This is a genomic window from Streptococcus suis (assembly GCF_019856455.1).
Lineage (GTDB): Bacteria > Bacillota > Bacilli > Lactobacillales > Streptococcaceae > Streptococcus > Streptococcus suis_AE.
The window spans coordinates 2,420,769-2,478,439 of sequence record NZ_CP082205.1; the positions used below are offsets into that span (position 1 = coordinate 2,420,769).

Below are 57,671 nucleotides of genomic sequence, written 5' to 3' on the forward strand. Positions count from 1 at the left end.
ATCATTTCCAGCAAGTGTGCTTGTATCACCACGTGAGAGCAATGTTGAATTGGCATTGCGGAAAGCCAATAATTTCTGATAGTGGTCTGTGATGTCGCTAGTCTCTACCTTGCTCCAATCGAAATCGTACCGGTTGTCATAAACTGGCCAGTTGTTTTGTCCAGATTGACCCACTTCTTCACCGTAGTAGATGACTGGCTGGCCTTTAGCAGTAATCAAAAGACTGGCAGCCAATTTCAGTTTGTCCAGATTTCCTTCTTTTTCTGCGCCACCGAGACTGTAGAGGAAACCATCTTCGTCATGACTGCCCAAGAATTGACCCAGAGAAGCTGCACTAGTCAGAACCTTGCTACGTTCTTCCAGCTCTTTTCCAGCTGCTTTTAGTTGACCATTGACCAGATATTTGGCAATATCCTTGAAGCCAAAGTCCAACAAGCTGTCCATAGTACCAATACCCAAGTCACCCTTGGTATCCTTATAATTCGCTCCCCAAGTTTCCCCAATCAAGTGGAAGTCAGGATCTCTATCCACCAATTCATTTTTGAAATGTTGCCATGTGGTATCATCAACGTGTTTGACGGTATCGACACGGAAAGCATAGATAGAGTTGCCCTTGGCAGTTGTTGAGCGTTCCAACCAAGATGCCTGCCAAGCAACCAATTGATTGCGAACCGCAGCCTCTTCTGTCTTGAAGTCTGGTAATCCAGATAATGCGCCTAATTGGTCATCTCCCTGCTTGTCTTCTTCCTTAGTCCGTACCATACCTGCAAAGGTTTCTTCTGTACCATAGCCAGCATGGTTCAGCACCACGTCAACAATAATATTAATGCCTTTTTCGGCTGCGGCATCAATCAATTCGTGGAAGTCGGCTAAACTTCCCAAATGCGGATTGAGTTTCTCAAAATTGGATGCCCAATAACCATGGTAAGCATAGTACTCTCCATCTTTTACGCTACCAACATTCTGTGGAATATTTTCCACAATCGGAGTCAACCAGATAGAGTCCACACCCAATTCTTTCAAGTAGTCCAGCTTGGCTGTCACTCCTTTGAAGTCACCGCCCTGGTAAAGACCGCGTGGGTTGGAGGCTGTTCCTTCCACTAGCTTGTCATTGCTGGTGTCTCCATTATAGAAACGGTCTGTCATCATAAAGTAGATGACTTGCTCGTCCCAGTCTTTTTCACCATCTGCCTTGATACGCTCTGTAATGGTCACATCTAGGCTGGTTTCGTAGTAACCGTTGTCCTTGTCATAGACCTTTACAGGAAGACTATATGTACCTGGCGCTGTGCTAGATGTCGCTTTAATGGTCACACGATTGAGCTCAGTAGAGATTGGCACAAGGCCTCCACCGATGGCACTTGTATCGACTTCCATTTTGACAATCTCAGCATTTTCAGGATTGGTGACAGTTACAGATACCAAGCCGCTTTCATTGTAGTTGAATGGTGTTTTCAAACTTGCCTCAAGGGTCACATTTTTTGTACCCGGAGTAGCTTTACTTGTATCAAGTTCTACTTTCTCTTCGATAAAATATGGATTGGTATAGACTTTGTCGTCGTCATTGCGAAGGAAAATTTGGCTATGCCGTTTACGATCTGCAAAGGCTAAATCAATTGTTTTATTGCCTGCCAAATCTGGATTATTCTGATTGATTAGCAGAAATCCAAGCTTAGAATCTAAACTATTCGAGAGGGGAATGTCAACATAAGCGCCATATTTGCCAAGTTTAAAGTCAACGGCACCTGTTGGCCAGTCGCTACTTGCTTCAGTCGTATCGCCCCAAGTCCAAACGCCCCAACCTTCATAATTGTTGTCTTCACGGGTGTAGTTGATACGGAGGACATTTTCATCTTTGAGCGGCTCATAGCTAGACACGCTATAATCACTAGCAATCCAAGCCTCATTTTGTTCCGGAACAAGAAGCTCCACTTTTTGGTCCGATTCTGTTATTTTTTCCCCATTCTTGAGAACCAGATAGCCAATCGTTCCTGGTGTCTCAGATTTTTTAATATCAACGTAATGGCCGTAGTGATCTACCTGACTGCTTGAAAAATTCGCTGTATCATTCGGCCATTGATTGCCATCGGACGGCTCTGCCACTCCTCCCCAAGTCCAAAGTCCTTGACTTTCTGGTGCTGTTTCATCTACATTTTCAAAGTGCAGACGAATACTGCCTTCTTCGATAGGAGCTTCCTCTGGAGCAGTTGCATCTGCTGTTTCTGTTACCGCTGTCGCTTCAGCTACCATAGAATCTGTAGCTTCTATCGCAGTTGTGGTCGCTTCTACCGCGCCGCCATCCTGTTCCGAAAGAGTCGTTGAACTAGTTGACGCAGGGAGGACAACTTCCTCTGCCTGCACTAGTTGACCAGCTCCACTTAAAAACAGAGCCGCCGCAATCCCAACAGAGGCTACACCTACATTTAGTTTACGAATGCCAAAAATCTGTTTCTTCTCTAGCATCCCTGTTCGTTTCATATTCTGAACGGATTTCTTTTTCATAGACTCCTCCATATAATACTCAATGAAAATCAAAAACAGACTAGGCGACGCAGATGCAGATAGAACTGAAGTTCATCAAATCAAGTCAACAACGTCTGATTTTGATTTTCGAAGAGTATAAATAAGTTTGTATTGTACACTACCAGTATATACAATTCCAAGGAGTTTTTGCAAACGTTTTCTTGAATGTTAGCGGTAACAAGTTTTAATCTACTATCTAACAAAAATAGAATAAATAGCTCCCCCCTCTTTTGCTCCTAGACCGCCCACTGACCAAAAAAAGAGACTACTGAGGTGTAGTCTCCCTTTCAATTAACGTCGCCTGACAGTAATGCCCCTGTCTAGCCAGAGGCTTGCCATCCAATATCGTCATTAAATGTTTGACGCTAAGAGCCCCCATTTGACGAATCGGCTGCTTCATCGTCGTCAAGGCTGGTCTGGACATCCGATCTAAAAAGAAGCCGTCAAAACCAATCACCCCAACGTCATTCGGAATAGACTTTCCTAGAGCTTGTAAACCTCTTGTAACCCCAAGAGCGAGACGATCCGATGCGCAGATAAAACAGGTGTTTTCTGGTAAATAATCAAGATTTTTCACAAATTCTTCCGCAACACGAGAACGATTTTCCAATCGATAGAGATGAGTTTCTCGGCCCTGCATCGCATCTTTGTAGCCTTCTTCTCTCCCTTTTTCAAAGGCTTCTGGCAAGTCAATCCCTACAAAAACAATCCTCTCATAACCTTTTGATAAAGCAAACTGGGTTGCGGACCTAGTCGCCAAACGATTGTCTGAATCTACAAAAGGAAGGCCTTCTTGATTCTCCCCAAATAAAATCAATGGCTTCCGCAGTCCTTTCAACCAAGGGTAGTCATCCTTGCGAGCGCCAGTCACGATGTAACCATCACATTGATCAGTAATCTGACTTGGATTGGTCACCAACTGCAAGGTATAATTTCGATGATTGAGCTCATCAGCGATTCCTGCAAGAAGGTCGATATAGTACGGCTCTACCACATCCATCTTTTCGAGAATGACAGCCTGAACAATCAGTGTCCGTTGCTGGGCCAAGGCCTTGGCCGCCACATTTGGCTTATAGTTTAATTCTTCCATCGCAGCTGTTACGAGCGTCCGCAGCTCTTGTGTAACTTGTTCTGGATGGTTGATGACACGCGAAACAGTCATCTTTGATACATTGGCTAACCTAGCCACATCGGCTAATGTCGTCATAGAACTCCTCCCTAATTCTATTTCTGTTGCTTATCTTTTAGCAAGCAAACAGTCAAAATTGTGCAAACGTTTTCTTTAGGTTATTATATACTATTTATTACTAAAAAGTAAAGACCTTTCGAATACATTTATCGTCATTTAGTTTTCCTTCTATTACTCCTTGCCTAACTTCATCTATGCCTGCGGCTCATCACCTCGTGCTAAAAGTACTATATAAGAATACCCATTCCCTCTAAACAAAAAATACTCCAACCGCTAAACCAATCAATGTCTAACAATTGAAGTATCTTTGTCAAATTCTGTCCATTTTCTGTACGATTATGGAAATGAATAAGATAAATTACTTGCTTAGCTTACTCAACATCTACCTTTTGAATGCGAGCTAAGAATTGCTTAGTACGTTCTTCTTTTGGCTGGTCAAAAATGTCTTCTGGTCGACCTTCTTCGACAATCCGACCACCATCCATAAATATGACTCGATCAGCTACCGCACGCGCGAAGCCCATCTCGTGCGTCACAATTACCATGGTCATACCTTCCTTGGCCAGCTGAATCATGACTGCCAAGACTTCGCCGATTAGTTCGGGGTCCAAGGCCGAGGTTGGTTCGTCAAAATAGATGATCTCGGTCTCAGAACGTAGACAAACTCCTAACAATATAAAAAATTGAAGAAGTTTGCGAAAGATAGCAAGTCATTAAACTCTTAGAAACATTGATATTTTGGTGTTTCTGAGAGTTTTTTTATTTTCAACATACAGAAAAAAGATTGAAGAAAATTGTCCAAAATGGACTTTTTCTTCAATCTGAGACCTACTCGGTCTTTATATCTCATATTATAGTCGAATGAATTAGCTTTCAGACAAGGAACTGAGGTGCAGGTTGCTAGAACAGCATAAAGGCTGTTCTAGGTTGGAAATAAGACCTGCGAAGCAAGTCACTTTCGTAGAGTACGGCAAGACGAAAGTGACGATGTATCAAAGTTAATTCAAATGACTGATATGTAAAGCCCTTTGTCAAGTAAAAACAATCGAACTGATTAAAAAATGAAAAGTATCTAGAAAGAGCCTAGTTCTTAGCTTCGGGCATTGGCCACTCTGATATTCGTGGATTGGTTACCTACAGGTCAATGGTTCTGCCGCGAGTCCTACTCTCTATAAGCGTGGATCACAATTGTGCCACTTAGTCGTTTCGTAGATGACTCAAACCTTGAAGTCCTAAACTCCTTCAAGATACTTTCCATTCAAACATGATTTCAATCCTTATTTCTGTCCAAATTCACCCAGTGATTTTGGATAGAAATAGGGATTCCTCATCGCTCTGCGATGATAAAACTTAATGGTCAAAAGTGTACATGAAAACAAGCGCTAACTTCAAGCTATTCTTCCTGTCATCATCCCCCAAATAAAACCAGACAATTCTCGTGCAATAGCTGTTTTAGCAACATTTTGTTTCTTATTTTTTCCTAGAACAAGTGTGCGATAACGTCTTCTTAAGCGTTCATTAGCCTTATCCGCATAAGCAATCACCTCCACTCGGTTTCCACTTTGTCTCCTTTTCAATTCTTTGGATTTATACCCAATCGTCCCCTTAGCCAATGATTGTGCAGCTTCTATCAGAAGTCGTCTCACATGGCTATTCCCAGCTTTGGTGATAGCACCTCTTCTCTCCTTGTCGCCGCTAGAATTTTCGCTAGGAGTTAGCCCAAGATAAGAAGCAAAATGTTGAGCTGTCGCAAAGCGATTAAAATCACCGATTTCTGTCACAATGGAAAGAGCAGTTAGTGTTTTAATGCCAATAAAGCAAGAAAGCCGTGAGACCTTCTCTTGGTAACTGTCGCTTTGACCCAGTTGCTCAATTCGTGCATCATACCGTTCTATTTGATCTACTAATTTCTCATAGGTCAATAGATATTCTGTCAAAATCTCTGCGTAAAGTCCCTCAGGTTTTAGGGAACGGAGCCAGCGAACATGTTTCTGTGTCCAATTACTGCTTCCCTCGGTATAGCGAAAATCATGTCGGAGACAGAAGGCAAGAATTTGTTGTTTGATTTTCTTCAGAGCCACTTTGTGGTCTGTTCTCATGCGGATATATTCTTTGACTTGTTCATCCTCAACAGTAGGAATATGAACAGGCCGATAGCTACGAAAGGCCAGAGCTTTTGCGAGCTGAGCTGCATCTTTTTTATCAGTCTTAACACGCTTAGATCCTTCCTTCATCACCGTTGTAGGCGCCATCACGATACAGGGGATCCCGTGAGCTTGTAGCTGGTGATATAGGGTAAATCCAAGACATCCGGCTTCGTAGCCACATAACACTTCTGCATCTTGACCATATAAACGACGAAGCTCATTCACATAGTTCACAATATAGCTAACATTTGGACCAACTTTAGTGCTATGTTTGAATTGATTCGCCATCATATCATAATAGCAGAGTGAAAAACTTTCTTTGTGAACATCCATTCCGATGAAAAGTGTGGTAAAATGAAACATATAAGACCTCCAATTGAGTGTGGTAATTCCTGTTAGAAGTTGATTGTTTTTTTATTCTAGTGTACAGGTAAATCCACGAATTCTCAACTGGGGGTCTTTACATATTGTCTATAATTATACTCCAGCTGGTGGGTAAATATAGCTGACTGTTCCTTCGCTAGTCGTTGTTGGATCAAAGAAACCTCGGACATTACTTGGGTAGTATACTCCACCATAGTTTGATTCCTTAACTTGAATGTGACCGTTAGCTGCCACATCTGTTACATAGGCAACATGACCGTAGCCTCCATCTGTCCATACAGCAATAGCGCCAACTTTTGGAGTAGTTCCCACTTCATATCCAAGCGCTGTCGCACTAGCTGCCCAATCTCCACCATTACCCCAATAGTTTCCAACCCAAGGAGCCATTTCTTTGGCGCCCCAAGTACACTGACCAGCTGGATAGGTATTAGCCGTATATTCCACAGCAACCTCTGACACCATATTGGTAGCCAAAGCAGCCTTTGCAGCGGCAGCAGCTTTGGCTGCTTTTTTTGCAGCTTCAACCTTTTTTGTTAACGCTGATACTGTCGGACTATCGCTTATAACTGTGTCATCTGCACTGACATTCACCATTCCCAACCATAAAAGATTTCCTATGAGGGCTGTAAACAGTCCCAATTTGAATTGTTTTTTTATCATTTGATAACTCATAATATTTAATTCCTTCGTGTTTTTTATGCCCTATCTATCCTAAGGGATAATCCTTGCAGAGAGCTTAAAGAAATGTAACAAATATTACAGATAACTTGCAATCTCTTAACAATTACAGTGTTCGGACTTTTTGTCAAAAAAACGACCTCCAATACGGAAGTCGTTTTCTATTTAGTGTAATTATTTTCTCCTACTCCTAAGTACACTGATTAAAATAAAAACCAAACCAGATATAATGTTTAGATATTTATTCCCATAAAGCGGACTAATCGCGATAAGGAAAAATCCTAGCGCCAATAAGAAAGGAGATTTGTTCTTGGAAAACATTATTCCTCACCAGCCTTAACCTTATTGGCTGCAATAACAAATGGTGTCCAAATCAGGAAGGCAACAAAGAGGTTGAATAGTGAAACCAACGCAGCCATAATGTTACCACCTGTTGCTAGATAAGCGTAGAGTCCTGGAGGGGTAATCCATGGAACAGGAGCAAAGACTGGCGGAATTATACCTGCCGCTGTCGCTAAGTATGCGATAGTTGCACAAATCGGTGGAACAATTAGCCATGGAATAGCAAACAGTGGATTCAATACCATTGGTATACCAAAGGTAACTGGTTCGTTAATATTGAATACACCCATTGGAGCAGATAATTTAGCTACCATTTTGTATTCTTCTCGTTTTGAGAAAATGAAAATAGCAATAATCAAAGCTAGAGTGACGCCTGAACCACCCATTTGAGCATAAGCATCAAAGGAACCACGAGTCCAAAGCCACGGTAAATTCGCAGTACTATGAGTTGCAGTATAAGCAGCCGCATTTTCATTTAGTGCAACCATATAGACTCCGTCCATAATTGGCGCCAAGACATTGTGACCATGCAGGCCGAAGAACCAAAAAAGTTGTACAAGGAAAGTTAAAAGAATGACTGACCCAAGACCTTGTGACAGACCAAGTAATGGCAGTTGAATATAAGTTGATACTAAATCTCCCAAAGATTGTCCTGTTAGAGTAAATGCAAGATATGCCACAATGGATGACGCATAAATTGCAGCAGTACCTGGGATAATAGCAGCAAAGGCCTTATTAACTGCCGGTGGAACAGAATCTGGCAATTTAATAATGACATTCCGTTTTACAAGACTTGCATAGACCCATGTGGCGAGAAATCCAATAAACAATGCTGTAAACAAACCTGTTGCACCGCCATATTTCAATGCGATAGCTCCCCACTGGCTTGTTTCCAAGGCTGAAACTCCATCTGTCGTCACAATGGATAATCCCAAACCTTCCAAAGCAGAAACAACTGACTTATCAACTCCGTCTAAAGCAGTGGAAATCGTTACACTTTGAGGAATAGTAGAGATGAATGATGCAAAGGAAATCAAACCGCCTGCAAGAGGATTGACCTTGTACATCAAAGACAAGTTGTAACCAAAAGCAAAGGCAAAAACAAGTGCCATAATCCCAATGGTCCCAAAATAAACATAGCCATTGATGTTAATAACAGGCTGCATAGCCTCTGCAAAACCTGTCCAACCCATATTGTTTGGAATATCCCTCAAAAAGACATTGAGCAGGACGGCTACCGTACCAGCCATTGTAATCGGCATCATGGAAATAAAGGAATCACGTATAGCTATCAAATGACGTTGCGAGCCGATTTTTCCTGATATTTCCATGAACTTTTCAGAAATATTTGACATAATCTGTCTCCTTTTCTATTTTTTTATTGTTGTATAAACAAAATCACGATGTCGAAGCACCTTCTTTAGAATACCGAATCAGTGCTTCTAATTGAGCATCTGTCTGCCGTTTCAAACTCTTAGAGAAGACTTTCTCCATTAAAAAGTAGTTCCCTCTCATAAATAAGTCTGCCGCTTCCATTTCATAAGAGTATTCAATCTCTGTTTGATTGTCCCCCAAAGCGTGCAAATCATAGCGGATATGCTCTTTTCCTCGATTGGAATGAAAACAAACAGCATAACGATAGGGAGCAAGAAATTCCTCTACATGCACCTTGACACTATGCTCTCCTTTGTTTCCAAATGTTTTTACATAGGTCAACCCCTTCTGGATATCTTGATCAAGAAGAGGACGTCCAGTATTTTGCTGATAATCCTCTTTCAAGGATCGACCAATCGCAGCAAACAATTGTTCAATTGGAACCTGTCCTATTTTTTTGATTTTCATACCTGTCCTCCTATCTTCGTTATCCAACAAGGTGGCCTAGCCACAATTCTTCTGTTCAGCTAAACGCTTATAGAGCTCCACTACTTCCTTGGCCATATCAATAAATGTCAAGGCATTCATCAAGTGGTCTTGTCCATGCACCATTAGCAAGGTCACTCCCACTCCTTGCCCACCAGCCTCTTGGGCTAGTAGACCTGTTTGTGACTTGTGGGCAATATTTAGGGAGGTGTTTGCTTCTTGAAGCAAGTGCTCTGCCGTCTTGAAATCCTCCTGCTTGGCCGCTTGAATCGCCTGAACAGCATAGCCCTTTGCCTCTCCCCCATACATAATAAGCCCCATAATCGCTTCTAAGTATTCCGAAGAGTTCATACTAGTCCTCCATTAGTGCCAAAGCAGCATCGAGCACCTTAGCACCATTCATCACTCCATAATCCATCATATTGATTGCATCCACCTTGATTGCAGGCTCGAACTTAGCCTTATAGACAATATGTAAAGACCCCCAGTTGAGAATTCGTGGATTTACCTGTACACTAGAATAAAAAAACAATCAACTTCTAACAGGAATTACCACACTCAATTGGAGGTCTTATATGTTTCATTTTACCACACTTTTCATCGGAATGGATGTTCACAAAGAAAGTTTTTCACTCTGCTATTATGATATGATGGCGAATCAATTCAAACATAGCACTAAAGTTGGTCCAAATGTTAGCTATATTGTGAACTATGTGAATGAGCTTCGTCGTTTATATGGTCAAGATGCAGAAGTGTTATGTGGCTACGAAGCCGGATGTCTTGGATTTACCCTATATCACCAGCTACAAGCTCACGGGATTCCCTGTATCGTGATGGCGCCTACAACGGTGATGAAGGAAGGATCTAAGCGTGTTAAGACTGATAAAAAAGATGCAGCTCAGCTCGCAAAAGCTCTGGCCTTTCGTAGCTATCGGCCTGTTCATATTCCTACTGTTGAGGATGAACAAGTCAAAGAATATATCCGCATGAGAACAGACCACAAAGTGGCTCTGAAGAAAATCAAACAACAAATTCTTGCCTTCTGTCTCCGACATGATTTTCGCTATACCGAGGGAAGCAGTAATTGGACACAGAAACATGTTCGCTGGCTCCGTTCCCTAAAACCTGAGGGACTTTACGCAGAGATTTTGACAGAATATCTATTGACCTATGAGAAATTAGTAGATCAAATAGAACGGTATGATGCACGAATTGAGCAACTGGGTCAAAGCGACAGTTATCAAGAGAAGGTCTCACGGCTTTCTTGCTTTATTGGCATTAAAACACTAACTGCTCTTTCCATTGTGACAGAAATCGGTGATTTTAATCGCTTTGCGACAGCTCAACATTTTGCTTCTTATCTTGGGCTAACTCCTAGCGAAAATTCTAGCGGCGACAAGGAGAGAAGAGGTGCTATCACCAAAGCTGGGAATAGCCATGTGAGACGACTTCTGATAGAAGCTGCACAATCATTGGCTAAGGGGACGATTGGGTATAAATCCAAAGAATTGAAAAGGAGACAAAGTGGAAACCGAGTGGAGGTGATTGCTTATGCGGATAAGGCTAATGAACGCTTAAGAAGACGTTATCGCACACTTGTTCTAGGAAAAAATAAGAAACAAAATGTTGCTAAAACAGCTATTGCACGAGAATTGTCTGGTTTTATTTGGGGGATGATGACAGGAAGAATAGCTTGAAGTTAGCGCTTGTTTTCATGTACACTTTTGACCATTAAGTTTTATCATCGCAGAGCGATGAGGAATCCCTATTTCTATCCAAAATCACTGGGTGAATTTGGACAGAAATAAGGATTGAAATCATGTTTGAATGGAAAGTATCTTGAAGGAGTTTAGGACTTCAAGGTTTGAGTCATCTACGAAACGACTAAGTGGCACAATTGTGATCCACGCTTATAGAGAGTAGGACTCGCGGCAGAACCATTGACCTGTAGGTAACCAATCCACGAATATCAGAGTGGCCAATGCCCGAAGCTAAGAACTAGGCTCTTTCTAGATACTTTTCATTTTTTTATCAGTTCGATTGTTTTTACTTGACAAAGGGCTTTACATATCAGACAAGTTGTAACCAAAAGCAAAGGCAAAAACAAGTGCCATAATCCCAATGGTCCCAAAATAAACATAGCCATTGATGTTAATAACAGGCTGCATAGCCTCTGCAAAACCTGTCCAACCCATATTGTTTGGAATATCCCTCAAAAAGACATTGAGCAGGACGGCTACCGTACCAGCCATTGTAATCGGCATCATGGAAATAAAGGAATCACGTATAGCTATCAAATGACGTTGCGAGCCGATTTTTCCTGATATTTCCATGAACTTTTCAGAAATATTTGACATAATCTGTCTCCTTTTCTATTTTTTTATTGTTGTATAAACAAAATCACGATGTCGAAGCACCTTCTTTAGAATACCGAATCAGTGCTTCTAATTGAGCATCTGTCTGCCGTTTCAAACTCTTAGAGAAGACTTTCTCCATTAAAAAGTAGTTCCCTCTCATAAATAAGTCTGCCGCTTCCATTTCATAAGAGTATTCAATCTCTGTTTGATTGTCCCCCAAAGCGTGCAAATCATAGCGGATATGCTCTTTTCCTCGATTGGAATGAAAACAAACAGCATAACGATAGGGAGCAAGAAATTCCTCTACATGCACCTTGACACTATGCTCTCCTTTGTTTCCAAATGTTTTTACATAGGTCAACCCCTTCTGGATATCTTGATCAAGAAGAGGACGTCCAGTATTTTGCTGATAATCCTCTTTCAAGGATCGACCAATCGCAGCAAACAATTGTTCAATTGGAACCTGTCCTATTTTTTTGATTTTCATACCTGTCCTCCTATCTTCGTTATCCAACAAGGTGGCCTAGCCACAATTCTTCTGTTCAGCTAAACGCTTATAGAGCTCCACTACTTCCTTGGCCATATCAATAAATGTCAAGGCATTCATCAAGTGGTCTTGTCCATGCACCATTAGCAAGGTCACTCCCACTCCTTGCCCACCAGCCTCTTGGGCTAGTAGACCTGTTTGTGACTTGTGGGCAATATTTAGGGAGGTGTTTGCTTCTTGAAGCAAGTGCTCTGCCGTCTTGAAATCCTCCTGCTTGGCCGCTTGAATCGCCTGAACAGCATAGCCCTTTGCCTCTCCCCCATACATAATAAGCCCCATAATCGCTTCTAAGTATTCCGAAGAGTTCATACTAGTCCTCCATTAGTGCCAAAGCAGCATCGAGCACCTTAGCACCATTCATCACTCCATAATCCATCATATTGATTGCATCCACCTTGATTGCAGGCTCGAACTTAGCCTTATAGACAATATGTAAAGACCCCCAGTTGAGAATTCGTGGATTTACCTGTACACTAGAATAAAAAAACAATCAACTTCTAACAGGAATTACCACACTCAATTGGAGGTCTTATATGTTTCATTTTACCACACTTTTCATCGGAATGGATGTTCACAAAGAAAGTTTTTCACTCTGCTATTATGATATGATGGCGAATCAATTCAAACATAGCACTAAAGTTGGTCCAAATGTTAGCTATATTGTGAACTATGTGAATGAGCTTCGTCGTTTATATGGTCAAGATGCAGAAGTGTTATGTGGCTACGAAGCCGGATGTCTTGGATTTACCCTATATCACCAGCTACAAGCTCACGGGATTCCCTGTATCGTGATGGCGCCTACAACGGTGATGAAGGAAGGATCTAAGCGTGTTAAGACTGATAAAAAAGATGCAGCTCAGCTCGCAAAAGCTCTGGCCTTTCGTAGCTATCGGCCTGTTCATATTCCTACTGTTGAGGATGAACAAGTCAAAGAATATATCCGCATGAGAACAGACCACAAAGTGGCTCTGAAGAAAATCAAACAACAAATTCTTGCCTTCTGTCTCCGACATGATTTTCGCTATACCGAGGGAAGCAGTAATTGGACACAGAAACATGTTCGCTGGCTCCGTTCCCTAAAACCTGAGGGACTTTACGCAGAGATTTTGACAGAATATCTATTGACCTATGAGAAATTAGTAGATCAAATAGAACGGTATGATGCACGAATTGAGCAACTGGGTCAAAGCGACAGTTATCAAGAGAAGGTCTCACGGCTTTCTTGCTTTATTGGCATTAAAACACTAACTGCTCTTTCCATTGTGACAGAAATCGGTGATTTTAATCGCTTTGCGACAGCTCAACATTTTGCTTCTTATCTTGGGCTAACTCCTAGCGAAAATTCTAGCGGCGACAAGGAGAGAAGAGGTGCTATCACCAAAGCTGGGAATAGCCATGTGAGACGACTTCTGATAGAAGCTGCACAATCATTGGCTAAGGGGACGATTGGGTATAAATCCAAAGAATTGAAAAGGAGACAAAGTGGAAACCGAGTGGAGGTGATTGCTTATGCGGATAAGGCTAATGAACGCTTAAGAAGACGTTATCGCACACTTGTTCTAGGAAAAAATAAGAAACAAAATGTTGCTAAAACAGCTATTGCACGAGAATTGTCTGGTTTTATTTGGGGGATGATGACAGGAAGAATAGCTTGAAGTTAGCGCTTGTTTTCATGTACACTTTTGACCATTAAGTTTTATCATCGCAGAGCGATGAGGAATCCCTATTTCTATCCAAAATCACTGGGTGAATTTGGACAGAAATAAGGATTGAAATCATGTTTGAATGGAAAGTATCTTGAAGGAGTTTAGGACTTCAAGGTTTGAGTCATCTACGAAACGACTAAGTGGCACAATTGTGATCCACGCTTATAGAGAGTAGGACTCGCGGCAGAACCATTGACCTGTAGGTAACCAATCCACGAATATCAGAGTGGCCAATGCCCGAAGCTAAGAACTAGGCTCTTTCTAGATACTTTTCATTTTTTAATCAGTTCGATTGTTTTTACTTGACAAAGGGCTTTACATATCAGTCATTTAGCAAAAATTTAACCTGTGGACCTAGCAAAAGGACATCAATCTCCTTTTGACTAACTTCACTATCAGCTTCTGACACAGGGACTGCCCAAATCGTTGCCTCTATCCCCTTTTCTTCTGCGGCTTTCTGCATCTTGGTCACCAACATACTAGTAGACATACCAGCATTGCACACTAACATAATTTGTTTCATAAAAAACTCCTCCTACCCCTGTTTCTGAATCAAGGGAATAAATATATCGACTAATTCCTGATAGCTAGGATTTTGCACTAGCCTTTCTTGCAAAGACCTGTCTTGGACAAATGCAACCAGACAAGGTGAAATATACTTCAGATGCGGATTCCGCCCTTTAGACGGGGATAGAAGAAAGATAAACTGCACCTTCTTCCCCTCTTCCCATTCAACCGCTTCCTTACAAACTCCAACCACAATCTGCTCAGAGAAGGTCAGGGGAATAGCTGGATGCGGAAAGGCCAACAGTTCTCCAAAAACGACCGAGCTATAGGACTCTCTCACATTTACCTGTTCCCTAAATTGTTCCACAAAGCCTGATTCCTTGGCTTCATCCAAGCACGCTATTAGTTGCAACAAGGTCCTATCTCGACTCATCTTTTTGTCCAAAGAGACTATTCGCAAGGGTGAAAATACAGCCTCTGCAATCTGTCTCGCCTGCTCTTCTTCCATAGGCAAAGCCTCGTTCTGCTCAACTCGGACAGGTGTTACTTGTTGGAGATAGGAACGAATTGCCTCGATATCCTGCTCTGACAGGAAAACACTGACGGTGATGACGGGTGTCAGGAAAATTAAATTGGACAAGCTAATCGAAGAAATAATCAGGTCTACATCTCTTAAACGTTCTTCTGTTACCTCGTAGTAACTCACAACATCTGCAATTTCCAAGCTTGTTGCAAATTCCTTTTCCAAACGATTTCGCAACATTAAAGCGCTTCCAATTCCGGTCGCACAGACGACCAATACCCGCAACTTTTTCCGCCCCTCGTATCGCTCAATTGCAGCCAATACATGCAGGGTCAGGTAGGCCCATTCGTCATCCGAAATGCTATAGGCCAACAAGGTGGGCATAGAAGCAAAAGCTTGCTTGGTCAGCTCAAATACTTCTATATAATCCCTCTGGATATCAGCCACCAAGGGATTTACCAACTGAATCTGGTGCTCCAACCGCGTCCGTAAGGGAAGCAAATGAGCGACAATCCCCTTGAAAAGCTGTCGATCTTTTAACAAATCCAGACCAGTCAACTGAGAGAGAGTCTGTAAACAAGTTTCAACTTCTTCCTCTAGACCGTCCTCTAACTCCGAAAGCTGACTAGGATTCCCCGTCAACTTGACCTTCAGGTGTAGAGCGATATAGTTGGCTTCTTCTACAGGAATCTCCACTTGAAACTCTGTTTCAATTCGTTCGATAATTCGTCCAGCAACCTGATACTCCTTGGAAGATTGAATCTGATCAGATATTGGAAATCGCTCTAAACTAGCTCCTCCCTTCATTCGTTGCAAGAGCAGAGCGATATGAAGAACGAGGTTTTGCATCACAAAATCAGACAGGCGAAGTTTGGCATCGCGGCACTCATCCAAGACAATCAACATCAGGTCTGTAAACCGAATGTCTGGCAGGAGCTGATTTTCCACCAAACCATAAAGAGACTGACCATTCCCTTGTCCAAAAAAGTAATCCATGATGAAGTGCCTAATAACAGGCTCCTCCCCGCTTAATTCTACACCTCTCCGTGTGAACAACAGTTCCAGTTGGTAAGGAACAAATAAATTGCGAATATCCGCGATGATAGAATGCAGGGTTGTTTTTCCGATAAACAGCTCTCGTTGCAAACGATCCATGGACTGAATTGGATTTTCAAATAATAACTTACTTAAAACATACCGTTGTCGGTCCGTCGCTTCCTCCAGTTGCCGTAAGTCCGTCACCTGCTTTTTCAACCGTAGCTGTTCTTGCCAAAACATTTCAAACTCAACTGGTCTCTCTACCAGCAAACAGTAGCCCTTACTTTGTTTGGACAAAATAGAAGCACCGCTAGCCTCTAGCGAAAGAGAGAGTTGCTGAACATACTTTCTTGCTGTTCGATCACTGACACCCAAAGCCTTTGCCAGTTCTATACTAGATACAAAGTCCCCTTGTTTTGCCAGTAAATAATCTACCAGACGAACTTCTTTTTTAGATAGCATACTCCCTCCTCTCCGCAAGATTTATACGAAATATAACAAGACTAGTAAGCTAGAGCCTGTTGATAAAAACATATTTTTATATTTCTATTATAGCATATCCTCAGGCTACAAGGGTTCTCTTTTTTTCCGTATTGTTAATGAAAGGAATCGGACGCAACGATTCGCAATCGAAAGGATTTCCAAGGCTTGATAAAAGCGAGCAAGGGTAGATAGTCAGGGCAAATTCGTCCAACCCGATTCACTTTTGAACTAACGGTGAACTCCCTCAAAGCTATTTGTAACTCTCCCTTGTAACGACCATATAGATCATTGTCAATCAAGACATCCCCTCGCTGCACAAGCGTTTCCCTATCTGTATGTGCAGGAATGGTCGCATCCTTGTAGACAACACGGGGCATGGTCGACCGAAGTAGGTAAGCTGAAATGTCCCCACGATAAACATGATCAAACTCAATGATTTCCCGCTCCACAGCTGTCACTTGCCCAGTAAGTTCTACAGGTAAACAAATGTCCTCTTCTTCCAAGATAGATTGAATAGACTGGAGCTCCTCCTCCGAGATGAACTGATTGGAGATGAGAATACAGTCAATCAAACCTGTCGCCTTGAGCCAGGCAATCTGAAGAGGTAAGGTCTGGTTGCGATGCTCCTCCAAGGTAGGTAGACCTTCTGACAAGGGCCAAGGCCCTTCCGTTGCAGACTGGGCAGTCACAAAAGCTGCCGTCTGTATGCCTTCTTGGTGATAGAAAGAAGACATTTCTAAAAAATGTTCTTCTGATAGTCCTGTATAGGCGTGAGGATAGAAATTATGACAGGCAACAATGTTATCCCTATTTGCGTCACTAGCTAGCAGTTGCGTCAGTAAGACCTTATCGGTACTCAGATTTAGTTCAATCTTGAGCCCGTAAGGATTCTGTGTCAAGCTGACAATCTCCTCCAAAGGCAAGGCCTCGTCCAGACGAATCCCTGTCAGCCCTAAACCATGGGCTTCTTCAATGAGTGATTTCTGCCAGCCCTGTGCCTCTATAAAACTCGGGCTAAGATCCGCAATCACGACTATCCCCAACTGACGAGCATAGGCAATCAAGTCCCGATAGAGTTGCAAGGCTTCTTGGGCATTCCCCCCAAGCTGCAAGAGGCTCATAAACATTCGCCGTGCTCCATAACGCCCCAGCAAGTCTATATAAGACTTAGACTCTTCCAGAGAATAGTTTTCTGGATAGATTGAAAAACCAAACTGCACCATTGCTCCTCCTAACGACTAAATCCATTGGCATCACTCAGCACCTTAAACCAACGACCCGATTTTTTAATCCTACGCTCCTGAGTCTCCAAATCCAACTCGACCAGCCCATAACGATTTTTGTAGGCATTGAGCCAAGACCAACAATCAATAAAGGTCCACAACATATAACCTTTACAGTTAGCCCCTTCCTCAATAGCCCGATGTAATTCTATCAAGTGATCTTCGATAAATTCAATCCGATAATCATCCTGAATGACCTCATCTTGCCGGAAAGCCACTTCACCCTCTACTCCCATACCATTTTCAGTGACTAACCACTCAATATTGTTGTATTGGTCCCGAATATTGATTGCGATATCGTAGATTCCTTTTTCATAGATTTCCCAGCCTCGATGCGGATTGATTTTTTTCCCTGGCATATCGTAAGGTGCGAAGAAGTGCTCTGGAGTCAAAACCTCTCCCTCTTTCCAGATCTTTGTCGGTGCCTGTACACGAAGGGGTTGGTAATAGTTAACACCTAAAAAATCTATCCGATTTTCCCTAATAATCGCCAGCTCTTCCTCGCTGGTTTCAGGACTCAATCCGTATTCCTCAATCAAGTCAACCAAGTCCCTCGGGTATTCTCCCAATACAGAAGGATCTAAGAAGCTCTTGGTTTGGAAGAGCTCAGCTATTTTAGCTGCCTTGACATCATCAGGATGCTCACTTCGAGGATAGGCCGGTGTCAGATTCAGGACAATTGCAATTTTCTTCTCCGGATTCACTTCATGACAAGCTTTTACTGCCAAGGAACTGGCCAACTGAGTATGGTAGGCAACAGCAACCGCCACCTTGGCATCTACCTTACAAGGATAATGATAATCCCCTAGATAGCCACACTCAACTGGAACAATCGGCTCATTAAAGGTAATCCAACGATCTACTAGGTCGTCAAACAATTCAAAACAAGTACGAGCATAGGCTTCATATGCCCAAACAATGTCCTTGTTCTCCCAGCCTCCTCGCTCCTGTAAAGCATAGGGAAGATCAAAATGATAGAGATTAACAAACAGCTGAATCCCTTTTTCTTTTATCAAAGAAAATACAGAACGATAAAAAGTCACAGCCTCCTGATTAACCTCTCCAACACCCTTTGGAAATAACCGCGACCACTGAATCGATGTCCTAAATACTGTGTGTCCAGTTTCAACCAATAACTCGATATCCTTTTTGAAATTCTTATAGAAAGTGGAAGTCCTCTCTGGGCCTACTTTCCCATGGAAACGTTCTGGCTCAATGCTGTACCAGTAGTCCCAATTATTCTGTCCTTTTCCATCGCCCAGCTCAGTTCCTTCACTCTGCGGACCCGATGTAGAAGTCCCCCACAAAAAACCTTCTGGAAAATGATAAACTACCTTATCCTCTGTCATAACCAATTCCTTTCTTCTTTATCTGATCGATGACACTCCTAAATTGTGGCAAGTACGCCTCATGTGCCACTAGTAATTCTTGTAAGACACGCTCTGCCAATTCTCCATTCGGAATCAGAGGATTGAGAGCAAAAGCCTGTAAAGCCAAAGCGTAGTCTCCTGTCATTGCAGCCCCAACAGTCGCCAACTCCATTTGCTTCATTTGCTGCAGGTATCCCCTGACCACCATCGGTGTTTTGGGACATACCAAAGGAAGCGCACCCTGGGCAGTAATAACAGACGAGACTTCGACTACGCAGTCCTCTGGCAGATAAGAAATCACTCCCCTATTAACCGTCGAAACCGTCATAATTTCCTTGCTGTCGTTGTATATAGCACAAATGAGTTGACAGGCAACATCACTGTAATAAGCACCACCACGTTGCTCCAATTGCTTAGGCTTATAGTCCAAATTTGAATCCCTGTAGAGCTCAAACAACTCTTCTTCGACCTCTTGAACAACCTGAGCCCGCACCTTCCCTTGACGATACTGGTCTAAGGCATCTGCCAACATCTCCTTTTCTAAAAAGTAGTAACGGTGGTAATCACAGGGCAACAGACCAATCGACTGCAAGAAGGGGAATGAAAAATCTAAATTAGTAATATTTTTAACAACCTCCTGATTCCCTCTTGAGTTACCGTATAAAGCTTCCATGACCTCACCAGTTCGATTCTGGCCAGTCTGATCCCAAACTTCATGAAAATGGAAATGGTTTAATCCAACATGATTGGTTTGAATCGATTCCTCTGCAGTTCATTAACAATCGCTTCCGTTACTATGCCTGCAGGATTGGTAAAATTAATCAACCAAGCATCTGGACACAGCTCTTTCATGTCTGCAATGATACCCTTATAGGCCTCTATGGTCCGAAATGCCTTAAAGATGCCACCTGCCCCATTGGTTTCCTGTCCAAGTAGACCATGACTCAAAGGAATTGTCTCATCGATATAGCGTGCCTGTAACTGACCAACTCGGAACTGAGATGTCACAAAGTCTGCTCCCTTCAAAGCAGCCCTTCGATCCAGTGTCTCCTCTATTTTCCAGTCTAATCCAGCCATTCTGACCATTCGACGTGCCAAATCAACAACTATCTTCTGCTTTTCCACCCCAGCTTCAACATCTACAAACCACCATTCTCGAATGGGTAGTTGCTGATGCCGCAAAATCATCCCTTCAACTAGCTCAGGAGTATAGCTCGAGCCGCCACCGAGTGTGACTAATTTGATTGATTTCACGACCTGTTCTCCCTTTTTTATTCATATATTCTTATTATATTCCTGTTTCTACCTTTTGTAAACGCGTACACTTCCTGTCTTTTTCCGTAATATAAAGGAAACTCCCCTCAAGACAGCCAAAAACGACCTCCAATACGGAAGTCGTTTTCTTATTATTTACATTTATTTCACAACAATATTAACCAATTTAGTTGGCTCCAACAGTCCAGTGAACTGTTGGAGGTTGGAAATAGACAAACAAACGAGGCAAGCGTTATTTGGTAACGATATTGACAAGTTTGTTTGGCTTCAACAGTCTGAGAATAGACTGTTGGAGGTAGGAAATGAGCAAATAAATTGGTTACTTCACAACAATATTAACCAACTTATTCGGAACACTAATCACCTTCACCACTGTTTGCCCAGCGATTTCAGCTTGGACTTTTTCGTCCGCAAGGGCAACTTTTTCAAGCTCTGCTGGTGATAGGTCTTTGGCTACGGTCAAGCGGGCTTTTACTTTACCCTTAATTTGGACAACGATTTCCACTTCGCTTTCTACCAGCTTGCTTTCATCATATGTTGGCCATGCGACATAGCTGATTGACTGGCCTGTTGCTGTCAGACCCTGCCAGAGTTCTTCTGCCAAGTGTGGTGCAAATGGGGCAGTCAATTGAACAAAACCTTTGGCGTATTCGACGTAAAGCTTGTCTTCTTTGTTGGCTGCGTTGACAAAAATCATGAGCTGGGCGATAGCCGTGTTGAATTTCAGGTCTTCGATATGCTCTGTCACCGTCTTCACAGTTTCATTGTAAACTTTATCAAGCGCTCCGCTATTGTCCGAAGAAATTTCCTTCGTTGCAATCAGGCGGTAAACACGGTCAAGGAACTTACGGCTGCCCTCGAGACCTTCTTCTGACCAGGCGATAGAGGCGTCAAGTGGACCCATGAACATTTCATAAACGCGGAGGGTGTCCGCACCGAATTGCTCGACCACATCATCTGGGTTAACCACGTTTTTAAGGGATTTAGACATCTTGGCAGGTGCCTGCTCCAACTCCTCACCTGTCTCAATGTGGAAGAAGGAACCGTCGCGTTTTTCCACCTTGTCAGTCGCCACAAGGGCACCACGGCTGTCGCGGTAGCTAGTTCCCAAAATCATGCCCTGGTTAAAGAGTTTTTGGAATGGCTCTTTGGTCGGCACAACGCCAAGGTCATAGAGGAACTTATGCCAGAAGCGAGCATAAAGCAAGTGAAGGACTGCGTGCTCAGCACCACCGATGTAGATGTCCACTGGCAACCAAGCCTTGAGAATCTCTTCGTCTGCCAATTTCTCATCGTTGTGCGGGTCGATGTAGCGGAGGTAGTACCAGCTAGAGCCCGCCCATTGTGGCATAGTGTTGGTCTCACGGCGACCTTTTACGCCGTCTTCCCGTGTCACTTCTAACCAGTCTGTCAAGTTAGCAAGCGGCGATTCCCCTGTACCCGAAGGCTTGATGTCTGAGGTTTTTGGCAATACCAGAGGTAACTCATTTTCTGGTACTGCTGTGGAAGTGCCGTCTTCCCAGTGGATGATTGGAATTGGCTCACCCCAATAACGCTGACGGCTGAAGAGCCAGTCGCGGAGGCGGTAGGAAATTTTCTCCTGACCAAGACCATTTTCTTCCAGCCAAGCCACCATTTTGGCAATAGCTTCTTCCTTGTTAAGACCATCTAGGAAGTCGGAGTTGATATGAATGCCGTCTTCTGTATAAGGCGCTTCTTCTACATTGCCACCTTCCAGAACTGGAATGACGTCCAAGTTAAACTGCTTGGCAAATTCCCAGTCACGCTCATCATGAGCGGGAACGGCCATGATAGCACCTGTTCCGTAACTTGCCAGCACATAGTCCGCAATCCAGATTGGAATTTCTTTACCGTTCACAGGGTTGATGGCGTAGGCACCAGTCCAAACACCTGTCTTGTCTTTAGCCAAGTCAGTACGAGCCAGGTCTGATTTGAGAGAGGCTTGGCGTTTGTACTCTGCCACAGCTTCTGCTTGTTCAGCTGATGTGATACTATCTACCAAGTCATGCTCAGGAGCAAGAACTGCGTAGGTCGCACCAAAAAGAGTATCAGGACGAGTGGTAAAGACTGTGAAGTCCTTGTCTGTGTCCTTAATCTTGAAAGTCACATTGGCACCGGTTGACTTGCCGATCCAGTTGCGTTGCATGTCCTTGATTGACTCTGGCCAATCAACTTCTTCTAGGTCATTGAGCAAACGCTCTGCATAGGCAGTGATTTTCAACATCCATTGACGCATTGGCTTGCGGACAACAGGGTAGCCACCACGTTCAGATGTTCCGTCAGGAAGAACCTCTTCGTTGGCGATAGCTGTTCCCAATTCTTCTACCCAGTTGACAGGCACTTCTGCCTCATAGGCTAGGCCTTTTTCATACAACTTGGTGAAAATCCACTGAGTCCACTTGTAGTAGTTAGGGTCTGTCGTATTGACCTCGCGGTCCCAGTCGTAAGAAAAGCCAAGGGCGTTAATCTGACGTTTGAAGTTGGCAATATTTTCCGCCGTAAAGTCAGCTGGGTCATTACCTGTGTCCATAGCGTATTGCTCTGCTGGCAAACCAAAGGCATCCCAACCCATTGGGTGAAGAACGTTGTAGCCCTGGGCACGCTTGTAACGACTGAGAATGTCCGTCGCAGTATAGCCCTCAGGGTGACCAACGTGCAAGCCCGCACCAGACGGATAAGGGAACATATCTAGGGCGTAAAAGTTTGGCTTGTCCGCATCTGTTCCCGTCTTAAAAGTGTGATTTTTCGCCCAAAATTCCTGCCATTTGGGCTCGATTTCCTTGTGATTGTAGAATCTCATGTCATTTCTCCATGTCAATAAATTATCTTTACTATTATATCACGTTTTTAGGGAATTGGGAAAGACAAAAACAGCCAGTTTTCACTAGCTGTTTTCCCGTTTTTACCAAATAATCACGCGGTCTTCTTTTGCTCGCCACATGCCGTCGCCTTCTTGAACGCCAAAGGTTTCATGGAATTCATCGAAGTTTGGCAACTGGATGTTGGTGCGTAGGTGACCTGGTGCATGGACATCGACACTTGCCAACATCTGCATGAACTCAGGACGGGCCTTCATTCGCCAGATACGAGCAAAGTTAGTGAAGAATTCCTCTGCGGAGAAGTCTTCTTCTGACTTGGCTGCTTCCAAGGCCGCTGCAATCCCACCAAGGTCGGCAATGTTTTCTGACACAGTCAACTTACCATTGATTTTGGCACCGTAAGAATCCTGACCTTCAAATTGGTCGATGACCTGCTGGGTACGGGCCTCAAAAGCAGCATAGTCTTCCTCTGTCCACCAGTTATTCAAGCTACCATGCTCATCGAAGGAAGCACCGTTTGAGTCAAAGGCATGGGAAATCTCATGGGCAATGACGGCACCGATACCACCGTAGTTAGCTGATGAAGACTGCTCCAGAGAGTAGAATGGCGCCTGCAAAATGGCTGCTGGAAAGACAATCAAGTTCTTCTGTGGATTGTAGTAGGCATTGACCATGTGAGCTGGCATGCCCCATTCCTTAATGTCCACAGGCTTGTTCCACTTGCTCCAACCATGAGCGATGTCAATCTTGTTTAGCTCAATGGCATTTTCCACCAAGGACTTGCTTGGGTCAATAATCTTCTTATAATAACGCTCTGGCAAGGCTTCTGGGTAGCCGATGTAAGGCTTGATGACATTAAGTTTGACAATGGCTTTGTCACGCGTCTCTTGAGCCAACCAATCTGCCGTTTCCAAGCGAGATTTATACACCTCAATCATCTTGGCAACTTTGGCTTCCACATCAGCCTTGGCTTCTGGTGAGAATTTCTCCCCAGCATACCAAAGACCGAGGGCTTGGTTAAAGTAGCCTTGTGCCAAGTTGTAGGCTGCTTTTTCTTGATTTTGAGCCTGCGGTGTACCAGAAAGGGCACGGCTATAGGCTCCTGCTAGAATACGAATTTCATCCGACAGGAAGGCTGTATAAGCTCCTGCCGCTTTCAAAATCAAGGTTGCCTTCAAAAGTTCCCAGTTATCCGCACTGTAAATGTCCTTGGCAGCCTGCCAGAAACGTTCCTCAGGCACGATAATCTTGTCTGGCGTTTGACCTAAAATCGCTGTGAAGAAATCATCCAAAGGCAACTCTGGTACCAAGGCAGTAAAATCTGCCCACTCGTACGGGTGGTAAAGTTTGGCGTACTCAGAACCTTCTTCGTTTGACAGAACATACTTGGCAATCGTAGCATCTAGTTCCAAACGCTTGTCCAAGAGGTCCTTGATTTCCTCATCACTGAAACCGAACTTAGGCAGGAGGGATTCCTGACTCTCACGCCAAGTCTTGAGCAATTCTGCACCCTTTTCATGCCCTTCCTCATAGTAGGTCGTATCTGGCAGGATAATGCCTAGAGAATCTGCCCAGAGGACATTGGTGGTCGCGTCCATAAAGTCAGGTGCCACACCGAAAGGCATGAGGTTTGGCTTACCTGCCAACTCATATTCTGCCAGCTTGCTGGTAAATTCTTCGAAAGAGTTGAGAGCCTTGTACTCTGCAATCAAGGCTTGTGCAGGTTCTGCCCCCAAACGGTCACGGGTTTCATAGTCAGCCACTTGCTTGTGGAAAGCTACAAAGTTTTGCAAAACGCTATCTTCTGGGACATCTTCTCCCACCAACCATGCGTTTGTCGTGTCAATCATGAGCTTTTCAATCTCATCCGCCAAGTCCGTGAAACCACCTGTTCTTGGCTTATCGTCTGGAATCACGGCTGTTTTTGCCCATTCACCATTGACGTATTCGTAAAAATCATCTTGTAAACGTGTCATTGATTTTCTCCTTTTGTCTTTCTTAATGACTGATATGTAAAGCCCTTTGTCAAGTAAAAACAATCGAACTGATTAAAAAATGAAAAGTATCTAGAAAGAGCCTAGTTCTTAGCTTCGGGCATTGGCCACTCTGATATTCGTGGATTGGTTACCTACAGGTCAATGGTTCTGCCGCGAGTCCTACTCTCTATAAGCGTGGATCACAATTGTGCCACTTAGTCGTTTCGTAGATGACTCAAACCTTGAAGTCCTAAACTCCTTCAAGATACTTTCCATTCAAACATGATTTCAATCCTTATTTCTGTCCAAATTCACCCAGTGATTTTGGATAGAAATAGGGATTCCTCATCGCTCTGCGATGATAAAACTTAATGGTCAAAAGTGTACATGAAAACAAGCGCTAACTTCAAGCTATTCTTCCTGTCATCATCCCCCAAATAAAACCAGACAATTCTCGTGCAATAGCTGTTTTAGCAACATTTTGTTTCTTATTTTTTCCTAGAACAAGTGTGCGATAACGTCTTCTTAAGCGTTCATTAGCCTTATCCGCATAAGCAATCACCTCCACTCGGTTTCCACTTTGTCTCCTTTTCAATTCTTTGGATTTATACCCAATCGTCCCCTTAGCCAATGATTGTGCAGCTTCTATCAGAAGTCGTCTCACATGGCTATTCCCAGCTTTGGTGATAGCACCTCTTCTCTCCTTGTCGCCGCTAGAATTTTCGCTAGGAGTTAGCCCAAGATAAGAAGCAAAATGTTGAGCTGTCGCAAAGCGATTAAAATCACCGATTTCTGTCACAATGGAAAGAGCAGTTAGTGTTTTAATGCCAATAAAGCAAGAAAGCCGTGAGACCTTCTCTTGATAACTGTCGCTTTGACCCAGTTGCTCAATTCGTGCATCATACCGTTCTATTTGATCTACTAATTTCTCATAGGTCAATAGATATTCTGTCAAAATCTCTGCGTAAAGTCCCTCAGGTTTTAGGGAACGGAGCCAGCGAACATGTTTCTGTGTCCAATTACTGCTTCCCTCGGTATAGCGAAAATCATGTCGGAGACAGAAGGCAAGAATTTGTTGTTTGATTTTCTTCAGAGCCACTTTGTGGTCTGTTCTCATGCGGATATATTCTTTGACTTGTTCATCCTCAACAGTAGGAATATGAACAGGCCGATAGCTACGAAAGGCCAGAGCTTTTGCGAGCTGAGCTGCATCTTTTTTATCAGTCTTAACACGCTTAGATCCTTCCTTCATCACCGTTGTAGGCGCCATCACGATACAGGGAATCCCGTGAGCTTGTAGCTGGTGATATAGGGTAAATCCAAGACATCCGGCTTCGTAGCCACATAACACTTCTGCATCTTGACCATATAAACGACGAAGCTCATTCACATAGTTCACAATATAGCTAACATTTGGACCAACTTTAGTGCTATGTTTGAATTGATTCGCCATCATATCATAATAGCAGAGTGAAAAACTTTCTTTGTGAACATCCATTCCGATGAAAAGTGTGGTAAAATGAAACATATAAGACCTCCAATTGAGTGTGGTAATTCCTGTTAGAAGTTGATTGTTTTTTTATTCTAGTGTACAGGTAAATCCACGAATTCTCAACTGGGGGTCTTTACATATTGTCTATAATAACAAAAAATTCTGACAATTTCACTTATCAGGTGACCATGACCAAGTATTTTTTAGAATAATACTCGAACAAACCACAAGAAGGCTGACAACGGCACAGGTCCCTGACATGGTTAAATCCAGTTGATTGGCCACTAAAAAACCTAGCACAACCGTTAAAATAGCGATACCTTGCCCTAAAAGAAGCAATTGCCAAAAGGATTTGACCCAACGTAGGGCAGCCATACTTGGTGCCACCAAGAAAACAATAACAGTCATCGAGCCAATCGCTTCAAAGGCCAGAACAGTAGTTAAGGAAACTAGAATCAAAATAACCATTTCTAAAATCCTTGTTCGTAAGCCAGACAAACGAGCATGGTTGCTGTCAAATAGATACACTTGTAAACGATGGTAAGCCCAAACAAAAAATAGAACAATAACCAACCAAGCCAAACTCGACTTGACCAGACTAACAGGGAGTGACCAGGCTAGAACATCCATACGATGGAGCGGAGCAAAAAGTACTTCCCCCTGCAAAACCAGATCCACATCCAAGTGAACATTGCGAGCAAAAAGAGAAATAAGCAAAACCGCCATCGCAAAAAAGAAAGAAAAAACTAGACCTGTTGCGGCATCATGCGCTATCTTTCGACTATGCAGACGGTCAATGGCAAGAACCGATAATAACCCAAACAGACTGGCACCAACTATTAGCAACGGTGAATCCAAACTATGACTAATAAAAAATCCCAGAACAATCCCAAGCAAGACAGAATGCGATAGCGCATCTGCCAACATCGATTGATTTTTTACAACCAGTATCGAGCCGAGCAAGCCACAAGAACTAGCAATAACCATCAAAATGAGTAATACTTCAAACACGACCATTCTCCTTTCTGACATAGGTAACATACACAAATGCAGACAGAGTCAGACCTGTCAGACAGACGATAATAGTCGGTCCGGTCGACAAGCCAGATACACTGGAGCTAATCCAGGTCCCTACGAAAGCCGACCCAATTGCAACGATTCCTGCCAGTAATAGACTCTTGTGATACGATTTTCCCAGCATCAAGCCAAAGACAGCTGGTGCAATCAAAAAACTACTCATCAAAATAGCTCCGACTAACTTTAATCCTACTGCAATTAGGCAAATCATCAAAAACATCGTCAACTGCTGTAAGTACTTTACACGAACACCAATAACCCTTGCAAAAGTTTGATCAAACAGATATAGCTTATAGTCTTGATAAAAGAAAGCAAACAATGCCAAAGCCAATAGTGAAATAATTCCGATGAGTATCACATCATCCAGCTGAATAAAGGCTGCCTGTCCAAATAGATAGGTTTGCAATCCAGCTTGGGAAGCCCCTGCAAAGGCTTCATTTCCCTGAATAGCATTTTTCAAGACCATTCCCAAACCAAAGAAAGACGCAGACACCAATGAAAGGGCATTGACTAGGCTGTGACCACCTTTTCGACGCAGCCAATGGACAAGTGCATAAGAAAAGTAGCCTGACAACACTGCTCCTAACAGCAAGTAGAGAGGATGTCGCGACTGAAAAATCATGAAAGAGACAATCACTCCAGGATAAGAAGCATGCCCCAGAGCATCCCCAAGCAAACTCTGTTTAGTAAGAACAGATATACTTCCGATAGTGCTGGCTGCTACAGCTAGGCTGACGGTCCCTAAAGCAACTGTCCAGAAAGAATACTCTTTGAAAACCTCAAACATGGCTGCCTCCTTTGGCATTTCCTAAAAACAGCCCATTTCCTATGCCGTAGGTCGCCTGATAATTCTCGCTTGTCAAAGTCTCATCCATCGGACCAGAGTCAATCACATGCTTATGAAGCCAGACAAGGTGATCAAAGTAGGCATCCAGCGTCGTTAAGTCATGATGAATGACAATGGAAGTTTTCCCTTCACATTGGAACTCCTTGAGCATATCCATAATCATGATTTCTGTTGCCTGATCAATCCCTGCTAGAGGCTCATCCATAAGATACAATTCTGCTTCCTGTGCCAGGGCTCTGGCTAGAAAGACCCGCTGACGCTGCCCACCTGAAAGCTGATCAATCTGACGATGGCGTAAATCCGCAATTTTTAACCGTTCTAGAGCCTGCTCAACAATCTGTCTATCAGCTTTAGTCGGTCTTCTAAACATCCCCTTACTATGAGCGAAGCGTCCCATCAGAACAATTTCAAAGACTGTTGCAGGAAATTGCCAGTTTACTTGACTGGACTGGGGAATATAGGCTACTTTTTGAGCAATCAACCTCTCTAGACCTGCCTCCTGACCAAGCAGGCGAACCTGCCCTGTGTCAGGTTTTTCCAACCCCAAAATGACCTTGAATAGACTGGACTTCCCAGCACCATTTGGTCCAACAATAGCCGTCCGACTCCCTCTGGGAATCACCAAATTAACATCTTCTAAAGCCATGGTCTGGCTGGCTGAATATGCTAAATTGACATCTTTTAATTCAATGATTGCTGACATATTTCCTCCTATTTTTTAAAATGATATACCTCATTCATACTCAATGAAAATCAAAATCAGACCAACCTACCAAGCTGAGAAAGTCGATAAGATTAAGATACCGTACCAACAAATTGCTAGCAAACCCTATACATCGCTTATTTCAACACATAAGTGCATGAATTTGATTTTCGTAGAGCACCAATGCTTCCTTCAATCGTATGTTTATAAATCTGTTAAAAATGGTCCAAAAACGGAAAGAGCTCGACCTAGACCGAGTCCTTTTTACTACTCATTTGAAAGCCCTATTCACGCACAGACTAGTGATATATACTGTCCCGCTGTGAACCAAGATCATCGAGGTCTACAAACAGTATTTCTAGTCAAGGACCTCAATAACTGGTATGATTTGCTACTAACGCCTATCCTCCCCCAAGCGTTACCACCTCCTATAGAACGAGTCCTATACTGCTTGTGCTCGAAACAATTGATTATCCCTCATATTGGTACCTATCAACTCTATCTTCGGTAATATCTCTAGTCTTCATTGAATAGCAAGTCCGTTCGACCTGTACTATTTCAGATATTTAACCATCAGTTTAACATTATGTTTGTACATGTCGATAAAGGTATCCCCTTCCTCGCCTTCTGGTGCCAAGGAATCTGAGAACAACTCCTTACTTTCGCCAGTAACAACTTCAACCTGACCACCTTTGGCTTTTACTGCCTCTTGCAATTTCTCCATGCGTTCTGGATTGGTTGTAGACTCTGTAAAGATAGCCTTGATATTATGGTCGATGATTAGGTTAACTGTCTCAATCATGTCACTGTTAGCCACTTCTGAGTCGGTGCTCACGCCTTGAGGAGCATAAAGAGTGAAGTCATAACTAGCAGCAAAGTAATTAAAGGCATCATGTGGTGTTACCAAATAGCGACTTTCTTTTGGAATCACACTTAATTCTTTTTCTACCCAAGCATGCAAATCATCTAGCTGCGCTTGGTACTTTTCTGCATTTTTCTGAATCATCTCAGCTTTAGCAGGTAAGAGTTTTTGTAGTTCCTCTGAAGCTACAGCTACAGCTGACTTGTACAAGGGAATTGAAAACCAGAAGTGCGGATCGACAATCTCTTCTCCATCCTCATCCATCGTATTCAAGTCTTTTGCATTAAAGTTTTTAGAAACAGCTACTCCGGTCTTCTCCAAAGCTTCAACCATTTTACCTTCAAAGTGCAAACCGTGGTAGAGAACAAGGTCAGCCTTTTGTAATTTTGATAGATCACTAGATTTGGCTACGTACAAATGAGGATCTTCTCCTGCTGGAATCAGCAAATCACGTTCCACCTCATCACCCGCCAGCTGATAGACCATGTCATTGAGGAAGGAAGTAGTCACAGCCACTCTTGGCTTACTAGATCCTTCTGTGGTTTGCGATGGACGACAAGCTCCTAGCCCTATTAGGGACAATAGCAGAGCAAAACTGAACAATATTTTCTTCATATAGGTTCTCCTTTTATTTTTATTAAGTATACCTAACTATATAATTAGATTAAGCTAAAAAATTCATTTTGTCAACTGATTTTTAAATTTTTTGATATAATAGTTTCAGTAGAAAGCGAGTTCTCATGACACCAAACAAAGAAGATTACCTAAAATGTATTTATGAACTGGGTCAATTAGACCAAAAAATTACCAATAAACTCATCGCAGAGAAGATGGCCTTCTCCGCACCAGCCGTTTCCGAAATGCTCAAAAAAATGGTAGCCGAAGAGCTCATTTCTAAGGATACCAAGGCAGGTTATCTCCTCAGCCAAACTGCCCTTGAAATGGTAGCCAGCCTCTATCGCAAACACCGCTTGATTGAGGTATTCTTAGTTGAGCAACTTGGCTACTCTCCAGAAGAAGTACATGAAGAGGCTGAGATTTTAGAACACACCGTTTCAGATCACTTTATCAATCGCCTAGACCTGCTACTGGAACAGCCTCAAACTTGTCCTCACGGGGGAAGCATTCCTCAAGCAGGACAACCGCTCATCGAACGCTACCAGACAAGGCTGTCACAGCTAACTGAGACAGGGAACTACCAGCTTGTCCGTATCCATGACTTCTATCAACTCCTTCAGTACTTGGAACAACATGAATTAGCTGTCGGCGATTTACTAACCGTCACAGACTTCGACCACTTTGCCCAAACCATCACCATCCAGTACAAGGACAAAGAGCTCGCCGTCCCAACAGCCATCGCCCAACAATTATTCATCGAAAAAAGCAATCGCCCAGCCTAAACAAGCTGAGCGATTATTTTTTTCTCACATTGCGGAAAATGGATCTGGTTGCAAAAAATAGTTGCCCTAGGATATATACCAAACCCAAAAAAGAACCTATATAAAAACAGCCCAATAGAAAGTGAGGGTTATAGGTTATAGGCTGCACGACAAACATGAACACGAGTACCAAGCCCCACCGCATACCCCAGGTCATCTTTCTCTGAATCAACCATTCCAGCCAATCTTCTCCAACTGAACTTCTGGTTTCCAGATATTCTTGATTAAGGCCTTGAAAAAATTTTCTCATATTTCTGACCACCTCTGCACTTGATAGTGGGAGTGGGAAAGAACTCGACCATTCATAGAAGAGTTCGTCTTCCCACCCCCGCACAGTTGATTAGGTCAGATTTGGAGTGTAAAACACGAACAAATCTGCCAATCAACCACTGCGCTGAGATGTTGACACTAACGTTGAGAAGCGGTGCTGGGCTTTTTGCCCAGCCTCGTTTCCTCTCAGTATACAGGCATTTCCCCAAAATGTCTACTGTCAATTTTTATCCACCAATCTGCACCAAGCCAAATAAAATTTGGAGGAATAAAATGGAGGCATTATAGAAGCTATGTGCAAGGATAGTATCCGTCATTCGTCTATTGCACATATACAGATAACCCAGATAAGCCCCTGTTATAAAGTGGTCTAAAAATGCCACTGAAAAGCTCCAAGTATGACAATAGGCAAATAGAAGGGCAGAAAATACGATGACTATTTGAGGATGCTTAGGAAAATACTGGGCTGTCTTTTCTAACAAAATTCCTCTGTAAAGAAATTCTTCTAAAACTGGAGCAAACAAGACAACTGAGAGAGCTATCACCCCAAAATTGTCTGAATTTAACTGATTGACTGTATCCAAGGCGTTAGAATCACTAGGACTAAGACCCAAATACTGCCAAAGGAGGTTCAGGCAAGTTTGACCCGTAAATACCAGTGCTGTCATTCCGACTATTTTTAAAATATTCAGCTTCTCTCTTGAAAAGACTTGATTCTTCACCATTCCTCGTCTGATAACAGAAAGTAGTGCCAATATTGCAAGACCAAGACCTATCATGACTGCAAGTTTTAAAAGCATATTCTCTTGAAAGGCTGTTATCCCCACATAAACTGGAAATTGAATGAGCAAAGTGAACAACAAGGTACCCACAGCTAAACCGATTGATTTTATTATTTTCATATCCTACTCATTTTTTATCTATTACAACTAATTCCGAGTGTTCTTTTTATATGTATGATAACTTAGAATTAATATTCCTACTAACCCCAGTATATTTAAAATATATCGCAAGTAGTCTGTCACTCGAAACAAGTTTAGTATTCCCATCATTAATAGTATAAACAAGGGAATAATAGTTGTCAATTTTAGCATTTTCATATTCTTATCCCATACTTTCTTCAGATATTTTAATCCTATTTTTTCTTGTTTCTAATGTATTGTCAAACGACACTCCATTTATTTAGCATTTTTATTGATTTGACTCAAAATAATCAACCAAGTGCCAATAATAATCCAGTCTTTTACAGAAAGCACCTTACTTTCGAGGTAATAATAGACAACTATGGAAATATTCATCAAAAATAAAAGTAAAAATAATAGCTTTCTATTCATACAATTCACTGCAAAATGGAAGCTGAAAAAATCAACCATTTATCCCTCCGGTCACTGTTATTAAACTGTTTTTACTAGATGTTATTGCAAGTATTACTTATTCTTTTTCCAATCTTTCATAGCACGAATTCCCCAACATAGCAAGATTAAAAAGGTAATTGCTATGATGAATCCGATAAAACCGATTATTTTCTGGTAGAAATATTCTGCAGTCAAACCTCTATACAAACTTACTAGTCCTATGATTGAAAATAAGACTATGAAACCTAACTGTTGCAAGTACAAAGTAGGCTCCCACACTGTATGTTCTCCCTGCTTTCTTACTTCTTTCATGAAATAATGATTGACGACGAAAGCAGTAGACATACACATTCCAATTGTCACACACCATAAGATTTGAAGAGATATGACCTCTCTCATCATATAGAGAACAAATAAAACAATTAGGGGAAGTTGACCAGCCCAAAATCGAAAGAATATCAATTGTTTTTTCCTTGAATTATTTTCCTTCATAATATAATACCTCCAGTGTATATTACTGCTACACAATTGTTTTTCCTATTTTAGTATAACCTAACTCACCCCAATTTTCTCATCCCTGTCACGAACGGTCGTTATTTTGTAATGAATGACCATTTTTTCGAAGTCACCGGATATTATCCAAGATATTCAGTACCAGATTATCGCTTGACAGATGTAAAACAAATAGCTACACTATTATTATACATATTAGAATTTGGAGTCGAAGACAATGGCAGGATTGGTTAGGGATAGACAATATAATTTTAGAGTAAATGCACAATTATTGGAACAAGCAAAAATAATCTTATCAGAAAAAGATATGACCCTTTCTGATGCTCTTAATTTATTTGTAGAAAGAATGGTTGAAGAGCAAGATTTGCCAATAAAAACGGTAGAAGAGGCACGTGCAGATGCTTTTCTAGATGAGTTAATTGCAGAGCTTGATGAAGGCTACCAAGAAGTTTTATCAGGACACACGACACCTGCTCGTGAGGTATTCGCCAAATATGGTCTATGAAGTACATTTATCTGCTAAAGCCGAACAAGATTTAGAGGAAATCTACCAGTATTATGTCCGTGAATTTTCAGAATCAAGTGCTCGAAAGGTGCTTGCATCTCTGAGCACAGCTATCTTGACCTTAGAAATATTTCCAGAGGGATATATTGACCTCGATGCTCGTCTGGGACGAGCATTATTCCCAGAAGGAAAAACACGGATGATTCCTGGAAAACAGCATCTCATCTTCTATTTGATTCGTGGCTCTCGTGTAGATATCCTTCGCATTAGAGGAGCAAGGACAGACTACCTAAACAACCTAGACAATCTATTCAAGCAAGCCCTCAAATAACGAGCAACTCCCCCACCTTCAACAAGTCTAACGAAACAAGCGTAAACAAAAAGCTGATTGCTCAGCTTTTTTCATTTTATTTTCTACCACTCCCTCATCCAAAAACAGAATATAGAAATTCCCCGAATTCTTGCCCTGCTGAATAAATCGCCGGTACAAGAACTGAGCCAAGTATCATCAAGGTCAGAGCTACTCCTACCCAGACCAAGAATTTCATTGCAAACGTAGAAGACTCATAAGCTGTTTCAAATTCTTGGTATTTTTTATCTAATTTTTCCATCATTGTCATAACTGAACTCCTTTAACATCCCTAATCAAACAGTATCAATAAGTAGCCAATAATTGAGAAGATAACCATCAAGCTATTGTTCAAGATATGAACAAGAATCGCATCCACAATATTGCCACGGCGAGCATAAGCCAAATAGAAGACTGCCCCCAGCAAGAAGTAAAGTGACAACTCAATTGGATGAATTGCATGAAGAAGAGCAAAGACAGCTGAACTGATTATCAATTTTAGCCATTTTTGATGTTCTTTGAAGAAATAACTGCTAAACAAACCTCTGAAAACGAGCTCTTCCATAAAAGGAGCAAAGACACCTATTGCAATATGAAAGGCAACAAAGTATAGCGGAAACATCTTCGCCAATTGCTCATTTGTAGCCAAAAGTGCTGCATCGTTGGCTGTGGTGGCATTGCCAGTTACCAACTGGGTCAATAACGTTCCGCCAATACCGACAACTCGTCCGGCCAAGAAAAATAGCAGAGCAAACCCAAAATCTTTCCAAGTAAATGTGAACCGTTTTTGCTGATCAGGTAGACCTTTCTTATACCGTTTCCAAGTCCACACCACAATAGCTGTCGCAATGACCAGATAGCCAATGCCAGAAACCCACTGCATAACACCTGACATCGAATCCTGTATGGCAATCAATCGCATCGGAGTTATGTTAATCGCAACGATGACAAGAATCAAACCAATAAATTTTAATATATTTTTAACACGTTTCATAAGCTAGTCCTCCTTTTTAGTCTTATTCACTTTCATTAGAAAATACAATGTAATAAAGAGCGTTGGATAGAAATTAGATGAGAAAACATCTACTGTTTTTCCAAGAACAAGCCAAGCTACTAGGTGAATAAGAACAGCAGTGACTAAAATTCCTACAACAAGCCCTTGCAAGAACTGCATAATTTTATTCTTTCTTTGATAGTCATCATTTGAAGTTTGTTTTCCATTTTCAGTTCTCCTTGGTCTTGTTTTCTTTAGAAAACATTTTCTAATAGAACACCGACTTCAAATCCAAAATCTTTAAAAACGGTATAGATAGGTGGAACGAGCCAAGCAAATACTACTAGACATAGTATGAGAATAGCTACCGTTTTAAAATCAAATTTTCTTTCTTCCTTAGGATATTTATGTTCTTTCATCTTCAATTCTCCTTGTTCTTGTTTTTTATAAAACAATTTCTAATAAAACACCGATTTCAAATTCAAAATCTTTAAAAACTGTATAAACAGGTGGAACGAGTCAAGCAAATACTACTAGAGATAGTATGAGAATAGCTACCGTTTTAAAATCAAATTTTTTTTCTTCCTTAGGATATTTATGTTCTTTCATCTTCAGTTCTCCTCACTATCATTTTCCTTATCGCTCAATTCTGATTTCAAATAACGTTTTGCCACTTTTGTCCATTTTTTCAAGAATTAGGGTAAGTAGATAGAATCCGTATGGCATCAACATCGGCAACTCAAGATTCTGTCTAATGAATGCAAATCCAATAAAGAAGGTATAGACAAGCATTGTTGCATGTAATACGTGTTTCCCTGTAATAACAATTTCCTTTTTTTCTCTCATCTTTGTTTCTCCTGTTCTTGTTTTCTTTACACTCTTAGTATAAGCTAACTCAGACCAAATTTTTCATCCATGTCATGAACTGTCGTTATTTTGTAATGAATGACCATTTTTTATCGATTCATTAAGTTGTGATATAGTTTTTTGCAAAATTTCTCTAATTTTTCTTCAACGAGAACAAATAAATACAGTCCATAGGGAGTTATGAAGCGTGGTACAAAATTCTTGGTGACAAGTAAGTACAGCACATACAAGGTATAGACTATCATAGCGACATGTAGAAATTGTTCTTCTGTCATAGCAATTTTCTTTTTCACTGTCATCTCGTTTCTCCTTGTTCTTATTTTTTACACTCTTAGTATAGACCAACACACCACCATTTTTTCATCCATGTCATGAACGGTCGTTATTTTGTAATGAATGACCATTTTTTCATTGAGTCGTTTTCATACTTCTCTTTTTTTCAATCATCGATAGAACGATGACTGAAAACAGCGGTGGAACCAAATAACTAATTTCGCTAAAATGAATAACAAATCCTATAACAGACAACCATTTAAGAAAAAACATATTAAAGATAAATAAGGCAAGGAAAAGTGTCCCGAGTTTCAACATCCTTTTCAGCTCTTTACTCATACTTCATCCCCACCTTTCCCATATTTATCCACTAAATGGGACACAATGACGGAAATGACCGCAACCGTGAATCCATTTAAGTAATGGTTGTGAAAAGGCTGTAAAATACTTGTTACAGGAATGGAAATTACAACAACCAATAGAAGTTTAATAAGCCAAATCATAAAATTATTCCTCCTACGATACGCTGAGTAGATCGTAACCAAAATTGCATTTGCTATTTACTGTCAAAATATGTGAAACTATCAGTCATCAATAAAATATAACAATAATCCCCAGCTTAAAATGTATTCAAAATTTATTTTACCTTCCATAATCAAATCCAAAACAAGTACTGAAAACATAGATAGGTAGATTGTATTTTTTATTACATTCATCACATATTTAGTGTTTCTATTCTTGCTTTGCATGTTAACGACCTCCTTTTAAAATAGTTTCCTTGTTCCTATTTTTACACATTTAGTATAAGCTAACTCAGCCCTATTTTTTCATCCATGTCATGAACTGTCGTTATTTTGTAATGAATGACCATTTTTCGAGAAGATGCAAAAAAATCCAGCCTTTCGACTGGACTTACATCTATAAATCTTATTCCAAAAACACCAACTCCTGAACAAATCGATGATTGCTACTGTTCGTTGATATAGAAAATTTAGGATAGTTATCTAAAATAGTTTTTACATTAGCCAAGCCAATTCCTCGATTATCTCCTTTTGTAGAGTGACCATACTCATATATATGACTTGTTACTACCTTATCTTCAACAGTAGTATTTTCTACAACCACAATTTTTCGGTCATCTTCCTGGAAATAGGCAAATACAATATTTCCATTTGCACACTGCTCTGCAGCATCGATAGCATTATCTAATAAAATAGACAGAATCGTTATGAATTCTATCAACTCTAAAGCAGGTGGTTCCATTTCAGCATCTACTTCCACAGAAATTGCAATACCCTTTTTTTGTGCCTCCAACATCTTAGATGATAGTAAACTCTTCACTGCAGGATTTTGTATATTGGATAGTCTAGCTATATCATACTTTCCATCATAGAATTTTCTATCCGAATCTGCTATCACTTCGTGATAAACAGATCGAATTGCAACAATATCCTCATCTTTAATCGCCTCATTTAAGCTAACGAGAATATTTGTATAGTCATGTCGGAAACTTCGAATTTCTTTATAAAGCGACTCAACATGACGACTATAACGGCCTAAATCAGTAATTTGCTTATCTTTTAATTCCTGAATTTCTCTAGCTTGTTTCTCTTTCTTCTGATAATTCAAATATAACATACTAACGATAAATATTGCAAAGTAAAGCAACAAAATATTAGTACGAATATAGTAAGGATTCCAATCTATAACAATCATACCTCTCTGACTCCATATTTCAGCTTGAGTAGTAATCCTTACAAGCAAAAAATAAGTTATAAATGAGGCGTTTAACCACCTGAATGTCTTTCTCAGTTCCTTATCTATTGTATCTACTTTTAAATCCTTAGATTCGATTCCCAATCCCTTGAAAAATAATAAATAAAACGGTAGAAGTAGTAATGTTATAACTACATTAAATACTATATTTAAACTCATGGCAGAGTATTCAAGTTGGAATAGGAATCTCAAATAAAGAGCAATTATCCTTTGAAACATATCCCCTATCACAAATGGTAATAATCCATAAAATATTTTTTGCGTCTTGTTCCAATTTGTTTTAAAAAAGGAATAACAACTAAAAATGAAAAAGGTTCCAACAAAGAATAAATATCATATAAAACTATCTGACAACAAGTAAGAAGAAAAGCAATCCAACATTTTTTCTTCTTGCTTAAAAATAAACCACTAATTTGTTGAAGAATCATCAAACGAATCAGCATGTCAATAAAGAATAAAGTGTCATAAAATGGAGATATAAAAATATTCATCAATTAATCTCCAACAAATCTGCAAGTTTCTTCTGCTTCAAACGAGAAACAAAACAAGAATCTCCATTCTCAAAATAGGCAATATGGTTTGTTCTGTCCAATCTCGTTATATTTAATGGATTCACTACACAAGAACGATGTGCCTGGTAAAGTCGTTCATCTGCTTTCGCTATATCGGATACTTTCCCGTAAAACTCAGTCTGACCTGTTTTGGTTTTTAAAATGACTTTATGTATTGTTGATGATGTTTCAAAATAAAGGATATCACTAAAAGGGACTTGAATATGAGCAGTTTCAGTTTTATATATAAAAGAATTTTCAGCTATAGTATGATCAATATTTTCAAAAGCATGCACCAACACATCTGATACTGCCTTTTGAAAGTCACTATCCTCTAGGCCTTTATCTATAAAATCTAAAGCAGAGACTCGATAACGATACGTTACCGGCATAAATTCTGAGTGAGTTGTTACAAAGACAATAACAGCATAGGGATCGCGAGCACGGATTTCTTTAGCGATTTCCATTCCTTTCTTTTCTTCGCCTTTAATTTCAATATCTAAAAAGAAAAATTGGTGATTCCCCGCTTCCTCGATTGATTCCAATAATTGATTTGGTTTACCAAAAACTTCTAGGAATTTATATCTTACTGACGTTTCTTCAACACACTGCCTAATAGCATTTTCTAGCCTGCTCTGCTGAAAAAAATCATCTTCTAATACAAAAATATTAAGCATCGAAATCTCCTACATTTTTTGTAAGTAATAATCATTATTATAGCATATTTCAGCAAAAGATAAATGTCCAACTTGACTTGGTAGACCTACCGATGTATAATAAACATAGAAAAAGGTAGTTGCTGGAAACAACTACCCCTTGCAGAACCGTTTAAGACGGTGGCTGTTTACAAATTATTTAAAAAATAACCGTGAACTCGCCAAAGTTATAGACGGTTATTTTTTTGTCGATTTTACCAATTCAAGCACTAACATCACGAGAGCAATAAAAGATAATAGTCACCCAGTTTACTTTTAGTACTAGGCAACGAGCTGCAGACAGCTTGTACAGTCGAGTGACTGTACAAGGTTGTAGATAGCACTTGCGAAAGCAAGTTACCCCTGCAGAGTACGGCAAAGCGAGTTCAAAGACTCCAGTGGTGTCTTTGAAGTTGGAAATAAGGAAACGACATTTCCTCGCTCGTCGAAGTAATAAAAGAAAAACTGGATGACTGTACCAGCTACAAAAATGAGTGTTAGCCACTCAAAGGTTGACAAAGATAGCTTCTCCCTTCTGTTAGATTTTGATGATTTGCATAGTAGAACAAAAAGTTCCATTCCACTTCTCTTAATTCGCGTCAACATCTCAGCGCAGTGGTTGATTGGCTTAAACAGTCCGGGGGACTGTTTAAGGTTGGAGATAGGATTTGCAAAGCAAATCACGGCAGTTCGTGCTTCGCACTCCAAATCTGACCATTACGACTGTTGCGAACAAAGTTCGCTCTATTTCCAACCTCAAAAGGTTCACTGAACCTTTTGAGCTGTGCGGGGGCGGTAAGACGAACTCATTTTCTACAAGTTGAGTTCTGTACCGCTCCCACCTACCTTTCAGAAATTAGAGCCACCGTCTTTACTTTTCTGCAAAAACTATTATAGCATATTTAATAAAGAATTGTAGTCCAATTTACACATCAAAAAACCAGCCTACTTGGGCTGGTCTTCTTGTAGTCGCTCTTTAAGGCGACGACGGTATAAAATCTGCGAGGGAATGAAATAGAGAAAACTTGCTAAGATAATCCAACGTTTATCCAAATCACTGAAATAAATCGCTAAGATTAGTACAAAAGCAAGGATTAAATAAAAGAAATGATTGGTTAATAACTTTTTCATCCGACACCTCCACATTTTCTTGATATTAGTATATCAATTTTCCTTAAAAATGTATAGTAGTCTAGCGATTTTTGGTATCCAACACAATGGTCACCGGACCATCATTGACCAAGCTGACCGCCATATCCGCCCCAAAAACGCCCACTTCAACGGGCACAAAGTCTGACAAAGCCTGGTTAAAGGCATCGTAGAGTTGGCTGGCTAGGGCAGGAGCTGCCGCTCCTGTAAAGGCAGGGCGATTGCCTTTTTTTGTATCCGCAAAAAGAGTAAATTGGGAAATGGATAAAATCTTGCCCGCCACATCTTGAACAGACTTGTTCATCTTGCCTGCCTCATCTGAAAAAATCCGCATATTGACAATTTTCCGAACAGCATAGTCCAGGTCTTCCTGTGTGTCATCTGGCCCTACACCGACTAGGAGCAAGAGCCCCTGATCAATTTGCCCATGGATACTTCCTTCGATGGTCACACTGGCCTGTGATACACGTTGTAGTACAATTTTCATCTTATCCGTTGGTCCTTTTCACTGAGTAAACTTCTGGCACAGACTTGATCTTATCCACCAGACTGGTCAAGGTTGCCAGGTTGGAAATACCAAAGGAGACGTGGATGGTCGCAAACTTCATATCCTTGGTTGGCTGGGCATTGACCGAGGAAATGTTCTTGCTGGCATTGGTCAAGACCTTAAGGACATCGTTGAGCAGTCCTGAGCGGTTAAGACCGTAAATATCAATATTTGCCATGTATTCCTTGGTCGAATTTTCATCCTCCCAACCAACATCAATCAAGCGGACATCATAGTTTTCCTGGCTCTTGAGGTTCATACAGTCTACACGGTGAACGGCAACCCCACGTCCCTTGGTGATGTAGCCGACAATCTCATCGCCAGGTACTGGATTACAACATTTGGCAATCCGAATCAGCAGACCTGACGCTCCCTCTATGACCACGCCACCCTCGTGACGAATCTTGAGACTGTCTTTGTTGTCGTGTTTGACTTCGCCACCGTTGACCAATTCGTCCGCGGCAGCCTTTGCCTTAGCCCGCTCAGCTTCGCGACGCTCTTTTTCTGTCAGACGGTTAAAGACGGACACGGCAGAGATTTCTCCAAAACCAACTGCCGCAAAAAGGGATTCGTCGGTCTTGTAGCTGGTCTTTTGCAGGACTTCGTCCATGTGGCGACGGTCCAGATATTGGTTGGGAACGTAGCCATTTTCTTGGAGTAGGTTCTGGAGCATTTCACGCCCCTTGGAGACGGAAAGTTCCTTGTCCTGGTTTTTGAAGAACTGCTTGATTTTATTACGGGCCTTGTGAGTTTTAACCAAGTTGACCCAGTCACGACTTGGGCCGAAAGAGTTGGCAGAAGTGATGATTTCCACCTGGTCGCCTGTCTTAAGCTTGGTCGTCAGAGGCACCATGCGGCCGTTGACCTTGGCACCTGTTGCTCGCTCACCGACCTTGGTATGAATCTCATAGGCGAAGTCAATGGGCACGGAGTCCTTAGGCAATTCACGCACCGCACCATCTGGCGTAAAGACGTAAATACGCTCGGTAAAGATGTCCTCTTTGACCGAATCAACGAAAGATTGGGCATCTCCAGCCCCCTCTTGAAGTTCAATCAGGTTGTTAATCCAGCGCAACTCTTTTTCGCTGGCAGTTGCCTTGCCACCACGCTTGTAAGCCCAGTGAGCCGCCACCCCGTATTCCGCAACCTGGTGCATTTCCACCGTCCGAATTTGGAACTCGATTGGACCTTTTGGTCCATAGACTGTCGTATGGATGGACTGGTAGCCATTGGCTTTTGGACTGGCAATGTAGTCCTTGAAACGACCCGGCATAGGTTTCCAGAGTTCATGGATGTAGCCAAGCATGGCATAGACATCACTTGGTGTATCCATCAAGCAGCGAATAGCTGTCAGATCATATAGTTCGTCAAAACGCTTTTTCTTGTCATGCATCTTTCGATAGATGGAGTAGATATGCTTGGGACGACCGTAGATTTGACCGTGAAGATGGCGCTCCTCTGTGTATTCTCTTAACTTGTCGACGACTTCATTGACCAACTCTTCCCGTTCGCGTCGTTTCTCCCTCATCATGTGGGTAATCTTGTAGAACTCAACTTCATTGAGGTAACGGAAAGACATGTCTTCCAATTCCCACTTGATAGAAGAAATACCTAGACGGTGGGCAAGCGGTGCATAGATTTCCATCGTTTCACGTGAAATACGTTCCTGCTTGTCCTTGCGCAAGTGCTTAAGAGTCCGCATGTTGTGAAGGCGGTCTGCCAGTTTAACCAGAATGACCCGCATGTCTTGGGACATAGCAATCAACATATTGCGGTGGTTTTCAGCTAGTTGCTCCTCATGTGACTTATACTCAACCTTGCCTAACTTGGTCACCCCACCAACAATATGGCGGACCTCTGGACCAAATTCTGCTTCCATATCATCCAGAGTTACCTCAGTGTCTTCTACTACGTCATGCAAGAATCCGCAAGCTACGGTTACCGCATCTAGCTTGAGCCCTGCCAAAATCCCTGCCACTTGGATAGGGTGGACAATGTAGGGTTCGCCTGACTTCCGAAATTGAAGTTTATGAGCTTCAGTAGCATAGTTCAAAGCTTTCTCAACAAAGGCCACATCATCAGCTGGAAGATAGCTTGCTGTCAGTGCAACAACTTCCTCGCCAGTGTAATTGATTTCTTTCATTTACTTCTCTCCCTAACTATTTCCTATTATTTTACCATTTTCACTGGAAAAGAAAAAGGAATCTAACAACATAAGACTACTAATTACAAACAATCCAAACCAAGTTCAGATTCGGCGAACGTTCCTTTTTTTATTGTTTTTCTTACTATTTTCACTTGTTTTTCAACCAAACGTTCAGAATTAGTCTTGATTTTTACATTCCTTAGCTGTATAATGATTGTAGAAGATTATTACAAAAAGAAAATGGAGGATTCTTATGAATTTTCGTTTCAGTAAGTGTGCCGTAGCGCTCACACTAGCTCTCCTAGCTGCAAGCAATCCAAAATTAGCTCAAGCCGAAGAGATTCTCAACACAACTCCAGCTTCTTCAACAGAAGCAAGTCAGGCTGTACCAGTTGAATCTGACACCACAGAGAAAGCTGATAATACAGACTCTCCTGCTCCAGCCACTACCGAAGCTGAAAATCCAAGCTCTTCCGAGACAGCTGAAACTAGTGATCCTACAAGCGAGACAACTGACTCAACTGCTTCAGAAGCACGTACGGTCACTCCTGCTGCAACTGAAACTAGTCAGCCTGTTGAAGGACAAACTGTTGATGTTCGCATTCTCGCAACAACTGACCTCCATACGAACTTGGTCAACTATGACTATTACCAAGATAAACCTGTAGAGACACTGGGTCTAGCAAAAACAGCTGTTCTTATCGAAGAAGCAAAAAAAGAAAATCCAAATGTCGTATTGGTAGATAATGGAGACACCATTCAAGGTACTCCTCTTGGAAATTACAAGTCTATCGTTGATCCTATTGAAGAAGGTGAACAACATCCTATGTACGCCGCCTTAGAGACTCTGGGATTTGATGTCGGCACACTTGGCAACCACGAATTTAACTACGGCCTTGCCTACCTCGAAAAAGTAATTCGTACAGCCAACATGCCTCTAGTCAATGCCAATGTCCTCGATCCGACTACGAAAGACTTTCTCTACACCCCTTATACCATTGTGAAAAAGACATTCACAGACACCGAGGGTAAAAAGGTTACACTAAATGTCGGTGTTACAGGGATTGTTCCCCCTCAAATTCTTAACTGGGACAAAGCTTATCTAGAAGGAAAAGTGATTGTTCGTGATGCAGTTGAAGCCGTTCGCGATATTATCCCAACCATGCGAGAAAATGGCGCAGACATCGTTCTGGTCCTTTCCCACTCAGGTATCGGCGATGACCAATATGAAGTCGGCGAGGAAAATGTCGGTTACCAAATCGCCAGCCTGTCAGGAGTTGATGCGGTTATCACAGGTCACTCCCACGCAGAATTCCCAGGAACTGCCGAAAAACCAAGCTTCTATGCTAAATACTCTGGCGTGGATGATACAAATGGTAAAATCAACGGCACTCCTGTCACCATGGCGGGTAAATACGGTGACCACCTCGGCGTCATCGACCTCAATCTGGTCTTTAAAGATGGCAAATGGACAACTACTTCTAGCAAAGCGGCTATTCGTAAAATCGATACAAAATCATCTGTAGCAGATAGTCGCATCATCGACCTTGCTAAAGAAGCCCATAACGAAACCATCAACTATGTGCGCCAACAAGTCGGTGAAACAACTGCTCCAATCAACAGCTTCTTTGCCCTTGTCCAAGATGATCCTTCTGTACAGATTGTTAACAATGCACAGATTTGGTATGCCAAACAACAGTTGGCGGGTACTTCAGAAGCTAATCTACCAATCCTATCTGCGGCTGCACCATTTAAGGCTGGTACTCGAGGCGATGCCTCAGCCTATACAGACATTCCTGCTGGCCCAATCGCCATCAAGAACGTAGCAGACCTTTACCTCTACGACAACGTTGTAGCCATCTTAAAAGTCAACGGTGCTCAACTCAAAGAATGGTTGGAAATGTCCGCAGGGCAATTCAACCAAGTTGACCCAAGCTCAACAGAGCCACAAAACCTAGTCAACACAGATTTCCGCACTTACAATTTTGACGTTATTGACGGAGTAACTTATCAGTACGATATTACGCAACCAAATAAATACGATCGTAACGGTAAGGTAGTCAACGAAACTGCCAGCAGAGTTCGGAATCTGCAATACAATGGGCAAGATGTGACAGCTGATCAAGAATTCATAGTGGTGACCAACAACTACCGTGCAAACGGTACTTTCCCTGGGGTCCGCGAAGCTTCTGTTAATTACTTGCTCAACCTAGAAAACCGCCAAGCCATCATCAATTATATTATCGCTGAGAAAGTTATCAACCCTACAGCAGACAATAACTGGACCTTTACAGATAGCATCAAGGGACTCGACCTCCGCTTCTTGACAGCAGATCGTGCGAAAACTCTAGTTGCTGACCAAGAAGGTCTGGTTTACCTCCAAGCCTCAGCTGAAAACGAAGGATTTGGCGAGTTCAAGTTTGTCTACACTGAGCCAAAAGTCGTGACTCCTCCAACTGGACAAACAGCTACTGATAATCAAACTTCATCTGGTCAATCTGGTGTTCAAATTACACTTCCGTCTGGTCAGGTCATTACCCTTCCAGCCGAAAAAACAACAGCACCTGCACCAAAATACAAACTTGCTACTACAGCTAAGACAAGTACTTCCTCCTCAACAGCAGGACAAAAAACACTCCCTGCAACTGGTGAGGCAAGTTCTGTTCTTAGCCTGATTGGCATCAGTTTGATGGGCCTTGTCGGTGCTTTCCGCAAGAAAAATGAAAACTAATGTTAAATAGTAAAGAGCTCCGATAAGCAACCGAGCCCTTTTCTTTCTATGTAAAAAATGACCAAATAACCGCGATAAGAATAGCAGGTAGCATATTGGCCACGCGAATCTTTTTGTCCCAGATGATATTGACACCGACACAGAAAATAAGTACCGAGCCGATAAAGGAGAGATTGGCAAGGGCCTGATCTGTCATCAACGGCTCAATCAAACGTGCCAAGAGGGTAATTGCCCCTTGAAAGAGAAAGACTGGCACTGCTGAAAAACCTGCTCCCTTGCCCAAACTCGAGGTCATAATCAAAATGATAACAAAGTCCAAAATACTCTTAACGGCCAACAAGCGATAATCACCCGTCAATCCATCTTGGATGGCTCCTAGTATGGCCATGGCGCCGATACAAACGGTCAAAGAAGCTGTCAGGAAAGCATCTAAAAACTGAGAGTCCTGACCATTTCCTGACTTTTCTCGGAGCCAGATACCCAAGCGCTCAAACCAACCTTCGATATGCAGTACTTCCCCAATCAAGGTCCCCAAGGCTAGACTAAGAACCAAAAGCATGCTATTTTGACTTTTGAGTTGACCGTCAACTACTGTCAACAGTCCTTCTAAACTACCTGAAATTCCTAAAAATAAGACAGCTAGCCCACTCGCCACCGTTAGTCCTGATTGATGGCGTTCTTTCAGCAAATGTCCAAACCAAGTCCCTAGCACACCTGCTAGGGCAATGGCGATGGTATTGATAATTGTTCCTAAGGCAAACATGGACTACCTGAACAATTCCGTCGCATAGCTAATGGCAGAAAGAGCATAGAGGGGAGCCGTCTCCGCTCGGAGAATACGAGGACCTAGGCCTGTTTTGACCGCTCCTGCTTTTTCAAAAGCGACTACTTCCTCAGGCGACACGCCGCCTTCTGGACCGACGATAACCAGAACTGATTGTCCAACTTCTAAGCCAGACAAGATTTTCACCAGGTTGGCTTGTTCGCCCTCTTTAGCGGATTCTTCGTAGGCTAAGATAATCTGGTCAAAACCTGCCAGCTGGGCTAGGAAATCCGTTTTTTTCTCGAACAAGCGAACTACTGGAATCCGATTGCGTTTGCTTTGCTCGGCTGCTCCTTGGGCGATTTTTTCTAACTTTTCTGCTTTTTTGGCTAACTTTTTACCGTCCCATTTGACCACAGACCGGTCAGCTGGAAAGGCCCAGAGGGCTGCCATGCCTAATTCCGTTGCCTTTTGGGCGACAAATTCGAGCTTATCTCCCTTGGGAAAGCCCATGGCAATGATAACGGAAACGGGTAATTCAACATTGTCTGCCAATTCTTCGATGATTTCAACAGATTGGCTCTGGTTGTCTACTACGCGCGCCAAGCGTTTGATACTATCGTCAAAGACGAGGACAATCTGGTCATCTGCCTGCAAGCGCATGACAGAAAACATGTGCTTGGCAGTGTCCTTATCGCTAATCTGGAACACGCCCTGCGGTGCTCTGCCATTGACAAAATACTGCTGCATCCTAGCCTCCAATCACACCTGAGCGGTCAGCCGTCTTCTTAAAGACGCAGCAATTCCACTCGCCCTGAATCATGTGGGTCTCAAGGAAGAAGCCAGCCGCTTCCGCAGATGCTCGCACCATGTCCCACTTGTCTGCGATGATGCCGCTCATAATCAGGTAGCCCTCGTCCTTGACCAGACGGTAGGCATCCTCAGTCAGATGGATGAGAATGTCCGCCAAGATGTTGGCAACGATGACTTCTGCTTTAATATCAACGCCACGAAGCAAGTCACCTGCCGCGACATGAATATTGCTAGTATTGGCATTGAGGTCGATATTTTCCTGAGCTACACGCACCGCCACCTCATCCAAGTCATAGGCATAAATCTCCTTGGCACCTAGGAGGGAGCTAGCAATGGAAAGGACACCTGAACCTGTGCCGACGTCGATGACCGTTTCACCACCACGCAGGACCTGAGAAAGAGCAAAGAGGCTCATCTTGGTCGTCGGGTGAGTTCCCGTCCCGAAAGCCATGCCTGGATCCAGGCGGATAATCTTCTCTCCAGCAGTCGCCTCATAGTCCGTCCAAGACGGTACAATAGTCAAATCGTGGGTAATGCGAGCTGGCTCATAGTATTTCTTCCAGTTGTCCGCCCAGTCTTCCTCTGCCAATTCCTGACTTTCTAAGCTAATCTGACCTGTTTCCAAGCCAAATCCTGTCAAATCCGCCAGGCGAGTTGCCAAATCAGCCTTGATTTCCTCAATATCCAAATTGTCAGGATAGTAAGCCGTAATGGCAATCATATCTGACTGCTCCACCTCGGGATAAAGTTCGCCAAAACGATCTTCCTGCCCCACATAGTCAGCCGAGTCGCTAATCGCCACCCCCTGACTGCCCGTTTCAATCATCAGATTTGAAACTGCTTCTTCTGCATCACGATGCACGTGAATCGTTAATTCTTGCCATGAGTTCATGTTTGTTTTCCTTTTCTTCTCTATGTGTCAATCACTGTATTATTGTACCGATTTCTAGCCCATTTTACAAGTTAATGTTACGCGATGGAGCCCTAATAATACTTTTTCGAAAATTTTCTAATCGTACTGCGAATAAATATGTGTAGGAAAGTTTGAGACGGTGGTTCCAAGTTTCTGAACGGAGGTGATGCCCATGAAAGTGGACAGCAAATCTGCTAGAAAGGCTAGCCCATGCCAGATGGTAAGTAAACTTACTCATCTGGCAACGACAAATCCTATAAGATTTGTCTAGGGCACGCACTAGCTCGAGTTTTGAAAAATATCGTTTCAAAACTCTCACGTCGGAGAACTCTGGATTTATATTTATCAGGTCTACTTGTTGAAATGCTGAGCTTGATAATCGTCATCATTTTAGCTATTCGAGATAAAAAATAACCGTCAGCAAACTTTGACACAGTTCTGACGGTTATTTAATCTAACGAACTGAACCACCGTTTAGCGGTCCTACTGGGCGTTGAGCTGGAACTCAACGCCTTTTCTATTTTTATAATAGCAAAAGTTTCACCTGCAGTCAAGCAAGAGAGAAAACGGAATGTCAAATAGAATCTATTACCCTCAATTCTATACCAACTGCACCGTACTGTTCTAATTGTTCTCGCGAATAGTAAACTTCCATATCTTCTGGTTTCGCCCCTCTGATACTGCTTTGCGTATATCCACAAGACAATAAATCCAGTTCTTTGTATAACTGAGCAAAATTATCAAATATGTGAAGATCTAATACTTGCACCTCGATCGTTTGCGTCTGATTTTCTGTACAATAAAAACGGATGCGATCTCCAATTTGTATATGCTTGCGCTTCTCGTCATAAAGTCGTAGCTCAATAGTCTTCTGGCCAGACTTCATCATTTCAAAAGGTTTTGGAGCCAGTAACATTTCATGAACCATCTCAATACCTCGGATATGGGTAAAATTCCCCTTCCACCAAGTCTGCTCTGCCTTTTTCAAAAGCCTCGCTATCCCATGCAATGGCAAATTCTTGGGCTGCTGGGTCCGCCAAAAAGTCCATGAGGTCATCTAGGCCTTGGTCTGCGGTGTCCTTGAGAAAGCTTGCAAAATAGGTCAGAAACTCTGCTGAAAAGCCCTTCTTGGCGTCAAATGGCAGAGCGACCAGCTAGTCTTCCGCGTCAAAGCGAGACTTGTCCTGATTGTAGAAAAGGACATACTCCTCCAAGAAAATATCCTCTGCAGAGGCATTGCCTTCGTCGTCCACCGTTTCAATCCCAGCCACATTTTGTGCCTCCAAGATAAAAGCCAACTCAACAGCGTGGTTTTTCTTGTCCCAGTTAAGCTCGTAATCGTAGGTAAAATATTTGTCCAGTGCTGCTTCCAACACATCTAAAAAGCCATGTTTCGCCATGTTTATTTCCTCTTTTCTATAAATTCCAATAAATTTATTTCTCGACCGTATTTGACGGAAGCCCGCTTGTCTTTCTCCAAAATGGACTTGGTTAAATCTAGTTGATTTACCGCTGCTAAGGCTACAGCATAGTGAATAACGTCAGCTAATTCTTCTGCCAAACGAGCAGAGCTGTCGTCTTCGCTATCCATCATCTTACGGCCTGCACGCTTGTTCAGCAGCTCTGCCACTTCACCGATTTCTTCCACTAATTTCATAAAGAGACTTTGCTCTGGAACTGTCGTCCCATAGTGGTCACGCAAGTATTCTTCCAAAACACTCACCATCAACTCCGCCATCTTCGTTTCTCTCCAAATCCTAAAATTGTAGTATAATGATTATACCATAAATGTACTGAAAGGAGGCCTATGCCAGCCAATCTCGCCCTTCGTATGCGGCCAAAATCCATTGATGAAGTCATCGGTCAGGAACACCTGGTCGGTCCTGGAAAGATTATCCGTCGCATGATTGATGCCAATATGCTGTCGTCTATGATTCTCTACGGTCCGCCAGGGATTGGCAAGACCTCGATTGCGTCCGCAATTGCTGGCACGACCAAATATGCCTTTCGGACCTTTAATGCCACGACCGACAACCAAAAACGCCTGCAGGAAATCGCTGAAGAGGCTAAGTTTTCTGGCGGTCTGGTTCTCCTGCTCGATGAAATCCACCGCCTTAACAAGACCAAGCAGGACTTCCTGCTCCCTCTTTTGGAAAATGGCAATATCATCATGATTGGAGCAACGACGGAAAATCCATTTTTCTCAATCCTGCCTGCCATTCGCAGTCGGGTGCAGATTTTTGAGTTGCAACCTTTGCAAACCAGCCATATCCGACAGGCCTTGGAGTTGGCTTTGACAGACAGCGAACGTGGTTTTGACTTCCCTATTACCATTGAGCCTGAGGCTCTGGATTTCCTAGCCAATGCTACCAACGGTGACCTTCGTGCCGCCTACAATTCTCTAGAACTGGCTGTGCTTTCGACCAAGGAAAGTGACGACGGTAGCCGCCACATTGATCTGGACGCCGTAGAAAATAGCCTGCAAAAGTCCTACATCAGCATGGACAAGAACGGCGATGCCCACTACGACATCCTCTCCGCTCTGCAAAAATCCATTCGGGGTAGCGATGTCAATGCCAGCCTCCACTACGCCGCTCGTTTGATTGAGGCGGAAGACCTGCCTAGTCTGGCTCGTCGCTTAACCGTTATTGCCTACGAAGACATCGGCTTAGCCAATCCAGAGGCTCAGATTCATACGGTGACGGCCCTTGAAGCGGCTCAGAAAATTGGTTTTCCAGAAGCACGGATTTTGATTGCCAATGTGGTAGTCGATTTGGCTCTTTCTCCCAAGTCCAACTCTGCCTATCTGGCTATGGATGCAGCTCTGGCTGATTTACGGAAAAACGGCCATCTGCCCATTCCAAATCATCTTCGGGATGGCCACTATGCTGGCAGCAAGGAGCTGGGAAATGCTATTGGCTACCAGTATCCACATGCCTATCCTGAAAAATGGGTGGACCAGCAATACCTGCCCGATAAGTTACTGAATGCGGACTACTTCACCGCCAACGACACCGGCAAATACGAGCGTGCCTTGGGTATGACCCAAGAAAAGATAAAAAATTTGAAAAAAAATAGACGCCAAAATCCTTGATAGAACTGGTTTTTGGGCACATACACTTTGACACCGCTTACATTTTTGCCATTTTTCTCTTGATTTTTCAAAAAAAAGTGGTATTATTAAATCATAAATAAGAACTGCTGTGGTATACGAATTCATACCTATGTGTTGACCGACTATTTTTGTATTACTAGGGAGACAAAGATCCTCTGACAGTATGCAAGCTGGCACACCCAGAAGCAACTAAGTTAGAAACGCGTCACCCACCTGCTTTTAGCGTGCGGGATCAATACAATCCATGGATAACCGGTACCAATACAGCATTTTTATTTTTTACCTTCCTTAGCTCAGCTGGCAGAGCAGCGGACTCTTAATCCGTGGGTCGTAGGTTCGATCCCTACAGGGAGGATTGGTTGATATGAGGAAAGTCTTGATTTATCAAGGCTTTTTCTCGTTTTTTGAGTGAATTTGGTCAAAATTTGGTCAAAAAGAACCCTTTCACATTGTGAAGGGCTATTTTTTTAACTTATCCCACAGGACAACTCGTTTTTCCTGTAATGATTTCTGTACATCGATGATGCGTTGATTCGATGAGCCTCGAAATTGCAGCATAAGATTGCGCTTGGTACGGTCATAACGGCCGTCAACTAGAATATCTAAATAGGATAGTAACTCTAACTTATCCGGAGTTTCTAACATCATTTCTTCCCATGTGTAGCCTGTCCAAGACCAAATGTCCTTTTCTGGCAATTCTTTCCGAATTCGCTTTACGAGTGGGAGGACCGTGCCTGTGTTCAGAAAAGGCTCGCCACCCAAGAGGGTTAGGCCCTGTACATAGGGCTGGGCCAAGTCTGCTAAAATGCGGTCTTCAAGCTCCTTGGTATAGGGAATCCCAGCTTTAAAAGACCAGGTTGCAACATTGTAGCAGCCCTCGCAGTGAAACAGACAGCCACTAACATATAGAGAGCAACGGACTCCTTCTCCATCCACAAAGTTAAAGGCTTTGTAGTCTATTATTCGCCCTTGGCTAAATTCCTCGCTCTTCCATTCTTGTGGTTTAGGATTATTCATTTCAAATACCTGAGCATAAGCAAATGAAATCTAATCGTTTGGATGAATTCCGTTTTACCAGTACACAGACTGTTTTTATCCATAAATGGTACTTCCAATGCTTTAGCTCGGATTGATTCCAGCAAGCTTAGTGCGGAACCAATCTCAATTCCTTTCCTGTTTTGATTCAGTAGTTTGTCACTCCCATTAATCCTCAATCCAGTATCTTTCTACCCCGTCTCGAACATCTTCCAAAACGCCACCACAAGCCACAATCGTGCGACGGCTGGCTTGATTTTCTGTCGAGCAAGTCACAAGGACCTTGGAAATATTTTTGGTTGCGGCTTCCTGCAAACCAAGTCGCAGCTGGTCCTTGGCATAGCCCTTTCCTCGCTCGGTTGGGCGAATGGAATATCCGATATGACCGCCTTTATTGAGCAGGAAATCGTTGAGCCGTAGGCGTAGACTGAGAAAACCAAGGGCTCGACCAGTCTGGTCAAATGACACATATTGAATGGAAGGAACAAAACCGTCTGGCAGATTGAGACCTGCCTCATAGTCTTTGTTTCTAAAAATCCATTCTTCAAAGTCCACATCTTTGGAGATAAAGCCTCCGTCCATAGCTGAGCCTGCTTTTTCAAATTCTGCCAGCATCTCCAAAATCGTTTCCTTATCCGCTATAGTCGGTCTTCTTAATTCCATTTTAGTCTCCATATTGTCTCTTGAAAAATTCACTGATGATGTCCGTATCCAGTCCTAAATCCTGCACAATTTCTGCCTTGTGGAAATCATCATAGTTGTCCTTACCGCTCCAAACAAAAGAATTGGTCACAATCTGATAGTCCTTATCTGACTCGACTGCTCTGCCATTGACCACAAAACCCTCACCGCTTTGGACAATGCCCCACATCTGAGGGTGGAGGCCTGTCTTGAGGCTAGCCACCAAATCGCTGCCCTTGATACGAACTAAGAGTACTCGCTTGGAAAAGGGCAAGACCTTGACCAAGTCCGAATAAAAGATTGGTCCCGCCGACAAGGAAGCCCGAATGCCGAAGCCGTTGATGACCGCTCCATCTGCCTGCAAAACTAGTTGACTCGCCTGTTCAAATAAAGCCTGACAAATAACAGGGGCCAGAGTTGATAACCCTTGACGAATGCTGTCTCGCTCTCCGTCTAGTGCCTGAGGTAAAATCGCTATCGGTTGGGAAAAAACTGCGTCACGTTCCAATTTCATCTGGTCGATAATAGCCTTGACCGCCCTGTCTTCTTGGGTCAATTTCTCCACCTCAATTAAGTCATAAGCCAGGACCTCGTGCCGTCCATCTGCAAAACACCGCAGGGATAGATGACCGACAAAACGACCATACTGACCAGCCTGGCAGATACTAACTCCACCAATCTGACTAGGTTGCTTTAGAATGGTATGGGTATGTCCGCCCAAAATCACGTTAAGCTCAGGGAAATCCTTGGCCAAATGCACATCCTCATCGTATCCTAGATGACTGAGCAAGACCAGATGAGCCGATGAATTCTGACTCACAATCTGATCCACCAATCGCCGCAGAGATTGTCTATGGTCTTCAAAAATCACATTCTCCGACGGTGACGCAACCTCCTGGGTTTCCAAGGTAGTCAAACCGAGGACATAGAGGGGGTTCCCATTCATATCAAATTCTAGAAGATCCTCAAGCGGCACCAATTCATCTGCCGCCTCCACATCCTGATAGCGGAGATTGGAGGACACAATTGGAAACTGGGCATAGTCATCCAAGCGACTAAGCAACTCATCTCCGTGGTCAAACTCATGATTGCCCAAGGTCATAGCCTGACAACCAACTTGATTCATTAGCTCGATTTCCTTGACCCCTCGGTACATATTGAAAAAGATATTGCCCGAAAACAGATCCCCGCTGTCAAAGACAAAGGTCGGAATCCCCTTTTTCTTATGTGTGAGATAAAGATAGACACTCTTGATAGATTTATAAGCAATCTAAACCTTAGCCACAGCTTTACATTCCATATCTTCAGAACTAAGAACTGAACTACTCTAAGTTTATTTCTAACAGACTCAGCAATTACAGGATTATTTGCAGCTAGTTAATTTCAAAAACCAAATGGACTATGCAGGTCAGGTGCTAAAGTGCTTAATATAGACAATATGTAAAGACCCCCAGTTGAGAATTCGTGGATTTACCTGTACACTAGAATAAAAAAACAATCAACTTCTAACAGGAATTACCACACTCAATTGGAGGTCTTATATGTTTCATTTTACCACACTTTTCATCGGAATGGATGTTCACAAAGAAAGTTTTTCACTCTGCTATTATGATATGATGGCGAATCAATTCAAACATAGCACTAAAGTTGGTCCAAATGTTAGCTATATTGTGAACTATGTGAATGAGCTTCGTCGTTTATATGGTCAAGATGCAGAAGTGTTATGTGGCTACGAAGCCGGATGTCTTGGATTTACCCTATATCACCAGCTACAAGCTCACGGGATCCCCTGTATCGTGATGGCGCCTACAACGGTGATGAAGGAAGGATCTAAGCGTGTTAAGACTGATAAAAAAGATGCAGCTCAGCTCGCAAAAGCTCTGGCCTTTCGTAGCTATCGGCCTGTTCATATTCCTACTGTTGAGGATGAACAAGTCAAAGAATATATCCGCATGAGAACAGACCACAAAGTGGCTCTGAAGAAAATCAAACAACAAATTCTTGCCTTCTGTCTCCGACATGATTTTCGCTATACCGAGGGAAGCAGTAATTGGACACAGAAACATGTCCGCTGGCTCCGTTCCCTAAATCCTGATGGACTTTACGCAGAGATTTTGACAGAATATCTATTGACCTATGAGAAATTAGTAGATCAAATAGAACGGTATGATGCACGAATTGAGCAACTGGGTCAAAGCGACAGTTACCAAGAGAAGGTCTCACGGCTTTCTTGCTTTATTGGCATTAAAACACTAACTGCTCTTTCCATTGTGACAGAAATCGGTGATTTTAATCGCTTTGCGACAGCTCAACATTTTGCTTCTTATCTTGGGCTAACTCCTAGCGAAAATTCTAGCGGCGACAAGGAGAGAAGAGGTGCTATCACCAAAGCTGGGAATAGCCATGTGAGACGACTTCTGATAGAAGCTGCACAATCATTGGCTAAGGGGACGATTGGGTATAAATCCAAAGAATTGAAAAGGAGACAAAGTGGAAACCGAGTGGAGGTGATTGCTTATGCGGATAAGGCTAATGAACGCTTAAGAAGACGTTATCGCACACTTGTTCTAGGAAAAAATAAGAAACAAAATGTTGCTAAAACAGCTATTGCACGAGAATTGTCTGGTTTTATTTGGGGGATGATGACAGGAAGAATAGCTTGAAGTTAGCGCTTGTTTTCATGTACACTTTTGACCATTAAGTTTTATCATCGCAGAGCGATGAGGAATCCCTATTTCTATCCAAAATCACTGGGTGAATTTGGACAGAAATAAGGATTGAAATCATGTTTGAATGGAAAGTATCTTGAAGGAGTTTAGGACTTCAAGGTTTGAGTCATCTACGAAACGACTAAGTGGCACAATTGTGATCCACGCTTATAGAGAGTAGGACTCGCGGCAGAACCATTGACCTGTAGGTAACCAATCCACGAATATCAGAGTGGCCAATGCCCGAAGCTAAGAACTAGGCTCTTTCTAGATACTTTTCATTTTTTTATCAGTTCGATTGTTTTTACTTGACAAAGGGCTTTACATATCAGGGAAGCAGTAATTGGACACAGAAACATGTCCGCTGGCTCCGTTCCCTAAATCCTGATGGACTTTACGCAGAGATTTTGACAGAATATCTATTGACCTATGAGAAATTAGTAGATCAAATAGAACGGTATGATGCACGAATTGAGCAACTGGGTCAAAGCGACAGTTACCAAGAGAAGGTCTCACGGCTTTCTTGCTTTATTGGCATTAAAACACTAACTGCTCTTTCCATTGTGACAGAAATCGGTGATTTTAATCGCTTTGCGACAGCTCAACATTTTGCTTCTTATCTTGGGCTAACTCCTAGCGAAAATTCTAGCGGCGACAAGGAGAGAAGAGGTGCTATCACCAAAGCTGGGAATAGCCATGTGAGACGACTTCTGATAGAAGCTGCACAATCATTGGCTAAGGGGACGATTGGGTATAAATCCAAAGAATTGAAAAGGAGACAAAGTGGAAACCGAGTGGAGGTGATTGCTTATGCGGATAAGGCTAATGAACGCTTAAGAAGACGTTATCGCACACTTGTTCTAGGAAAAAATAAGAAACAAAATGTTGCTAAAACAGCTATTGCACGAGAATTGTCTGGTTTTATTTGGGGGATGATGACAGGAAGAATAGCTTGAAGTTAGCGCTTGTTTTCATGTACACTTTTGACCATTAAGTTTTATCATCGCAGAGCGATGAGGAATCCCTATTTCTATCCAAAATCACTGGGTGAATTTGGACAGAAATAAGGATTGAAATCATGTTTGAATGGAAAGTATCTTGAAGGAGTTTAGGACTTCAAGGTTTGAGTCATCTACGAAACGACTAAGTGGCACAATTGTGATCCACGCTTATAGAGAGTAGGACTCGCGGCAGAACCATTGACCTGTAGGTAACCAATCCACGAATATCAGAGTGGCCAATGCCCGAAGCTAAGAACTAGGCTCTTTCTAGATACTTTTCATTTTTTTATCAGTTCGATTGTTTTTACTTGACAAAGGGCTTTACATATCAGTCATTTGAATTAGAAATAGGATAACCTCAGGTTATAGTGTCAGTAGCCCATTCCCAAAGTAGTTTCAGAGTCCTAAAATTGATAAGCTCAGATATGTCCCGTTTCTAATTCACGTCACTATAATTGGAGAGTGGTGCTATA

Annotated in this window: 49 protein-coding genes, 1 tRNA gene, 1 other RNA gene and 10 pseudogenes (2 of these 61 cut by a window edge); 12 read left to right on the forward strand and 49 right to left on the reverse strand. The window is 42.4% G+C overall.

Going from position 1 to position 57,671, the window contains the following annotated elements:
- The 9 genes and pseudogenes from K6969_RS11610 to K6969_RS11650 all read right to left on the reverse strand — a co-directional run.
- Positions 1-2,502 carry the 5' portion of a pullulanase gene (locus K6969_RS11610; protein ID WP_171942996.1) on the reverse strand. It extends 3,804 nt beyond the left edge of the window, so the window shows 2,502 of its 6,306 coding nt (coding positions 1-2,502); the start codon lies at positions 2,500-2,502; its stop codon lies off the left edge, out of view.
- Between the two features lie 286 nt (positions 2,503-2,788).
- The gene (locus K6969_RS11615; protein WP_002939863.1) at positions 2,789-3,730 is read right to left on the reverse strand and encodes a LacI family DNA-binding transcriptional regulator; all 942 of its coding nucleotides are present in this window, start codon (positions 3,728-3,730) and stop codon (positions 2,789-2,791) included.
- Between the two features lie 353 nt (positions 3,731-4,083).
- A pseudogene (locus K6969_RS11620) lies at positions 4,084-4,347 on the reverse strand (amino acid ABC transporter ATP-binding protein); the annotation flags it as partial.
- A gap of 753 nt (positions 4,348-5,100) precedes the next feature.
- The gene (locus tag K6969_RS11625) at positions 5,101-6,222 is read right to left on the reverse strand and encodes an IS110 family transposase (RefSeq protein ID WP_061366882.1); all 1,122 of its coding nucleotides are present in this window, start codon (positions 6,220-6,222) and stop codon (positions 5,101-5,103) included.
- 114 nt (positions 6,223-6,336) lie between these two features.
- Complete coding sequence (locus K6969_RS11630) at positions 6,337-6,915, reverse strand: CHAP domain-containing protein (protein WP_171943235.1); 579 nt, start codon at positions 6,913-6,915, stop codon at positions 6,337-6,339.
- Between the two features lie 326 nt (positions 6,916-7,241).
- Positions 7,242-8,618 carry a PTS sugar transporter subunit IIC gene (locus tag K6969_RS11635; protein ID WP_043025573.1) on the reverse strand — a complete coding sequence of 459 codons (1,377 nt, stop codon included), beginning with the start codon at positions 8,616-8,618 and terminating at the stop codon, positions 7,242-7,244.
- Positions 8,619-8,661: 43 nt separating this feature from the next.
- Positions 8,662-9,105 (reverse strand): DUF3284 domain-containing protein, encoded by a 444-nt coding sequence (locus tag K6969_RS11640; protein WP_171943234.1) that lies wholly within the window; start codon positions 9,103-9,105, stop codon positions 8,662-8,664.
- 36 nt (positions 9,106-9,141) lie between these two features.
- Positions 9,142-9,474 carry a PTS lactose/cellobiose transporter subunit IIA gene (locus K6969_RS11645; protein WP_171943233.1) on the reverse strand — a complete coding sequence of 111 codons (333 nt, stop codon included), beginning with the start codon at positions 9,472-9,474 and terminating at the stop codon, positions 9,142-9,144.
- 1 nt (position 9,475) lies between these two features.
- A pseudogene (locus K6969_RS11650) lies at positions 9,476-9,589 on the reverse strand (PTS sugar transporter subunit IIB); the annotation flags it as partial.
- 109 nt (positions 9,590-9,698) lie between these two features.
- On the opposite strand from K6969_RS11650, the gene K6969_RS11655 reads away from it, so the two are divergent.
- Positions 9,699-10,820 (forward strand): IS110 family transposase, encoded by a 1,122-nt coding sequence (locus K6969_RS11655; RefSeq protein ID WP_061366882.1) that lies wholly within the window; start codon positions 9,699-9,701, stop codon positions 10,818-10,820.
- A gap of 369 nt (positions 10,821-11,189) precedes the next feature.
- On the opposite strand, the pseudogene K6969_RS11660 reads toward K6969_RS11655, so the two are convergent.
- From K6969_RS11660 to K6969_RS11675, 4 genes and pseudogenes are all read right to left on the reverse strand, one after another.
- Positions 11,190-11,480, reverse strand: a pseudogene (locus K6969_RS11660) (PTS sugar transporter subunit IIC); the annotation flags it as partial.
- 43 nt (positions 11,481-11,523) lie between these two features.
- Complete coding sequence (locus K6969_RS11665) at positions 11,524-11,967, reverse strand: DUF3284 domain-containing protein (RefSeq protein WP_171943234.1); 444 nt, start codon at positions 11,965-11,967, stop codon at positions 11,524-11,526.
- Between the two features lie 36 nt (positions 11,968-12,003).
- Positions 12,004-12,336 carry a PTS lactose/cellobiose transporter subunit IIA gene (locus tag K6969_RS11670; RefSeq protein ID WP_171943233.1) on the reverse strand — a complete coding sequence of 111 codons (333 nt, stop codon included), beginning with the start codon at positions 12,334-12,336 and terminating at the stop codon, positions 12,004-12,006.
- Position 12,337: 1 nt separating this feature from the next.
- Positions 12,338-12,451: pseudogene (locus K6969_RS11675) on the reverse strand (PTS sugar transporter subunit IIB); the annotation flags it as partial.
- Positions 12,452-12,560: 109 nt separating this feature from the next.
- On the opposite strand from K6969_RS11675, the gene K6969_RS11680 reads away from it, so the two are divergent.
- Positions 12,561-13,682, forward strand: a complete 1,122-nt coding sequence (locus K6969_RS11680; protein WP_061366882.1) for an IS110 family transposase — start codon at positions 12,561-12,563, stop codon at positions 13,680-13,682.
- 376 nt (positions 13,683-14,058) lie between these two features.
- On the opposite strand, the pseudogene K6969_RS11685 reads toward K6969_RS11680, so the two are convergent.
- The 12 genes and pseudogenes from K6969_RS11685 to K6969_RS11740 form a co-directional block, all read right to left on the reverse strand.
- Positions 14,059-14,256 (reverse strand): annotated as a pseudogene (locus K6969_RS11685) (PTS sugar transporter subunit IIB); the annotation flags it as partial.
- Between the two features lie 12 nt (positions 14,257-14,268).
- Entirely contained in the window at positions 14,269-16,263 is a 1,995-nt protein-coding gene (locus tag K6969_RS11690; RefSeq protein ID WP_171943132.1) for a BglG family transcription antiterminator, read from the reverse strand.
- Positions 16,264-16,397: 134 nt separating this feature from the next.
- The gene (locus K6969_RS11695; RefSeq protein WP_171943133.1) at positions 16,398-17,507 is read right to left on the reverse strand and encodes a DUF871 domain-containing protein; all 1,110 of its coding nucleotides are present in this window, start codon (positions 17,505-17,507) and stop codon (positions 16,398-16,400) included.
- A gap of 8 nt (positions 17,508-17,515) precedes the next feature.
- Positions 17,516-18,916 carry a glycoside hydrolase family 1 protein gene (locus K6969_RS11700; RefSeq protein ID WP_171943134.1) on the reverse strand — a complete coding sequence of 467 codons (1,401 nt, stop codon included), beginning with the start codon at positions 18,914-18,916 and terminating at the stop codon, positions 17,516-17,518.
- Positions 18,903-20,191, reverse strand: a pseudogene (locus tag K6969_RS11705) (6-phospho-beta-glucosidase). The gene K6969_RS11700 and the pseudogene K6969_RS11705 overlap by 14 nt, the downstream one beginning before the upstream one ends.
- 340 nt (positions 20,192-20,531) lie before the next feature.
- Positions 20,532-23,033: a leucine--tRNA ligase gene (leuS, locus tag K6969_RS11710; protein WP_171943135.1), complete on the reverse strand. Its 2,502-nt coding sequence runs from the start codon at positions 23,031-23,033 to the stop codon at positions 20,532-20,534.
- Between the two features lie 102 nt (positions 23,034-23,135).
- Positions 23,136-25,028, reverse strand: coding sequence for a M13 family metallopeptidase (locus K6969_RS11715; protein WP_171943136.1), 1,893 nt, complete (start codon positions 25,026-25,028; stop codon positions 23,136-23,138).
- A 406-nt stretch (positions 25,029-25,434) separates the two neighbouring features.
- Positions 25,435-26,556 (reverse strand): IS110 family transposase, encoded by a 1,122-nt coding sequence (locus tag K6969_RS11720; RefSeq protein WP_061366882.1) that lies wholly within the window; start codon positions 26,554-26,556, stop codon positions 25,435-25,437.
- 135 nt (positions 26,557-26,691) lie between these two features.
- The gene (locus tag K6969_RS11725) at positions 26,692-27,531 is read right to left on the reverse strand and encodes a metal ABC transporter permease (protein ID WP_029174394.1); all 840 of its coding nucleotides are present in this window, start codon (positions 27,529-27,531) and stop codon (positions 26,692-26,694) included.
- A complete protein-coding gene (locus K6969_RS11730) occupies positions 27,524-28,384 on the reverse strand; it encodes a metal ABC transporter permease (protein WP_029174393.1) in 861 nt (286 codons plus the stop codon). Before K6969_RS11730 ends, K6969_RS11725 begins: the two co-directional genes overlap by 8 nt.
- Complete coding sequence (locus K6969_RS11735) at positions 28,377-29,147, reverse strand: metal ABC transporter ATP-binding protein (RefSeq protein WP_024385522.1); 771 nt, start codon at positions 29,145-29,147, stop codon at positions 28,377-28,379. The genes K6969_RS11730 and K6969_RS11735 overlap by 8 nt, the downstream gene beginning before the upstream one ends.
- A gap of 553 nt (positions 29,148-29,700) precedes the next feature.
- Entirely contained in the window at positions 29,701-30,624 is a 924-nt protein-coding gene (locus tag K6969_RS11740; protein WP_171943125.1) for a metal ABC transporter solute-binding protein, Zn/Mn family, read from the reverse strand.
- 125 nt (positions 30,625-30,749) lie between these two features.
- Here K6969_RS11740 and K6969_RS11745 point away from each other — a divergent pair, with 125 nt between their 5' ends.
- On the forward strand, positions 30,750-31,409 hold the full coding sequence (locus K6969_RS11745; RefSeq protein ID WP_024414549.1) for a metal-dependent transcriptional regulator: 660 nt from the start codon (positions 30,750-30,752) through the stop codon (positions 31,407-31,409).
- A 536-nt stretch (positions 31,410-31,945) separates the two neighbouring features.
- Here the strand turns inward: K6969_RS11745 and K6969_RS11750 are convergent.
- Together K6969_RS11750 and K6969_RS11755 are read right to left on the reverse strand one after the other, a co-directional pair.
- A complete protein-coding gene (locus K6969_RS11750; RefSeq protein WP_171943126.1) occupies positions 31,946-32,620 on the reverse strand; it encodes a CPBP family intramembrane glutamic endopeptidase in 675 nt (224 codons plus the stop codon).
- Between the two features lie 525 nt (positions 32,621-33,145).
- Positions 33,146-33,565, reverse strand: a complete 420-nt coding sequence (locus tag K6969_RS11755; protein ID WP_171943127.1) for a hypothetical protein — start codon at positions 33,563-33,565, stop codon at positions 33,146-33,148.
- A 238-nt stretch (positions 33,566-33,803) separates the two neighbouring features.
- On the opposite strand from K6969_RS11755, the gene K6969_RS11760 reads away from it, so the two are divergent.
- Positions 33,804-34,091 (forward strand): type II toxin-antitoxin system RelB/DinJ family antitoxin, encoded by a 288-nt coding sequence (locus K6969_RS11760; protein WP_044687433.1) that lies wholly within the window; start codon positions 33,804-33,806, stop codon positions 34,089-34,091.
- A complete protein-coding gene (locus K6969_RS11765; protein ID WP_171943128.1) occupies positions 34,081-34,422 on the forward strand; it encodes a type II toxin-antitoxin system RelE/ParE family toxin in 342 nt (113 codons plus the stop codon). The genes K6969_RS11760 and K6969_RS11765 overlap by 11 nt, the downstream gene beginning before the upstream one ends.
- 94 nt (positions 34,423-34,516) lie before the next feature.
- Here the strand turns inward: K6969_RS11765 and K6969_RS11770 are convergent, their stop codons facing one another.
- From K6969_RS11770 to K6969_RS11830, 13 genes are all read right to left on the reverse strand, one after another.
- On the reverse strand, positions 34,517-34,711 hold the full coding sequence (locus tag K6969_RS11770; RefSeq protein ID WP_171943129.1) for a hypothetical protein: 195 nt from the start codon (positions 34,709-34,711) through the stop codon (positions 34,517-34,519).
- A gap of 21 nt (positions 34,712-34,732) precedes the next feature.
- Entirely contained in the window at positions 34,733-35,434 is a 702-nt protein-coding gene (locus K6969_RS11775; protein WP_029173661.1) for a CPBP family intramembrane glutamic endopeptidase, read from the reverse strand.
- Between the two features lie 254 nt (positions 35,435-35,688).
- Positions 35,689-35,853, reverse strand: a complete 165-nt coding sequence (locus K6969_RS11780) for a hypothetical protein (protein WP_153309455.1) — start codon at positions 35,851-35,853, stop codon at positions 35,689-35,691.
- Positions 35,854-36,070: 217 nt separating this feature from the next.
- Complete coding sequence (locus K6969_RS11785) at positions 36,071-36,280, reverse strand: hypothetical protein (protein WP_029173662.1); 210 nt, start codon at positions 36,278-36,280, stop codon at positions 36,071-36,073.
- Between the two features lie 110 nt (positions 36,281-36,390).
- Positions 36,391-36,600 carry a hypothetical protein gene (locus K6969_RS11790; protein ID WP_029173663.1) on the reverse strand — a complete coding sequence of 70 codons (210 nt, stop codon included), beginning with the start codon at positions 36,598-36,600 and terminating at the stop codon, positions 36,391-36,393.
- Positions 36,601-36,909: 309 nt separating this feature from the next.
- Complete coding sequence (locus tag K6969_RS11795; RefSeq protein ID WP_153309456.1) at positions 36,910-37,077, reverse strand: hypothetical protein; 168 nt, start codon at positions 37,075-37,077, stop codon at positions 36,910-36,912.
- Positions 37,078-37,158: 81 nt separating this feature from the next.
- Positions 37,159-37,323 carry a hypothetical protein gene (locus K6969_RS11800; RefSeq protein ID WP_153309457.1) on the reverse strand — a complete coding sequence of 55 codons (165 nt, stop codon included), beginning with the start codon at positions 37,321-37,323 and terminating at the stop codon, positions 37,159-37,161.
- 178 nt (positions 37,324-37,501) lie between these two features.
- Positions 37,502-38,569, reverse strand: coding sequence for a sensor histidine kinase (locus K6969_RS11805; RefSeq protein ID WP_321537421.1), 1,068 nt, complete (start codon positions 38,567-38,569; stop codon positions 37,502-37,504).
- An 8-nt stretch (positions 38,570-38,577) separates the two neighbouring features.
- On the reverse strand, positions 38,578-38,841 hold the full coding sequence (locus K6969_RS11810) for a hypothetical protein (RefSeq protein ID WP_029945698.1): 264 nt from the start codon (positions 38,839-38,841) through the stop codon (positions 38,578-38,580).
- Positions 38,841-39,578, reverse strand: coding sequence for a response regulator transcription factor (locus K6969_RS11815; protein WP_029173665.1), 738 nt, complete (start codon positions 39,576-39,578; stop codon positions 38,841-38,843). Before K6969_RS11815 ends, K6969_RS11810 begins: the two co-directional genes overlap by 1 nt.
- A 963-nt stretch (positions 39,579-40,541) precedes the next feature.
- Positions 40,542-40,727 (reverse strand): hypothetical protein, encoded by a 186-nt coding sequence (locus tag K6969_RS11820; protein WP_024379357.1) that lies wholly within the window; start codon positions 40,725-40,727, stop codon positions 40,542-40,544.
- Between the two features lie 61 nt (positions 40,728-40,788).
- Positions 40,789-41,232, reverse strand: a complete 444-nt coding sequence (dtd, locus tag K6969_RS11825; protein WP_029173667.1) for a D-aminoacyl-tRNA deacylase — start codon at positions 41,230-41,232, stop codon at positions 40,789-40,791.
- 1 nt (position 41,233) lies between these two features.
- Complete coding sequence (locus K6969_RS11830; RefSeq protein ID WP_171943058.1) at positions 41,234-43,435, reverse strand: RelA/SpoT family protein; 2,202 nt, start codon at positions 43,433-43,435, stop codon at positions 41,234-41,236.
- A 256-nt stretch (positions 43,436-43,691) separates the two neighbouring features.
- Here K6969_RS11830 and K6969_RS11835 point away from each other — a divergent pair, with 256 nt between their 5' ends.
- Complete coding sequence (locus K6969_RS11835) at positions 43,692-46,169, forward strand: bifunctional 2',3'-cyclic-nucleotide 2'-phosphodiesterase/3'-nucleotidase (protein ID WP_029173669.1); 2,478 nt, start codon at positions 43,692-43,694, stop codon at positions 46,167-46,169.
- A 46-nt stretch (positions 46,170-46,215) separates the two neighbouring features.
- Here the strand turns inward: K6969_RS11835 and K6969_RS11840 are convergent, their stop codons facing one another.
- The 6 genes and pseudogenes from K6969_RS11840 to K6969_RS11865 form a co-directional block, all read right to left on the reverse strand.
- Entirely contained in the window at positions 46,216-46,932 is a 717-nt protein-coding gene (locus tag K6969_RS11840; RefSeq protein WP_029173670.1) for a DUF554 domain-containing protein, read from the reverse strand.
- A gap of 3 nt (positions 46,933-46,935) precedes the next feature.
- The gene (locus K6969_RS11845; protein ID WP_321537422.1) at positions 46,936-47,682 is read right to left on the reverse strand and encodes a 16S rRNA (uracil(1498)-N(3))-methyltransferase; all 747 of its coding nucleotides are present in this window, start codon (positions 47,680-47,682) and stop codon (positions 46,936-46,938) included.
- A gap of 1 nt (position 47,683) precedes the next feature.
- Positions 47,684-48,637, reverse strand: a complete 954-nt coding sequence (prmA, locus tag K6969_RS11850) for a 50S ribosomal protein L11 methyltransferase (RefSeq protein WP_029173672.1) — start codon at positions 48,635-48,637, stop codon at positions 47,684-47,686.
- A 595-nt stretch (positions 48,638-49,232) separates the two neighbouring features.
- On the reverse strand, positions 49,233-49,586 hold the full coding sequence (locus K6969_RS11855; protein ID WP_029173673.1) for an ASCH domain-containing protein: 354 nt from the start codon (positions 49,584-49,586) through the stop codon (positions 49,233-49,235).
- 1 nt (position 49,587) lies between these two features.
- A pseudogene (locus K6969_RS11860) lies at positions 49,588-50,058 on the reverse strand (DUF3013 family protein).
- Between the two features lie 2 nt (positions 50,059-50,060).
- Positions 50,061-50,396, reverse strand: a complete 336-nt coding sequence (locus K6969_RS11865; protein ID WP_029173675.1) for a MazG nucleotide pyrophosphohydrolase domain-containing protein — start codon at positions 50,394-50,396, stop codon at positions 50,061-50,063.
- 69 nt (positions 50,397-50,465) lie between these two features.
- Between K6969_RS11865 and K6969_RS11870 the strand changes: the two genes are divergently transcribed.
- The 3 genes from K6969_RS11870 to K6969_RS11880 all read left to right on the forward strand — a co-directional run bounded on the left by K6969_RS11870 (position 50,466) and on the right by K6969_RS11880 (position 52,128).
- Entirely contained in the window at positions 50,466-51,752 is a 1,287-nt protein-coding gene (locus tag K6969_RS11870; RefSeq protein WP_171943056.1) for a replication-associated recombination protein A, read from the forward strand.
- A 101-nt stretch (positions 51,753-51,853) separates the two neighbouring features.
- Positions 51,854-52,047, forward strand: a non-coding RNA gene (gene ssrS / locus K6969_RS11875) — 6S RNA.
- A gap of 8 nt (positions 52,048-52,055) precedes the next feature.
- Positions 52,056-52,128 (forward strand) — tRNA-Lys (locus tag K6969_RS11880).
- Positions 52,129-52,232: 104 nt separating this feature from the next.
- On the opposite strand, the gene nrdG is transcribed toward K6969_RS11880, so the two are convergent.
- The 3 genes and pseudogenes from nrdG to K6969_RS11895 all read right to left on the reverse strand — a co-directional run.
- Entirely contained in the window at positions 52,233-52,790 is a 558-nt protein-coding gene (nrdG, locus tag K6969_RS11885; protein ID WP_171943055.1) for an anaerobic ribonucleoside-triphosphate reductase activating protein, read from the reverse strand.
- Positions 52,791-52,976: 186 nt separating this feature from the next.
- Complete coding sequence (locus tag K6969_RS11890) at positions 52,977-53,471, reverse strand: GNAT family N-acetyltransferase (RefSeq protein ID WP_024411030.1); 495 nt, start codon at positions 53,469-53,471, stop codon at positions 52,977-52,979.
- Position 53,472: 1 nt separating this feature from the next.
- Positions 53,473-54,717 (reverse strand): annotated as a pseudogene (locus K6969_RS11895) (bifunctional metallophosphatase/5'-nucleotidase); the annotation flags it as partial.
- Between the two features lie 313 nt (positions 54,718-55,030).
- Here K6969_RS11895 and K6969_RS11900 point away from each other — a divergent pair.
- The 3 genes and pseudogenes from K6969_RS11900 to K6969_RS11910 form a co-directional block, all read left to right on the forward strand.
- Positions 55,031-56,152 (forward strand): IS110 family transposase, encoded by a 1,122-nt coding sequence (locus K6969_RS11900; RefSeq protein ID WP_015445098.1) that lies wholly within the window; start codon positions 55,031-55,033, stop codon positions 56,150-56,152.
- Positions 56,153-56,523: 371 nt separating this feature from the next.
- Positions 56,524-57,153 (forward strand): annotated as a pseudogene (locus K6969_RS11905) (transposase); the annotation flags it as partial.
- Positions 57,154-57,665: 512 nt separating this feature from the next.
- Positions 57,666-57,671, forward strand: a pseudogene (locus tag K6969_RS11910) (IS982 family transposase) (its annotated part continues 144 nt past the right edge of the window); the annotation flags it as partial.

Coding starts and splice junctions, on each gene's coding strand:
- K6969_RS11615 (WP_002939863.1), bottom strand. CDS start 3,730: ATGACGACATTAGCCGATGTGGCTAGGTTAGCCAATGTATCAAAGATG.
- K6969_RS11625 (WP_061366882.1), bottom strand. CDS start 6,222: ATGTTTCATTTTACCACACTTTTCATCGGAATGGATGTTCACAAAGAA.
- K6969_RS11630 (WP_171943235.1), bottom strand. CDS start 6,915: ATGAGTTATCAAATGATAAAAAAACAATTCAAATTGGGACTGTTTACA.
- K6969_RS11635 (WP_043025573.1), bottom strand. CDS start 8,618: ATGTCAAATATTTCTGAAAAGTTCATGGAAATATCAGGAAAAATCGGC.
- K6969_RS11640 (WP_171943234.1), bottom strand. CDS start 9,105: ATGAAAATCAAAAAAATAGGACAGGTTCCAATTGAACAATTGTTTGCT.
- K6969_RS11645 (WP_171943233.1), bottom strand. CDS start 9,474: ATGAACTCTTCGGAATACTTAGAAGCGATTATGGGGCTTATTATGTAT.
- K6969_RS11655 (WP_061366882.1), top strand. CDS start 9,699: ATGTTTCATTTTACCACACTTTTCATCGGAATGGATGTTCACAAAGAA.
- K6969_RS11665 (WP_171943234.1), bottom strand. CDS start 11,967: ATGAAAATCAAAAAAATAGGACAGGTTCCAATTGAACAATTGTTTGCT.
- K6969_RS11670 (WP_171943233.1), bottom strand. CDS start 12,336: ATGAACTCTTCGGAATACTTAGAAGCGATTATGGGGCTTATTATGTAT.
- K6969_RS11680 (WP_061366882.1), top strand. CDS start 12,561: ATGTTTCATTTTACCACACTTTTCATCGGAATGGATGTTCACAAAGAA.
- K6969_RS11690 (WP_171943132.1), bottom strand. CDS start 16,263: ATGCTATCTAAAAAAGAAGTTCGTCTGGTAGATTATTTACTGGCAAAA.
- K6969_RS11695 (WP_171943133.1), bottom strand. CDS start 17,507: ATGGTGCAGTTTGGTTTTTCAATCTATCCAGAAAACTATTCTCTGGAA.
- K6969_RS11700 (WP_171943134.1), bottom strand. CDS start 18,916: ATGACAGAGGATAAGGTAGTTTATCATTTTCCAGAAGGTTTTTTGTGG.
- leuS (WP_171943135.1), bottom strand. CDS start 23,033: ATGAGATTCTACAATCACAAGGAAATCGAGCCCAAATGGCAGGAATTT.
- K6969_RS11715 (WP_171943136.1), bottom strand. CDS start 25,028: ATGACACGTTTACAAGATGATTTTTACGAATACGTCAATGGTGAATGG.
- K6969_RS11720 (WP_061366882.1), bottom strand. CDS start 26,556: ATGTTTCATTTTACCACACTTTTCATCGGAATGGATGTTCACAAAGAA.
- K6969_RS11730 (WP_029174393.1), bottom strand. CDS start 28,384: ATGTTTGAGGTTTTCAAAGAGTATTCTTTCTGGACAGTTGCTTTAGGG.
- K6969_RS11735 (WP_024385522.1), bottom strand. CDS start 29,147: ATGTCAGCAATCATTGAATTAAAAGATGTCAATTTAGCATATTCAGCC.
- K6969_RS11740 (WP_171943125.1), bottom strand. CDS start 30,624: ATGAAGAAAATATTGTTCAGTTTTGCTCTGCTATTGTCCCTAATAGGG.
- K6969_RS11745 (WP_024414549.1), top strand. CDS start 30,750: ATGACACCAAACAAAGAAGATTACCTAAAATGTATTTATGAACTGGGT.
- K6969_RS11750 (WP_171943126.1), bottom strand. CDS start 32,620: ATGAAAATAATAAAATCAATCGGTTTAGCTGTGGGTACCTTGTTGTTC.
- K6969_RS11755 (WP_171943127.1), bottom strand. CDS start 33,565: ATGAAGGAAAATAATTCAAGGAAAAAACAATTGATATTCTTTCGATTT.
- K6969_RS11760 (WP_044687433.1), top strand. CDS start 33,804: ATGGCAGGATTGGTTAGGGATAGACAATATAATTTTAGAGTAAATGCA.
- K6969_RS11765 (WP_171943128.1), top strand. CDS start 34,081: ATGGTCTATGAAGTACATTTATCTGCTAAAGCCGAACAAGATTTAGAG.
- K6969_RS11770 (WP_171943129.1), bottom strand. CDS start 34,711: ATGACAATGATGGAAAAATTAGATAAAAAATACCAAGAATTTGAAACA.
- K6969_RS11775 (WP_029173661.1), bottom strand. CDS start 35,434: ATGAAACGTGTTAAAAATATATTAAAATTTATTGGTTTGATTCTTGTC.
- K6969_RS11780 (WP_153309455.1), bottom strand. CDS start 35,853: ATGAAAGAACATAAATATCCTAAGGAAGAAAGAAAATTTGATTTTAAA.
- K6969_RS11785 (WP_029173662.1), bottom strand. CDS start 36,280: ATGAGAGAAAAAAAGGAAATTGTTATTACAGGGAAACACGTATTACAT.
- K6969_RS11790 (WP_029173663.1), bottom strand. CDS start 36,600: ATGACAGTGAAAAAGAAAATTGCTATGACAGAAGAACAATTTCTACAT.
- K6969_RS11795 (WP_153309456.1), bottom strand. CDS start 37,077: ATGATTTGGCTTATTAAACTTCTATTGGTTGTTGTAATTTCCATTCCT.
- K6969_RS11800 (WP_153309457.1), bottom strand. CDS start 37,323: ATGCAAAGCAAGAATAGAAACACTAAATATGTGATGAATGTAATAAAA.
- K6969_RS11805 (WP_321537421.1), bottom strand. CDS start 38,569: ATGTTTCAAAGGATAATTGCTCTTTATTTGAGATTCCTATTCCAACTT.
- K6969_RS11810 (WP_029945698.1), bottom strand. CDS start 38,841: ATGAATATTTTTATATCTCCATTTTATGACACTTTATTCTTTATTGAC.
- K6969_RS11815 (WP_029173665.1), bottom strand. CDS start 39,578: ATGCTTAATATTTTTGTATTAGAAGATGATTTTTTTCAGCAGAGCAGG.
- K6969_RS11820 (WP_024379357.1), bottom strand. CDS start 40,727: ATGAAAAAGTTATTAACCAATCATTTCTTTTATTTAATCCTTGCTTTT.
- dtd (WP_029173667.1), bottom strand. CDS start 41,232: ATGAAAATTGTACTACAACGTGTATCACAGGCCAGTGTGACCATCGAA.
- K6969_RS11830 (WP_171943058.1), bottom strand. CDS start 43,435: ATGAAAGAAATCAATTACACTGGCGAGGAAGTTGTTGCACTGACAGCA.
- K6969_RS11835 (WP_029173669.1), top strand. CDS start 43,692: ATGAATTTTCGTTTCAGTAAGTGTGCCGTAGCGCTCACACTAGCTCTC.
- K6969_RS11840 (WP_029173670.1), bottom strand. CDS start 46,932: ATGTTTGCCTTAGGAACAATTATCAATACCATCGCCATTGCCCTAGCA.
- K6969_RS11845 (WP_321537422.1), bottom strand. CDS start 47,682: ATGCAGCAGTATTTTGTCAATGGCAGAGCACCGCAGGGCGTGTTCCAG.
- prmA (WP_029173672.1), bottom strand. CDS start 48,637: ATGAACTCATGGCAAGAATTAACGATTCACGTGCATCGTGATGCAGAA.
- K6969_RS11855 (WP_029173673.1), bottom strand. CDS start 49,586: ATGGTTCATGAAATGTTACTGGCTCCAAAACCTTTTGAAATGATGAAG.
- K6969_RS11865 (WP_029173675.1), bottom strand. CDS start 50,396: ATGGCGGAGTTGATGGTGAGTGTTTTGGAAGAATACTTGCGTGACCAC.
- K6969_RS11870 (WP_171943056.1), top strand. CDS start 50,466: ATGCCAGCCAATCTCGCCCTTCGTATGCGGCCAAAATCCATTGATGAA.
- nrdG (WP_171943055.1), bottom strand. CDS start 52,790: ATGAATAATCCTAAACCACAAGAATGGAAGAGCGAGGAATTTAGCCAA.
- K6969_RS11890 (WP_024411030.1), bottom strand. CDS start 53,471: ATGGAATTAAGAAGACCGACTATAGCGGATAAGGAAACGATTTTGGAG.
- K6969_RS11900 (WP_015445098.1), top strand. CDS start 55,031: ATGTTTCATTTTACCACACTTTTCATCGGAATGGATGTTCACAAAGAA.